At 68.6% G+C, this 42,877-nt stretch carries 37 protein-coding genes (1 of these 37 cut by a window edge); 18 read left to right on the plus strand and 19 right to left on the minus strand.

What is annotated here, in order from left to right; translation table 11 throughout:
• The 6 genes from BXA03_RS17950 to BXA03_RS17980 form a co-directional block, all read right to left on the minus strand.
• Nucleotides 1-1,492, minus strand: the 5' portion of a protein-coding gene (locus BXA03_RS17950) for a sensor domain-containing diguanylate cyclase (RefSeq protein ID WP_076510325.1). Its footprint begins 569 nt before the window's first position; the window shows 1,492 of its 2,061 coding nt (coding positions 1-1,492); its start codon is at nt 1,490-1,492; its stop codon lies beyond the left edge, outside the window.
• A 2-nt stretch (nt 1,493-1,494) separates the two neighbouring features.
• Nucleotides 1,495-3,144, minus strand: coding sequence for a putative bifunctional diguanylate cyclase/phosphodiesterase (locus tag BXA03_RS17955; RefSeq protein WP_143476357.1), 1,650 nt, complete (start codon nt 3,142-3,144; stop codon nt 1,495-1,497).
• Nucleotides 3,145-3,204: 60 nt separating this feature from the next.
• On the minus strand, nt 3,205-4,641 hold the full coding sequence (locus BXA03_RS17965; protein ID WP_234983729.1) for a sensor domain-containing diguanylate cyclase: 1,437 nt from the start codon (nt 4,639-4,641) through the stop codon (nt 3,205-3,207).
• Nucleotides 4,642-4,784: 143 nt separating this feature from the next.
• Complete coding sequence (locus BXA03_RS17970; RefSeq protein WP_076510329.1) at nt 4,785-5,699, minus strand: NYN domain-containing protein; 915 nt, start codon at nt 5,697-5,699, stop codon at nt 4,785-4,787.
• A gap of 10 nt (nt 5,700-5,709) precedes the next feature.
• Nucleotides 5,710-6,348 (minus strand): 3-oxoacid CoA-transferase subunit B, encoded by a 639-nt coding sequence (locus BXA03_RS17975; RefSeq protein WP_076510331.1) that lies wholly within the window; start codon nt 6,346-6,348, stop codon nt 5,710-5,712.
• A 14-nt stretch (nt 6,349-6,362) separates the two neighbouring features.
• Nucleotides 6,363-7,169 carry a CoA transferase subunit A gene (locus tag BXA03_RS17980; RefSeq protein WP_076510333.1) on the minus strand — a complete coding sequence of 269 codons (807 nt, stop codon included), beginning with the start codon at nt 7,167-7,169 and terminating at the stop codon, nt 6,363-6,365.
• A gap of 87 nt (nt 7,170-7,256) precedes the next feature.
• Here BXA03_RS17980 and BXA03_RS17985 point away from each other — a divergent pair, with 87 nt between their 5' ends.
• Both BXA03_RS17985 and BXA03_RS17990 read left to right on the plus strand, forming a co-directional pair.
• On the plus strand, nt 7,257-7,853 hold the full coding sequence (locus tag BXA03_RS17985; RefSeq protein WP_076510335.1) for a LuxR C-terminal-related transcriptional regulator: 597 nt from the start codon (nt 7,257-7,259) through the stop codon (nt 7,851-7,853).
• A gap of 118 nt (nt 7,854-7,971) precedes the next feature.
• A complete protein-coding gene (locus BXA03_RS17990; RefSeq protein ID WP_076510337.1) occupies nt 7,972-8,478 on the plus strand; it encodes a hypothetical protein in 507 nt (168 codons plus the stop codon).
• 28 nt (nt 8,479-8,506) lie between these two features.
• Here BXA03_RS17990 and BXA03_RS17995 read toward each other — a convergent pair whose 3' ends face one another.
• Complete coding sequence (locus BXA03_RS17995; protein WP_234983730.1) at nt 8,507-9,133, minus strand: acyloxyacyl hydrolase; 627 nt, start codon at nt 9,131-9,133, stop codon at nt 8,507-8,509.
• A gap of 306 nt (nt 9,134-9,439) precedes the next feature.
• The gene (hrpA, locus tag BXA03_RS18000; protein WP_369822448.1) at nt 9,440-13,642 is read right to left on the minus strand and encodes an ATP-dependent RNA helicase HrpA; all 4,203 of its coding nucleotides are present in this window, start codon (nt 13,640-13,642) and stop codon (nt 9,440-9,442) included.
• On the opposite strand from hrpA, the gene BXA03_RS26905 reads away from it, so the two are divergent.
• From BXA03_RS26905 to argA, 3 genes are read left to right on the plus strand one after another with little or no spacing between them, the layout of a single operon-like run.
• A complete protein-coding gene (locus tag BXA03_RS26905; RefSeq protein ID WP_076510341.1) occupies nt 13,532-13,822 on the plus strand; it encodes a DUF6364 family protein in 291 nt (96 codons plus the stop codon). The genes hrpA and BXA03_RS26905 overlap by 111 nt on opposite strands.
• An 11-nt stretch (nt 13,823-13,833) precedes the next feature.
• On the plus strand, nt 13,834-14,253 hold the full coding sequence (locus BXA03_RS26910) for a PIN domain-containing protein (RefSeq protein ID WP_076510343.1): 420 nt from the start codon (nt 13,834-13,836) through the stop codon (nt 14,251-14,253).
• Between the two features lie 55 nt (nt 14,254-14,308).
• Nucleotides 14,309-15,658, plus strand: a complete 1,350-nt coding sequence (gene argA / locus BXA03_RS18015) for an amino-acid N-acetyltransferase (protein WP_076510345.1) — start codon at nt 14,309-14,311, stop codon at nt 15,656-15,658.
• 75 nt (nt 15,659-15,733) lie between these two features.
• Here the strand turns inward: argA and BXA03_RS18020 are convergent, their stop codons facing one another.
• The 8 genes from BXA03_RS18020 to BXA03_RS18055 form a co-directional block, all read right to left on the minus strand.
• Nucleotides 15,734-16,534, minus strand: a complete 801-nt coding sequence (locus tag BXA03_RS18020) for a meso-2,3-butanediol dehydrogenase (RefSeq protein ID WP_076510458.1) — start codon at nt 16,532-16,534, stop codon at nt 15,734-15,736.
• 125 nt (nt 16,535-16,659) lie between these two features.
• The gene (locus tag BXA03_RS18025; RefSeq protein WP_076510347.1) at nt 16,660-16,998 is read right to left on the minus strand and encodes an AzlD domain-containing protein; all 339 of its coding nucleotides are present in this window, start codon (nt 16,996-16,998) and stop codon (nt 16,660-16,662) included.
• Entirely contained in the window at nt 16,995-17,720 is a 726-nt protein-coding gene (locus tag BXA03_RS18030; RefSeq protein WP_076510349.1) for an AzlC family ABC transporter permease, read from the minus strand. The genes BXA03_RS18025 and BXA03_RS18030 overlap by 4 nt, the downstream gene beginning before the upstream one ends.
• Nucleotides 17,721-17,748: 28 nt before the next feature.
• Nucleotides 17,749-19,224 carry an amidase gene (locus tag BXA03_RS18035; protein ID WP_076510351.1) on the minus strand — a complete coding sequence of 492 codons (1,476 nt, stop codon included), beginning with the start codon at nt 19,222-19,224 and terminating at the stop codon, nt 17,749-17,751.
• 67 nt (nt 19,225-19,291) lie between these two features.
• A complete protein-coding gene (locus BXA03_RS18040) occupies nt 19,292-20,962 on the minus strand; it encodes a dipeptide ABC transporter ATP-binding protein (protein ID WP_083716161.1) in 1,671 nt (556 codons plus the stop codon).
• 13 nt (nt 20,963-20,975) lie between these two features.
• Nucleotides 20,976-21,848 (minus strand): ABC transporter permease, encoded by an 873-nt coding sequence (locus BXA03_RS18045; RefSeq protein ID WP_076510353.1) that lies wholly within the window; start codon nt 21,846-21,848, stop codon nt 20,976-20,978.
• Nucleotides 21,849-21,852: 4 nt separating this feature from the next.
• Entirely contained in the window at nt 21,853-22,794 is a 942-nt protein-coding gene (locus tag BXA03_RS18050) for an ABC transporter permease (protein ID WP_076510355.1), read from the minus strand.
• 13 nt (nt 22,795-22,807) lie between these two features.
• Nucleotides 22,808-24,427, minus strand: coding sequence for an ABC transporter substrate-binding protein (locus tag BXA03_RS18055; RefSeq protein WP_083716168.1), 1,620 nt, complete (start codon nt 24,425-24,427; stop codon nt 22,808-22,810).
• Between the two features lie 201 nt (nt 24,428-24,628).
• On the opposite strand from BXA03_RS18055, the gene BXA03_RS18060 reads away from it, so the two are divergent.
• The 4 genes from BXA03_RS18060 (at nt 24,629) to BXA03_RS18080 (ending at nt 28,069) form a co-directional block, all read left to right on the plus strand.
• A complete protein-coding gene (locus BXA03_RS18060) occupies nt 24,629-26,047 on the plus strand; it encodes an aminotransferase-like domain-containing protein (RefSeq protein ID WP_076510359.1) in 1,419 nt (472 codons plus the stop codon).
• 606 nt (nt 26,048-26,653) lie between these two features.
• A complete protein-coding gene (locus BXA03_RS18070) occupies nt 26,654-26,995 on the plus strand; it encodes a hypothetical protein (RefSeq protein ID WP_076510363.1) in 342 nt (113 codons plus the stop codon).
• Nucleotides 26,996-27,058: 63 nt separating this feature from the next.
• Complete coding sequence (locus BXA03_RS18075) at nt 27,059-27,487, plus strand: GNAT family N-acetyltransferase (protein ID WP_076510365.1); 429 nt, start codon at nt 27,059-27,061, stop codon at nt 27,485-27,487.
• A 108-nt stretch (nt 27,488-27,595) separates the two neighbouring features.
• The gene (locus tag BXA03_RS18080) at nt 27,596-28,069 is read left to right on the plus strand and encodes a VOC family protein (protein ID WP_076510367.1); all 474 of its coding nucleotides are present in this window, start codon (nt 27,596-27,598) and stop codon (nt 28,067-28,069) included.
• 102 nt (nt 28,070-28,171) lie between these two features.
• Here the strand turns inward: BXA03_RS18080 and BXA03_RS18085 are convergent, their stop codons facing one another.
• Nucleotides 28,172-29,092, minus strand: a complete 921-nt coding sequence (locus BXA03_RS18085; protein WP_076510369.1) for a LysR family transcriptional regulator — start codon at nt 29,090-29,092, stop codon at nt 28,172-28,174.
• A 124-nt stretch (nt 29,093-29,216) separates the two neighbouring features.
• On the opposite strand from BXA03_RS18085, the gene BXA03_RS18090 reads away from it, so the two are divergent.
• From BXA03_RS18090 to BXA03_RS26600, 9 genes are all read left to right on the plus strand, one after another.
• Nucleotides 29,217-30,203 (plus strand): Bug family tripartite tricarboxylate transporter substrate binding protein, encoded by a 987-nt coding sequence (locus BXA03_RS18090; protein WP_076510371.1) that lies wholly within the window; start codon nt 29,217-29,219, stop codon nt 30,201-30,203.
• Between the two features lie 4 nt (nt 30,204-30,207).
• Entirely contained in the window at nt 30,208-31,527 is a 1,320-nt protein-coding gene (locus BXA03_RS18095) for an FAD-dependent oxidoreductase (RefSeq protein ID WP_076510373.1), read from the plus strand.
• Between the two features lie 55 nt (nt 31,528-31,582).
• The gene (gene dapC / locus BXA03_RS18100; protein ID WP_076510375.1) at nt 31,583-32,791 is read left to right on the plus strand and encodes a succinyldiaminopimelate transaminase; all 1,209 of its coding nucleotides are present in this window, start codon (nt 31,583-31,585) and stop codon (nt 32,789-32,791) included.
• Between the two features lie 44 nt (nt 32,792-32,835).
• Nucleotides 32,836-33,669 carry a 2,3,4,5-tetrahydropyridine-2,6-dicarboxylate N-succinyltransferase gene (gene dapD, locus BXA03_RS18105; protein WP_076510377.1) on the plus strand — a complete coding sequence of 278 codons (834 nt, stop codon included), beginning with the start codon at nt 32,836-32,838 and terminating at the stop codon, nt 33,667-33,669.
• A gap of 76 nt (nt 33,670-33,745) precedes the next feature.
• A complete protein-coding gene (locus BXA03_RS18110; RefSeq protein ID WP_076510379.1) occupies nt 33,746-34,909 on the plus strand; it encodes a PilT/PilU family type 4a pilus ATPase in 1,164 nt (387 codons plus the stop codon).
• Nucleotides 34,910-35,144: 235 nt separating this feature from the next.
• Complete coding sequence (gene dapE / locus BXA03_RS18115; protein WP_076510381.1) at nt 35,145-36,314, plus strand: succinyl-diaminopimelate desuccinylase; 1,170 nt, start codon at nt 35,145-35,147, stop codon at nt 36,312-36,314.
• Nucleotides 36,307-37,194 carry a 50S ribosomal protein L3 N(5)-glutamine methyltransferase gene (prmB, locus tag BXA03_RS18120; RefSeq protein WP_076510383.1) on the plus strand — a complete coding sequence of 296 codons (888 nt, stop codon included), beginning with the start codon at nt 36,307-36,309 and terminating at the stop codon, nt 37,192-37,194. Before dapE ends, prmB begins: the two co-directional genes overlap by 8 nt.
• Entirely contained in the window at nt 37,191-39,278 is a 2,088-nt protein-coding gene (locus BXA03_RS18125; protein WP_076510385.1) for an ABC-F family ATP-binding cassette domain-containing protein, read from the plus strand. The genes prmB and BXA03_RS18125 overlap by 4 nt, the downstream gene beginning before the upstream one ends.
• 70 nt (nt 39,279-39,348) lie before the next feature.
• Complete coding sequence (locus tag BXA03_RS26600; protein WP_143476359.1) at nt 39,349-40,299, plus strand: hypothetical protein; 951 nt, start codon at nt 39,349-39,351, stop codon at nt 40,297-40,299.
• 76 nt (nt 40,300-40,375) lie between these two features.
• On the opposite strand, the gene BXA03_RS18130 is transcribed toward BXA03_RS26600, so the two are convergent.
• Together BXA03_RS18130 and BXA03_RS18135 are read right to left on the minus strand one after the other, a co-directional pair.
• Nucleotides 40,376-41,617 carry an MFS transporter gene (locus BXA03_RS18130; RefSeq protein WP_076510387.1) on the minus strand — a complete coding sequence of 414 codons (1,242 nt, stop codon included), beginning with the start codon at nt 41,615-41,617 and terminating at the stop codon, nt 40,376-40,378.
• 36 nt (nt 41,618-41,653) lie between these two features.
• Nucleotides 41,654-42,685, minus strand: coding sequence for a porin (locus tag BXA03_RS18135; protein WP_076510389.1), 1,032 nt, complete (start codon nt 42,683-42,685; stop codon nt 41,654-41,656).
• Nucleotides 42,686-42,877 lie beyond the last annotated feature (192 nt).

A 42,877-nucleotide genomic window follows, 5' to 3' on the forward strand; every position in this document is an offset into this window, starting at 1 on the left:
CGCCCAGCGAGAGGTTGTCCCAGTCCACGGGGCGGCTGCGAAGGTTGGCCCAGAAGCCCAGGCCATCGCTGCGGCGCAGCCGCCAGTCGGCGCCGTAGGGCACACCGAGCGCTGCCGCACCCCGGGCCGACTGCTGGAAGCGCTGAAGGCCATCCGGCTCCTCGAACAGTTCCTGAGCCGCGCGGCCGAGCATCTGCGGCGCGTCGTTGCCGAAGAGCCGGCAGCATTCGGCACTCGCCAGTTCGACCACGCCTTCCCGCACGAAGGCCACGCCCACCGGGGCCGCGGCCAGCACGGCCCGCAGGCGCGTCTGGATTTCGGCATGGGCATGGGCCAGCCCGGCCTGCTCGCTGGCCCAGACACGCAGCAAACCGGAAAGCTGCCCGAGTTCGCCCGCCGCAGCCGGCCACCCCGCCCCGGGCTGCGGATCGGCCACCGGCGCGGTGACACGCTGCACGCGGCGCACCAGCCGGCCAAGCGGCCTCAGCCGCCAGGCGATCCAGCTGCAACCCAGCAGGCCTGCCAGCAGCACGGCGCCGATGGTCCATTGAAGCGTGCGCTCCAGTTCGTCGTCCAGTGCGCCCTGGAGGCCGGACACCGGTCGCGCCTGCCAGATGAGCCAGGGCGTATCGGCCACCGGCACGGCCGCCACGACCTGGCCACTGGCCATGGTGACGAAGCCCTCGGTGTTGCGGGGACTGCCCTGCGCACGCCAGGTCTCGAAGGCCTCTGCGAACCGGGGCTCGCGTGACAGCGGCAGGCGCTGAAGGGCCAGACCGCCATCATGACTGAGGATCTGGCCATGCTCATCCGTGACCACGCGGACCGAACCGGGCAACCGGCCGACGGCCACGCGGCCGATGTCGCCGCTGTCGACGCGCAGCACGCCGGCGACGACCGCGACCACGCGCTGCTCGTGCATGACCGGCTGGGCCATGACGACCGACACGCGACCCGTGGTGCGCCCCGCGATCGCCTGCGACAGCACGGGCTTGCGCGTGCGCATCACCTCCTGGAAGTAGGCGCGGTCGTCCATCGCGCCGATGGCGGGCATGGTCTGCACGCCCTGCTCATCGGCCCGGGCCAGGGGCTGACCCAGCGCGTCGATCAGGAAAGAGGCGGAAAACACGGTGCTCAGGCTCGAAGCCAGCACGGTGAAGCGCTGGGCCCGTTCCTCGTCGTTGGTGGCCGACTGCAACATGCGTGCGGTACCGGCCAACGCCGCTTCGCGCTGGCGCTGCAGGCTTGTCATGGCCTCGGCCGTGGCCCGGGTGCTGGAACGCTGGTGGTCCTCGTCGCTGACGCGGGCGATGTGCTGGGCCAGGTGCGACACGGACACCCAGATCGCGACGCCTGCCGCCACGGACAGCAGGGCCACCACACCGATCAGCCCCAGGCGCAGCCGCACCGTCACGTCCTCGAACGCGGGCAGGTCCGCGGCATGGGGGCTGGACGCCTTCTTGCGCAGGCGAGGCATCTGGAGGAAGCGCATCGTCAGGTTGTGGGTGGGGCAGTGGTCATGGCGGCCGCATTGTCTGCCGACGGCCCCCACAGTGGCTGCCGCTCGTAGGCGTCGATCCAGTCGAAGACATCGGCGGCCGGCATGGGCCGGGCGATGCCGAAGCCTTGCGCGAGGTGACAACCCAGGGCCAGCAAAGCCTCGCCATGCTCGCGGGTCTCGACGCCTTCGGCCGTGACCTCCAGACCCAAGGCACGCGCCAGGGAAATGACGCCCTGCAGGATCGCGCGATCCTGGGCGTCGGTGAGCACGTTGCGCACGAAGGACTGGTCCAGCTTCAGGCCACTGACCGGCAGGCGCCGCAGGTAGGTCAACGAAGAATAGCCAGTGCCGAAGTCGTCCATCACCACATCGACCCCCAACTGACCGCAGGACTCGATGAAGCTCGCCGCCAGATCGATGTCGCGGATCGCGCTGGTCTCCAGGATCTCCAGCACCAGGGCGCCCGCATGGCGGTCGGGAAAGCGATCCAGCAGTGCCGACAGCCGCCGCACCACGTCCGCCCGCATCAACAGGCCCGCGCTGATGTTGACGCTGACCGACATCCGGCGCCCCTGCGCCGCCCATTGGCGTGCAGCCTCGATGGCGGCACCGATCGCCCATTCGCCCAACTGCTCGGACAGTTCGTGGTCCTCGATGATGGGTACGAATTCGGCCGGCATCAGCACGCCGCGCTGGGCATGGTTCCAGCGGCTGAGCGCCTCCATGCCGACGATCGTGCCGCGACGCATGTCGACCTTGGGCTGGAAGACGAGGAAGAACTCGCCGGCCTCCAGGCCCTCCGCGATGCGCTGGCGCTGCTGGGCCAGGCGCTGTTCGTGCGCATGCTCTTGCGCATCGAAGAAATTGACCTGCCCGCCACCGGCCCGCTTGGCGCCGAAGGCGGCCTGCCGCGCCTGCCGCAGCAGGACCTCGATGGAGGGACCCTCGTGTTCGCGCAGCGCGACACCCACACTCGCGCCCACGGTCAGGGGCTGGCCATGCACCTGGAAATCGTCGCCGAGACGGCCCAGGCAGTATTCGAGGATGCCCTGGCACTCGGGCCAGCCTGCGTTGGGCAGCACGGCCGCAAATTCGTCGCCGCCCACACGCGCCAGCGCGGCGTCTTCCGGCAGGCCCAGTTGCAGTCGGTGCACCACCTCCAGCAGCACCACGTCCCCCCCGGAGGGTCCGAAGCGCGCATTGATCTCGCGGAAGCGGTCCAGGTCCATGTAGATCACGGCCAGGCGGGCAAGGGGCTGGCTGCGCTCGGCCGACAGCTCGGGCAGCGAGGGCAGACGGCCCGGCAAGCGCGTCAGCGGATCCAGCCGGGGAAGCACCTCGCTGCCCGGGCCCCGGCTGGCCGTCCACAGCACGCTGCCGTCTTCCGCCCGCTCACCGCGCAACTCGACCTGGATGCGGCCCTTGGGGGTGCGCAGGCCCACCCAGCAGGCAGGCCCCGGGCCCTTGGCCGGTACCTCGCCCTCTTCGAACCCGCGCTCTCCTGCCGCCAGCAGGGCCCGGGCCTTGATCCCGGCCTCTGCCCCGCCCGAGGTCAGCGCCAGAGCCGCGGCATCGGCCCAGCGGAGTTCGCCGGCCACTGTGCGGAAGTGGCAGACCACCGGCCGAGGAAGACGCGAGGGCATGGTTGGATGAAGGGAAAGGGCCGGTCAGTCAGCGCAGGGGAGCGGCATCCGGCAGCGGCATCAGACCGCCCGGCGCGCAGCCGCTCCTTCCGATTCGTAATGCCGCGCCTTGTCTTCGTACATGGCGCGATCGGCCGCCAGCAAGGCGTTCTCGACCGATTCCCCGGCCTGGCAGGTGGCCGCGCCCATCGCAAAACTCAGCATGTGGCCGGAAGGGCCGGCGTAGAACTGGTTGTTGAGGTCCACCAGCGTCGTCAGATGCTCGCGCACGCTGCGCACGCCTCGCTCGTCGGTGTCGGGCATCAGCACGATGAATTCGTCGCCGCCCACGCGGGCGACGCACGAGGGGGCGTCGACCAGCTTGGCCAGGACCTCGCCGGCGCGGCGCAGCAGGGCGTCGCCGGCCGCATGGCCGACCTGGTCGTTGACCTGCTTGAGGCCGTTCATGTCCAGGGCCAGGATCGACACCGGCCAGGGGCCCTTGCGTGCCAGCCGCTGCAGCTCCTCGGTGTAGAAGGTACGGTTGCGCAGTTGGGTGAGCACGTCGTGCGTGCCAAGGTACTCCAGGTAGGCCTCGGCACGGCGGCGGGCGGTGATGTCCACCAGGGACAGGAGCACCAGATCCCAGTTGTCCTGCCGGTCGGGCAGCACGGAGAACTGCATGTAGATGTAGACCGGCTCGCCACCGAGGGTGTAGTTGACCACCTCGCGCTGCTGCAGCGTCTTGCCGTCCCACAGGTCGCGCAGTTGCTCGGCGAAGGAGTCGTGCATCTCGCCGCGGAACACCTTGGCCAGGTTGCGCAGCAGGGTTGGCTTGTCGGAGGCGCCGAACATGCGCAGCGTCTCTTCGTTGACGTCGAGCACCCGGATCTCCTGGATGCAGCGGCCGACGAATTCCGGGTGCACCTTCAGGAAGGTGCCGAAGTCGCGGATGCCCTGCGCCCGAACGCCGTCGAGCAGGCGCTTGACGCCGCTGAAGTCTTCCACCCACAGCGACACGGGCGAGCGTTCGAACAGGCCTCGGGCATAGCGCTCGCTCGCCTCGCGCATCTTCTCGGCACGCACCTTGGCGGTGATGTCGTCCAGGGAGATGAGTGCCCGTGACCAGTCGGCCTCATGGCCCGGCAGGATGCGGATGCGCACCATGACGTCCAGTCGCCGGCCGTCGAGCGCGTAGTTGACCGTCTGGTTCTCGATCTCGGTGCGCCCGTCCCAGAACTGCGCCAGTTCGTGGATCACCCGGTCGGACATGTCGTCGCGGAAGATCTCCGGCAGCCGGGAGACCAGTTCCTCCTGGCTGCTGGCGGCGAACAGCGCGAGCGTCTTCTGGTTGACCTGCAGCACACGGATGCTGGCCATGCAGGCCGCACGGCGTGACGGATCGGCATGCAGGTGCTCGACCAGATCGGTCACGCCGGCGGCGCGCCACTGATCGAAGAGCTGTTTGAGTCCGCTGTAGTCCTCGAGCCAGAGCGAGACTGGCGCAAGGTCGAACATGGTTTGGAAATCGTCGGAAGACGGCATGGCGGCGGACGCGTAGGACAGCGCCGGATGCTATCAGCAGCGGAGCGGTTCAAGGCCCTCGTCTGACCTGAATAACGAGCGGCGCCAAAACGGATTGCGAAAGCCCGCCGGGCTCCTCAGGCCCCCGCTGTCCCGGCGTCGGCGGGCGACTCGTGCGCGAGCGCCTGGGGGGTCAACCCGATGTGACCACCGCCCTCATCGTCCAGAAATTCCACGATGTCCGGGAAGCACTGCAGGAAGGCCTTGAAGCTGCGGCAGCCGAGCACGCCCTCGTCGAAGGCCGGCATCATGCGCTTCATGAGGGACTTGAGCGCCCCGCAGTGCACGCGGTTCTCGCCCTGTCGGGCGATGATCTGCGTCACGGCCTTGACCAGCGCCTCGCGTGCCATCTCGGCGGTCAAGGCGGTGGGCCCGGTGTCGGCGGGCTCGTCCGGATCGCCACTTCCGCCCTGCCTTTCCTCGGCCAACTGCGAGGCGGCCACCGCCTCGCTGGCGTGACGCAACTTGAGCAGGGCGCCGTAGAACTTGAACTCGTTGCAGCTCGCCACCCAGTAGCGGTTGCTGTTGCCCTCGACCCCCACGCCACCGATGAAGCGCCCGGCCTGCTTGACCTTCTGCGCCAGGCTGATGAAGTCGCTGTCGCTGGAGACCACCACCACATGGGTAATGTGCGGATGGGTGTGCAGGTCGGTCAGCGCGTCCAGCGCCATGCGGATGTCGGCGCTGTTCTTCATGTTGGCGCCGCGCGGAAACAGCTGGATCAGGTCGATGCCGGCGCCATTGAGGGCATCGCGGTAGCGCGAGAAGAACTGCCAGTTGGCATAGGCGCGATTGATGATGACGTCGCCCAGCGAGGCGGCGTAGTCGACGATGGCGTCGACGACCGCCACGGGCATCTGGACCGTGAGCCGGTGTTCGCGGTAGTAGTCCTGGCCGTTCTGCTGGTCGGTCAGGACCGCGTGCAGGTTCTCGAAGTCCCAGTACAGGGCCACCTTGGGCGCCTGCACACCGGCGCCGGTCCATTCACTCATCGATTGACTTTCACTGCAGGAGCTTGACTCCCGTCTTGGCTTGCACGGCGTCGAAGGTGACGCCGTCGGCCAGCTCGACCACCTTCAACCCTTCGGGGGTGACGTCGAGCACGGCCAAGTCCGTAATGATACGGTCGACCACTCCCACGCCCGTGAGCGGCAGGGTGCATTGCGGCAGGATCTTGAGGTCTTCGGTGCCGTCCTTCTTGCGGGCCACGTGCTCCATCAGCACGATCACCCGCTTGACGCCGGCCACCAGGTCCATGGCGCCGCCCATGCCCTTGACCATCTTGCCGGGGATCATCCAGTTGGCCAGGTCGCCCTTCTCGCTGACCTGCATGGCGCCCAGGATCGACAGGTTGATCTTGCCGCCGCGGATCATGGCGAAGCTCTCGTGGCTGCCGAAGATGGACGAGCCCGGAAGCGTGGTCACGGTCTGCTTGCCGGCGTTGATCAGGTCGGCGTCCACCTGGTCTTCCGTCGGGAAGGGGCCGATGCCCAGCATGCCGTTTTCGCTCTGCAGCCAGACTTCCTTGTCGCCGACGAAGTTGGCCACCAGCGTCGGGATGCCGATGCCGAGATTGACGTAGAAGCCGTCTTGCAGCTCCTTGGCCGCACGTGCGGCCATCTGGTCTTGGGTCCAGGGCATGGGGAACTCCTCTTTTACTTGCTGGCGTTGTTCTTGACCGTGGCGGGCACTTCCGTGCCGGCGGCAGCCTGGGCGATCACGGCCTGGGCCTCGACCTTGGCGGCGAGCGCGTCCAAGGGAGCCGCAGCGCTGACGGTGCGCTTCTCGATGCGCTTCTCGGGCGTGGCGTTGAGCACGATGCGGTGCACGTAGATGCCCGGCAGGTGGACATCGTCCGGCGCCAGCTCGCCCACCTCGACGATCTTCTCGACCTCGACGATGCAGACCTTGCCGGCCATCGCGGCGGCCGGGTTGAAGTTGCGCGCCGTGAGGCGGAAGCGCAGGTTGCCCGACTTGTCGGCCACGTCGGCCTTGACCAGCGCGACATCGGGAACCAGCGAGCGCTCCATGACGTAGGTCTCGCCATCGAACTCGCGCAGTTCCTTGCCCTCGGCCACCAGCGTGCCGACGCCGGTCTTGGTGAAGAAGGCGGGGATGCCGGCGCCGCCCGCACGCAGCTTCTCGGCCAGCGTGCCCTGGGGCGTGAATTCCAGCTCCAGCTCGCCCGCCAGGTACTGGCGCTCGAACTCCTTGTTCTCGCCCACGTAGCTGGCGATCATCTTCTTGACCTGCCGCGTCTCCAGCAGCTTGCCCAGGCCGAAGCCGTCGACGCCCGCGTTGTTGGAGATGCAGGTCAGGTCCTTGACGCCGCTTTCCTTGAGCGCGTCGATCAGCGCCTCGGGAATGCCGCACAGGCCGAAGCCGCCGACTGCCAGCGTCTGGCCGTCGGCAACGACGCCGGCCAGCGCCTCCTTGGCGGAGGCATAGATCTTGTTCGCCATGGGTCCTCGCTTGAAGAGAAAGTGAAAGGGGGAAGGAAGGGAAAACCCCGCGACGATACTACGTACGGACATACGTAGGATTTCGTAATGGACGCACCCGAGGCCCCTGCCCTTGCAGCCCCTGCCATCGACTACCGGCTGGCCTTCGAGCATGCGCCGGTGGGCATGGTGCTGTCGCGCCAGCGGATGATGGTGGACTGCAATGCGCGGCTGTGCGAGATGTTCGGCGCCACGCGCGACGAGCTCGTCGGCCAGTCCTTCCGGCTGCTCTACCCCAGCGTGGCCGAGTACGAACGCATCGGGCGGCGCATGCTGCCGGCCCTCAACGCCAGCGGCCGCTATGCCGACAACCGCATGATGCGGCGCCTGGGCGGCCTGCATGGCATGCGCGCCGGCGAGACCTTCTGGTGCCACGTCACCGGCCGGGCGCTGAACCGCGAGGCACCGCACGAGGCCGGCATCTGGACCTTCGAGGATCTGGGCTCGCGGCGCGCCGACAAGGCCGAGCTGACGCCGCGCGAGCGGGAGGTGGCGGCGCACCTGATGCAGGGCCTGACCAGCAAGGAGATCGGCCGCGCGCTGGGCATCAGCCACCGCACGGTGGAGATCCACCGTGCGCGGCTGATGCGCAAGTACGCAGCGGCGACCACGGCCGAACTGGTGCAGAAGCTGCTGGCCGGCTGAAACCCTCCCCGCCCTTCCGGCCCGCTGGACTACCGGCGCCCGGAAGACGTCCCACGCCGACGCACACAGTGCGGCGCCAGCCTGAAGCGCATCAACAACCTATTCAGGAGCAACACCGATGGCCACCCGACCCGAACTGACCGGCGACCGCGACAACAACCGGGTGATGCGCTGGGGCATCATCGTCGTCATCGTGCTGGTGATCGGCGCGATCTTCGCGTTCTTCCGAACCGGCGGTGAAGCGCCGGGCGCACCGGCCCCACCCATGGGCCAATCGGCTCCACCCCCAGCGAGCGGTGGCGCGACCGGCATGGCGCCCGGTACCGGCGGCACGGGATCCACGGGTCCCAGCGGCGCCGCAGGCGGAAGCGGTGCCTCGGGAGCCCCGGGTGCCGCATCCGGAACTACAGACAGCAATGCACCAGCAGCCAACGGTCTGCCCTCGACGCCGGGAACCGGTACGACCAGCACACCGGGTGCGAGCACCGGCACGGGCACGGGCACTGGCGGCGGCATGACCGGAAACGGTGGTGCCGGGGCCGCCACAGGCAGCGATCCGGGCAGCGCCAATGGTCAAGGCGCGCCGGGCACCGGTTCCAGCGGTGCGACCGGCCAGTCGCAGTAGTCCCTCGCGCGCCCGCAAGGGCGCCGCTTCACCAGGCCATGCTCAGGCGCAGCTTGGCAAAGGTGGCGCCCGGGTTCGGCTTCTTGATGCCGCCGTTCGAGACATGCTGCAGGCGCAGCGACAGCTCGTAGCGGTCGTGCTGACCGAAGCGATAGCCCAAACCTGCGGATTCCGTGAACTGGAAGGCAGTGCTGAAAGTGTCATCCGGCGAACGGTAGAGACGGTCCATGACCGTCCCGCCGAAGCCGAGTTCGACGAACCATGGCGAGGAGGTGCCAAGCGCATGGCGCCACACCGCCATCGCGCCCAGTTGGGTGTAGGTACGACGTCCCCCAGCGTCCCCTGCCGGGCCTTGCCAGTGGCTGGCCCAGAGGTCCCAGTGAAGCGTCAGCGGGCCGGCCTGCCGATCCAGGGACGGAAACCAGTCGGAGGGGACAAGTACCCCGGCCGTGATGCTTTCGGCCCGAGCCCCGCCCCTCAGCGTTCCCCCGCCTTCCAGATAGAGACGCCGGCCGGTATCGCCACGCCAGCCCCCCGCATCCGAGGCGGTGGACAGTGTCGGCTGATCACTCGCCGGTGCCGACTGGGCATGGACGACCACGGGCAGCGAGAGGATGCCCGCAGCGATCGACACGGCCGCATGGCGCAGGAACAAGGGGGGTTGAAAACGCAGGTGGCCGCAGAAATGGCGACAAGACGAGGAACGCATGGCGAAGAAGGAGCCGAATCCTGGATGAAGCGCAGGACCACCGCGCGCCAGGAGTGAACGCCTTCAAAGATGGACCCGATCCGGTGCGCCGGGTCAGGCCTGGTACACCACCTCGGGCCTTATCTCATCGAAGCGACCTTTCATGGTGAAGGGAGACATGCCATGGCCTGTCGGACGATGCGCCGTGTGCGTCGTCACTTAGCGCTCCGCCACGACGCCTGACGCGGGAGGCGAGCGCCCCGCCCTCCCGCCTCAGTGCGCGATCTGTTGCCAGGCCTTGTCCAGCCGCTTGATGCTCACCGGCTGCGGGGTGCGCAGCTCCTGCGCGAAGAAGCTCACGCGCAGCTCCTCCAGCAGCCAACGGAACTCGCGCATGCGCTCGTCCGTGGCGCCCTTGCGCTCGGCAACCAGCCGCCAGTAGCGCTGCTCCTGCGGCCGGAACTCGGCCAGCTTCTGCGCGTCGCGTGCCGGGTCGGCCCGCAGCTTGTCCAGCCGCAGCACGATGGCCTTGAGGTAGCGCGCAAAGTGCTGCAGCTGCGTCCATGGCGCATCGGCAATGAAGCGCTTGCCGACGAGGCGCTGCAGTTGCTCGGCCGCGTCCTTCACGGCGTCGGGCTGGATCTTGGTGTCCTTGATCTTGCGCTGAGCCGCCGCGTAGTCGGTGAGGATGGTCGATGCCAGGCGCGCCACTTCATTGGCGATCAGCGTCAGCCGGCCGCGGCCCTCGTCCAGGCGGCGCTTGAAGCTGGCCTCGTCGGTGGGCAGCGGCTCCTGCAGGAAGGCGCGGTCCAGCGCCACGTCCAGGATCTGGGCGCGCAGTTCCTCCAGCGTGCCCAGCGGCATGTAGGCCACGGCCATCTTTTGCAGGTCCGGAATGTTCTTTTCCAGGTACTTGAGCGCGTCGCGGATCTGCAGCGCCACCAGCCGGCGCAGGCCGGCGCGGTGCTTGGCCGCGGCCACCTCGGGTTCGTCGAAGACCTCGATGGTCACGGCGTCGCCGCCATCGACCAGCGCCGGGAAGCCGATCAGGGTCTGCGCGCCTCGGCGCACCTCCATCAGCTCGGGCAGCTCGCCGAAGGTCCAGCCGGTGTAGCGCTGGCCCGCCGGCGGCGCGGCGGGGCCGGGCGCGGGCTTGGGCCCAGGGGCGGCCGTCTTGCCACTGCCCGCCGACGGCGCGACTGGTGCAGGTGCAGGTGCCGCCCTGGCCTTGAGCCCCGCCAGCGCCTGGAAGGCGCCCCGCGCCTTGGTTCCAAGTTCGCCCTTGAGCGCGCCCAGGTTGCGGCCCATGCCCAACTGCCGGCCGTGCTCGTCCACCACCTGCAGGTTCATGAACAGGTGCGGCGGCAGCATGTCGAGCTTGAAGTCGGCGCGCTTCACGTCCAGGCTGGTGATGTCCCGCACCCGCTTGAGCAGCGCGTCGGTGAGCGAGCCGGCGCCGAAGGCTTCGGCCGTGCCCAGCTCTTCAGCCAGTCGCGCGGCCGACTCGGGCAGCGGCACGAAGCGCGAACGCGGCTTCTGCGGCAGGCTCTTGAGCAGGGCCTGGATCTTGTCCTTGAGCATGCCGGGCACCAGCCATTCGCAGCGCTCCTCGTTGACCTGGTTGAGCACGAAGAGTGGCACTGTGACGGTGACGCCATCGCGCGCATCGCCCGGCTGGTGCAGGTAGGTGGCGGCGCAGTCCACGCCGCCCAGCTTGACGAGGGGCGGGAAGGCCCGCGTCGTGATGCCCGCCGCCTGGTGGCGCATCAGCTCCTCGCGCGTCAGGAACAGCAGCCTGGGGTTGGTCGCGCTCGCCTGCCGGTACCACTGCTCGAAGGCATGGCCGTTGGCCACATCGGCCGGCACCTGGGCCTCGTAGAAGGCGTAGATCAGCGCATCGTCGACCAGCACGTCCTGCCGGCGCGACTTGTGCTCCAGCGCCTCGACCTCGCGCACCAGCTTGCGGTTGGCAGCCAGGAAGGGCAGCTTGCTGTCCCACTCGCCGCCGGCCAGGGCCTCGCGGATGAAGATCTCGCGCGCGCCGGCCGGATCGGCCTTGGCGAAGTCCACGCGCCGGCCGCTGTAGACAACCAGGCCGTAGAGCGTGGCGCGCTCGAAGGCGGTGACGCGGGCGTCCTTCTTTTCCCAGTGCGGGTCGAGCAGCTGCTTCTTGAGCAGATGGCCGGCGACTTCCTCGATCCATTGCGGCTCGATGTTGGCGATGCCCCGGCCGAAGAGGCGCGTGGTCTCCACCAGCTCGGCGCAGACGATCCAGCGGCCCGGCCGCTTGCGCAGGTGCGCGCCAGGATGACGGTGGAACTTGATGCCGCGGGCGCCCAGATATTCGCCGGACGAGGAGTTGCCCTCCTCGTCCATCTTCCAGCCGATGTTGCCCAGCAGGCCGGCCAGCATGGACTTGTGGATCTGCTCGTAGCCGGCGGGCGTGGGGTTGAGCTTCCACTTGTGCTCGGTGACCACGGTGAGCAGCTGCGAATGGATGTCACGCCATTCGCGCACGCGTCGAACGCTGACGAAGTTCTGGCGCAGCAGCTGTTCGTACTGGCGGTTGCTGAGCTTGTGGGTGGGCTGGGCGGTGGCCGGCGCCGGTGCTGCCTCGGCGGGCGCGCTCATGCGCTGGCTCACCGGCAGCACCGCCGCGCTGGCCTTCTTCGGCCCTTGCGTGGCGGCCACCATCTCGCGTCGGTTCTGCGCCACGGGCGCGCCGCCACGGGCGTCGTGCAGCCATTTCCACAGCGTCAGGTAGCCGCTGAATTCGCTCTTCTCGTCGTCGAACTTGGCATGGGCCTGGTCGGCCTGCTGCTGCGCTTCGAGCGGCCGGTCGCGCACGTCCTGCACGCTCATGGCCGAGGCGATCACCAGCACCTCCTGCAGCGCGCCGCGCGTGCGGCCTTCCAGGATCATGCGGCCCACCCGCGGGTCCAGCGGCAGGCGCGCCAGCTCGCGGCCGATCTCGGTCAGCTCGTTGGCGTCGTCCACCGCGCCCAGCTCGCCCAGCAGCTGGTAGCCGTCGGCCACCGCCCGACCGCTTGGCGCCTCCAGGAAAGGGAACGCCGCCACGTCGCCCAGGTGCAGCGACTTCATCCGCAGGATCACGCCGGCCAGCGACGAGCGCAGGATTTCCGGGTCGGTGAAGCGCGGCCGGCTGGCGAAGTCCTTCTCGTCATAAAGCCGGATGCAGATGCCGTTGGCCACCCGGCCACAGCGGCCGGCGCGCTGGTTGGCGGCGGCCTGGCTGACGGGCTCGACCAGCAACTGCTCCACCTTGCTGCGGAAGGAATAGCGCTTGACCCGCGCCGTGCCCGCGTCGATCACGTAGCGGATACCGGGCACCGTGAGCGAGGTCTCGGCCACGTTGGTGGCCAGCACGATGCGCCGGCCGGTGTGGCCTTCGAAGATGCGGTCCTGCTCGGCCTGGGACAGGCGCGAAAACAGCGGCAGCACCTCGGCTGCGCGCATCACCGGCTGATGCGCCAGGTGCTTGCGGAGGTGGTCGGCGGCCTCGCGGATCTCGCGCTCGCCGGGCAGGAAGACCAGGATGTCACCGCCGGCGTTGCCCTGCCAGAGTTCGTCCACGCCGTCGGCGATGGCGTCGTTCAGGTCGTACTCGCGCGATTCCTCGAAGGGCCGCCAGCGCATCTCCACCGGGAAGGTACGGCCCGACACATAGATGACCGGCGCAGGCCCGTTGCGGCTCTCGAAGTGCTTGGCAAAGCGCTCCGCATCGATGGTGGCCGAGGTGACGATGACCTTCAGGTCGGGCCGCCGCGGCAGGATCTCGCGCAGGTAGCCCAGCAGGAAGTCGATGTTCAGCGAGCGCTCGTGGGCCTCGTCGATGATCAGCGTGTCGTAGGCCTTGAGCAGCGGATCGGTCTGCGTCTCGGCCAGCAGGATGCCGTCGGTCATCAGCTTGACGGAGGCATCGCGGCTCAGCCGGTCCTGGAAGCGGACCTTGTAGCCCACCACCTCGCCCAGCGGCGTCTTCAGTTCCTCCGCGATGCGCTTGGCGACCGAGCTGGCGGCGATCCGCCGCGGCTGCGTGTGGCCGATCAGCCGGCCGCGGCCCTCCGGCGCGTTGAGCTTGCCGCGGCCCAGCGCCAGGGCGATCTTCGGCAGCTGGGTGGTCTTGCCCGAGCCGGTCTCGCCGCAGACGATGACCACTTGGTGGGCCTGGATGGCGGCAGCGATCTCGTCGCGCTTGGCGGATACGGGGAGGGAATCGGGAAAGTCGATCTGGAGCGGCACCGAGCGAGTATCGCAGCACACGGGTTCACATGTTTCCGTGTAGTAGACTCGTCCGACACCCGCCGCCCCCCAGCGCCGCGCCCAGTCTGCGAGGAAGCTCCCATGGCCAACCTGACCATCAATGTCGACGACCAGCTCATCAAGGCCGCCCGCGTGCGCGCCATCCAGCAGGGCACGTCGCTGAGCGCCAAGGTGCGGGAGTTCCTGCAGCAGTACGTCAACGAGGCCGAGGCCAGCCGCCAGATGCTGCGCGACGCTGCCACGGCCCGGCTGATGGCGGCCATCGACGCCGCCGCCAGCGAGGCGCAGCCCGCCGCGCAGCCACGCAGCGGCAGCCTGCGGGACGAGCTGTACGACGGCGACTTCCGGGCCCGCGCCCGCTCCGCCGACTGACGCCCCGCCCCGTGCCCCTCGCCTTCTTCGACACCAACGTGCTGGTGTACTGCGTCGATCCGCGCTCGCCCGCCAAGCAGGCCGTGGCGCGCGACCTTGTCGCCCGCCACGCGGCCGCGGCCGAAGGCGTGCTGAGCACGCAGGTGCTGATCGAGCTCTACAGCGTGCTCACCCGCAAGCACCGCATCGCGGCCGACACGGTACGCGCCCTGCTCGACAGCTACAGCGCCTGGCAGGTGGTCGACACCGACCTGCGCCTGGTGCAGTCGGCGCTCGATACCGCCCAGGCCCAGGGCCTCACGATCTTCGACGCCATGGTGATCGAGGCCGCGCAACGCAGCGGCGCCGTCACGCTCTACACCGAAGATCTGCAGCATGGCCGACGATTCGGCGACCTGACGCTGGTCGACCCCTTCCGCGCCGCCGCCTGAACGGGCGGCGCGCGTCCTTCCTTCCGCTTCCACCTTCCACAGTCCTGCTCCGCGCATGTCCGCCGTCTTCAACTTCACCTTCGTGCCCTGGTTCCGGTCGGTGGCGCCCTACATCCACACGCACCGGGGCAAGACCTTCGTGGTCGGCATCGCGGGCGAGGCCATCGCCGCCGGCAAGCTGCCGTCCATCGCGCAGGACCTGGCGCTGATCCAGTCCATGGGTGTGAAGGTCGTGCTGGTCCATGGCTTCCGTCCGCAGGTCAACGAGCAGCTGCGCGCCAAGGGCCACGAGGCCCGCTATTCGCACGGCATGCGCATCACCGACGAGGTCGCGCTCGACTGCGCGCAGGAGGCCGCCGGCCAGCTGCGCTACGAGATCGAGGCCGCCTTCAGCCAGGGCCTGCCCAACACGCCGATGGCGGGTTCGACGGTGCGCATCCTCTCGGGCAACTTCATCACGGCGCGGCCGGTAGGCGTCGTCGACGGCGTCGACTTCCAGCATTCGGGCCTGGTGCGCAAGGTGGACGCCTCCGGCATCCGCCGCGCGCTCGACGGCGGCAGCATGGTGCTGCTCTCGCCCTTCGGCTTCTCGCCCACGGGCGAGGCCTTCAACCTGGCGATGGAAGAAGTCGCGACCAGCGTGGCCGTGTCGATCCAGGCCGACAAGCTGATCTTCCTGACCGAGGTGCCCGGCGTCGCCATGGACCCGAGCCAGCCCGTGAGCGAGGACAACCCCATCGACACCGAGCTGCCCCTGGACGTGGCCCGCAAGTGGCTCGCCCAGCTCTCGCCACCGCAGCAGCCGACCGACACCGCCTTCTACCTTCAGCATTGCGTCAAGGCCTGTGAGGGCGGCGTGGAGCGCAACCACATCCTGCCCTTCTCGGTGGACGGCGCGCTGCTGCTGGAGATCTACGTGCACGACGGCATCGGCACGATGGTGATCGACGAAAAGCTCGAATCGGTGCGTGAGGCCGGCGTGGACGACATCGGCGGCATCCTGCAGCTGATCGAGCCCTTCGAGCGCGACGGCACGCTGGTCAAGCGCAGCCGCACCGAGATCGAGCGGGACATCCACCAGTACACGGTGGTGGAGCACGACGGCGTGATCTTCGGCTGCGCGGCGCTCTATGCCTATCCCGAGGCCCGCACCGCCGAGATGGCGGCCCTCACCGTCTCGCCCCAGTCTCAGGGCCAGGGCGATGGCGAGAAGCTGCTCAAGCGCATCGAGCACCGCGCGCGTGCCATCGGCCTGGACAGCATCTTCGTGCTGACCACGCGCACCATGCACTGGTTCATCAAGCGCGGCTTCCAGCCCGTGAGCCCCGACTGGCTGCCCGAGGCGCGCAAGAAGAAATACAACTGGGACCGCAAGAGCCAGGTGCTGGTCAAGAAGCTGGGCTGAAGCGGCCCGGCCAAGAAGAAAGGCGCGTCCATCGGGCGCGCCTTTTTCATTGAGACGGTCAGGCCGCGTCGTCGGCTACGACATCCGGGGCTGCCCGTTGGACGCCGTCAGGCCGCCGTCCACCGGCACCAGCGCGCCGTTGACGAAGCTGGCGTCGTCGCTGGCCAGGAAAGCGACCACCGAGGCCACCTCCGCAGGGTCGGCGCCGCGGCCGAGCGGAATGCGGTCCTTGAAGCGTTCCATGGTGTCGGGGTCGTCCTGCATGTCCTCGGTCATGGGCGTGAAGGTCAGGCTGGGGCAGACCGCATTCACGCGCACGCCCCGGCCGCCGTGGTCCAGCGCCATGGCGCGGGTCAGGTTCACGACCGCCCCCTTGGACGCGTTGTAGGCCACCAGGCCCCAGTCGCCGCCGAGGCCCGAGACCGAAGCCGTGTTGACGATGCAGCCTCGGCTGCGCTCCAGGTGCAGCATCGCGGCCTTGGCACCGTTGAACACGCCGCCTGCGTTCACCGCCAGGGTGCGATGGAAGTCCTCGGCCGAGGCGTCCGTGGCCGTACCCTCCGGCGCGATGCCGGCGTTGTTGACCAGCACGTGCAACTCACCGAAGCGCTCGATGGTGGCCTCGATCAAGGCACTGACCTGCCCGAGGTCCGAGACGTCCACCTCATGCACCAGCGTGCGTTCCGAAGGAAGATCGGCCGCGACTTCGTCGAGCTTGTCGGCATGGTCCCCGGCCAGCACGACATGTGCGCCCTCGGCAGAGAAGCGGCGGGCGATGGCCTCGCCGATGCCCGATCCGGCGCCGGTGACGATCACGACACGGCCATGGAAGCGGTCACGCCCCTGGGCGGAAGAGAGTTTGAGTGGAGCTATCATGGGCTGGATGAACGCATGCACGCAGCCGGCACGACGTCGGAAAAGCGCGCATCGGTGCCGTCCAACGCGACGCACGCGCCGCGAATTCATCTCATCGTGGCGGCCCACCACGCGGGCTCACCTGCTCAGCCCGCCATGCCCAGCCCGCGCAACAGCAGCAAGGTCGCCGTCCCCACCACCACCGGTCCGGTGACGCCACGCCGCCAGCAGAACCAGGCCACCGACACCGCCACGGCGAGCCATCGCGGGTCGTGCCAGCCCGGTGCGAACGCCGAGCCGCCCGAGCCGCGCAGCACCTCCGGCACCACCACGGCCATCAGGGCCGCCAGCGGCGCATGACGCAGGCCCGCAGCCAGCCAGGCAGGCAGGCGCGGCTCCCGCCGCGGCAGCAGGAACACGCCGCGCGTGAGCACGGTCACCCCCGCCAGCGCGAGGATGGCGATCCACAGGTGCAGGTCGGTCATGGCGTGGCGATGCGGGGGGCGCGCCGCTCCGCCCAGTGGCCGGCCGCCATGGCGGCGGCGATGGCCGCGATCACCTGCAGGCCGAAGGGCCAGCCCTGCCCCATCCAGCCGATGGCGCCGGCCACGGCCGCCACCAGCCAGCTGGGCCGGTCCGCGATCATGGGCATGGCCAGGCCCAGCAGGGCGAGCACGCCGATGAAGCGCAGGTCCCAGTCCGGCGGAATGGCGTCGGCCAGGAAGATGCCCGCCAGCGAGGCCACCTGCCACGCTGCCCAGTTGAACAGCGCCAGTCCCAGGAAGTAGGCCAGCTGGTCGGGCGCGCGCCGCGGGTAGCGCTGCATGAAGCGCACGTACACCGGGTCGCCCGCCAGGTAGGCCAGCCCCAGCCGCTGCGGCCGCGGCAGCAGGCCGAAGTAACGGCGCCAGTGCGCGCTGAAGACCACGAAGCGCACGTTGAGCATCAGCGCCGTCAGCACGATCAACCACAGCGGCGCGCCCGCCAGGATCATCGGCAGGCAGGCCAGCTGCGAGGCACTGGCGAAGACCAGCAGCGACATGGCCAGCACCGCGCCCATGGGCAGGCCGCTGCGCGCCATGGCCACGCCGGTCACCAGGCCCAGGGCCACCGTGCCCAGGGCCGGGCCGGCGATGGCCCGCACGCCCTCGGCAAAGCCCGGGTGCGTGAAGAGCGAACGCAGCGATCGCGTGCCGAACAGCGCCATGTCGTGAGGGTCTCCGTGCCTCTGCCGCTCAGGCGGCCGTGACGTGCACGCCCGGGCGGCGGCCGTCGTTCCAGCGGCCGCCCAGAGCGCGCTCGATCTGCGCCGCCAGTTGCAGCAGTAGCCCGTCGTTGGCCTGGCGGGCCTGCGCATGGATGCCGAAGGGCAGCCCGTTGGCCTGCTGGGCCATCGGCAGCGAGATGGCCGGGATGCCGCACAGGTTGGACAGCGGGGTGTACGAGAAGAACTTCCAGAGGTTGTCGAACCAGTCGAGCACGTCCGCGTTGTCGCTGGTCGTCAGGTACTCGGTGGTGCCGATGCGCGGCGTGGGCAGCGCCGTGATGGGCGTGAGGATGATGTCCCATTCCTCGAAGAAGGCACCGAAGGCGCGGGCCGTGCTGTTGAAGACGGCCTGCATCTGGTAGCGCTCGGCATACGACAAGTCCTTGCCGGCTTCCCAGATGCGGATGTTGATCGGCTCGATCAGCTCCGCAGGGGGGCGCTCCAGCCCGTTCTTCGCGAGCAGGCCGTTGATGACCTGGGCGAAGTTGCTGATGTAGCAGGTGGTCTGCGCGCGGAAGGCCTCGCGCAGGTCGGCCTTGGGCAGCGCCCATTCGACGTGGTGGCCCAGGCCTTCGAGGAAGCGCGCGGCCTTCTCCAGCTCGGCCACGATCTCGGGGGTGGCGCGGTAGTCGCCCCATTCGTGCGACAGCGCAATGCGTAGCCGGCCCGGGTCCTTCTGGATGAGCTGGGTGTAGGGCTCGGGCGTCGTCCAGTAAGGCATGAACTCGCCGGGTGCGCCGCCCCGGCAGGCATCGACGAAGGCCGCCGTGTCGCGCACCGTGCGGCTGTGGCAGCCCTGGATGGAGACATAGCCGGTGATGTCCGACGAATTCGGCGCGATGCTGAACACGCCGCGCGAGGGCTTGAGACCGATGTTTCCGTTGAAGCCGGCCGGGATGCGGATGGAGCCGCCGCCGTCCGTCGCATGCGACATGGGCACCACGCCCGCCGCCACCATGGCGGCCGTGCCGGCGGAGGAACCGCAGGTGGTGAAGTCGGTGTTCCAGGGGTTGCGCGTGACGTACACGGCCGGGTTCTCGGCCGAACTGCAGACGCCGAACTCGGGCGTGGTGGTGCGGCCCATGAGGTTGAGGCCGGCCTTGCGCATCTGCTTCGTCAGCCACGCGTCTTCGGTCGGACGGTTGCCGCGCATGAAGAGCGAGCCCTGCTCCTGCAGCCGGCCCTTGAGCGTAGGGCCCAGGTCTTTCATGAGGAAGGGCACACCGGCGAAGGGGCCCTGCGGGTTCAGTCCGTCCTTGAGCGGGTCGGTCACCACGTCCTCGAAGACCTCGACCACGGCGGAGAGCGTCGGGTTGGTCTTCGCGATGCCGGCCGCGGCCTGTTGCGCGAGTTCGGCGGCGGTCAGCTCGCCCTGGCGCACCTTCTCGGCCAGGGCCGTCGCGTCCTGCGCGGCCCATTCGTCCCAGCTCATTGCCAATGTCATGTCGTGTGTTCCTGTTGTCTGGATATCGGTCGAACCGAAAATTCTGCCTGCTGGGGCCAATGCGCGCTCAGGCGGCCAGGCCCAGCTCGGTGCGCGGGGCGGCTTCCAGTAGCTTGCGGGTGTAGGCATGGGCCGGCTGGCCGAACACCTCGGCGGTCAAACCTTCTTCCACGATGCGGCCCTGGTTCATCACGATCACGCGGTCGCACAGCTGCGCCGCCACCCGCAGGTCATGCGTGATGAACAGGATGCCGAGGCCGAAGTCGCGCTGCACTTCGCGCAGCAGGTCCAGGATCTGCGCCTGCACCGACACGTCGAGCGCCGACACCGCCTCGTCCGCCACCAGCACCTGCGGCTGGCAGGCCACCGCACGCGCGATGGCCAGGCGCTGGCGCTGCCCGCCCGAGAACTGGTGCGGGTAGCGCGACAGCGCGGCCCGCGGCAGCTGGATGCGGTCCATCAGCTCTTCGGCCAGCTTGCGCGCGGCCGGCACATCCATGCCGAAGTTGACGGCGCCCTCGATCATCGAGGAGCCCACGGTGCGCCGTGGGTTGAGCGAGCGGTTCGGGTCCTGGAAGACCACCTGCACCCGCGAGCGCAGCGGCCGCAGGCGCGATTCCGACAGCGACTGCACCTCGCGCTCGCCCCAGGTGATGGTGCCCTCGCTCGGGTCGATCAGCCGGATCATGCAGCGCGCGAAGGTGGACTTTCCCGAGCCCGACTCACCCACCACGCCCACCGTCTCGCCGCGGTGCACGGCCACGCTGGCGTCCTGCAGCGCGGTGTTGGGCTTGGCGCGGCCGAGCCAGTCGCGGCGCACATAGGTCTTGCCGACGGCGCGGCCGGCCAGCAGCGCGGGCCCGCCGGGCAGCGCGCGCGGCGGGGGCGGCACCATGCCGGGCACGGCCGCCAGCAGCATGCGGGTGTAGTCCTCGCGCGGCGTGCGCAGCACCTGCTCGCGCGCGCCCTGCTCCACCACCTTGCCGCGGTGCATCACCATCACCTCGTCGGCGATCTCGGCGACGACGCCCATGTCGTGCGTGATGAACAGCACCGCGCTGCCCTGCTCCTGCTGCAGCTCGGCGATGAGCTTGAGGATCTCGGCCTGCGTGGTCACGTCCAGCGCCGTGGTCGGCTCGTCGCAGATCAGGAGGCGCGGCTTGAGGATGATCGCCATCGCGATGACGATGCGCTGCCGCTGCCCGCCCGAGAGCTGGTGCGGATAGCTCGCAAAGATGCGCTGCGGATCGGGCAGGCGCACCCGCTCGAACACCTGCAGGATGCGCGCCTTGCGCTCGGCGGGGCTCAGCGACGTGTGGTTGCGAAGCAGCTCGTCCACCTGCTCGCCGCAGCTGAGCACCGGGTTGAGCGCCGTCATCGGCTCCTGAAACACCATGCCCATCACCTGGCCGCGCAGGGCGCGTAGGCGCTTCTCGGGCAGGTACTTGCCCTTGCTCAGCAGCGCCTCGCCGGCCAGCACGATGTCGCCGGCGGTGATGGTCAGGCCCTTGGCCAGCAGCGCCATCACGGTGGTGGCCAGCACCGACTTGCCGGAGCCGGACTCGCCCACGATGCACAACGTGCGGCCGGCCTCGATGCGCACGTCCAGCCGCTCGACGGCGTGGGGACGGTCGGCGTCGGCGGGCAGCGCGACCTGCAGGCCGCTCACTTCCAGCACGGAGCTCGCGGGCACGGGCGGGGCTTCGCCAGCGGCGATGCGGGTGGGAAGGGGTTTCATGGTCACACCTCGCTCAGCTGCGCTTGGAGAACTTGGGATCGAGCACATCGCGCAGCCCGTCGCCGAGCAGGTTGATGGCCAGCACGGTGGGCACCAGGAAGAGCGCGGGCCACAGCACGTTGCCCGGCGCCTGCGAGAACAGCACCCGGCCTTCGGCCATGATGTTGCCCCAGGTGGGCACCTCGGCCGGCAGGCCCAGGCCCAGGAAGCTCAGGATGGCCTCGGTCAGCACGGCCGAGGCCGCGATGAAGGTGCCCTGCACGATCAGCGGCGCCAGGGCGTTGGGCAGGATGTCGCGCCACAGGATCGTGGCATTGGGCGTGGCCAGCGCGCGGGCGGCTTCCACGAAGGGCTCGTCGCGCAGGCCGATCACCAGGGCGCGCACCAGGCGCGTCACCCGCGGCACCTCCGGCACGGCGATGGCCAGGATCACCGTCGGCAGGCTGGCGCCCAGCATCGCCACCAGCGTGATCGCCAGCAGCACGGCCGGGATGGCCATCAGGCCGTCCATTACCCGCATCAGCACGGCGTCGGCGGCGCGGAAGTAGCCGGCCAGCATGCCCAGCGTGCAGCCCAGCGCGATGGCCAGGAAGGCGGTGAGCACGCCCACCAGCATCGAGATGCGTGTGCCGTAGAGCACGCGGCTCCACACGTCGCGGCCCACGCTGTCGCTGCCCATCCAGAAGGTGTGCTGCACCATCGCGCCGTCGGGCAGCGTGACCTGGCCGGCGGTGCCAGCCGGCACGGTGATGAAGTTCGCGTCCATGGCCGAGGGGTCGAAGGTGCCCAGCCAGGGCGCCATCAGACCCAGCAGCGCGAGCACCAGCAGCACCAGCGTGCCGCCGCGCACGGCGCCATGGCGCCAGAGTTTGTGGATGGTGCCCATGGCTTCAGTACCGGATGCGGGGATCGAGGAACAGGTAGCTCACGTCGACGAGCAGGTTCACGCCCACGTAGATCAGCGCGAAGAACAGCACCACGCCCTGCAGCACCGGGAAGTCGCGGTTGAGCACCGCGTCCACCGTCAGCTGGCCCAGGCCGGGAATGGCGTAGACCGTCTCGGTGACCACCACGCCGCCCAGCAGCAGGGCAGCGCTCACGCCGATCACCGTCACCACCGGCACGGCGGCGTTGCGCAGTGCATGGTGGCTGAGCACCGTGCGCTCGCCGATGCCCTTGGCGCGGGCGGTGCGGATGTAGTCCTCGGTCAGCGCCTCGCTCACCGCGGCGCGGGTCACGCGGGCCAGCAGCGCCACGTAGGTGACGGCCAGAGTCAAGCAGGGCAGCACCAGCTGCCGGGCCCAGGGGCCCGCGCCTTCGCCGATGCGGCGGTAGCCCTGCACCGGAAACCACTGCAGCTTCATCGCCAGCAGATAGATCAGCACGTAGCCGATGACGAACACCGGCACCGAGAAGCCGGCCACCGAGAAGGCCATCACAGCCTTGTCCAGCCAACCGCCCATGCGCCAGGCCGCCAGCGTGCCCAGCGGCAGCGCGATGGCCACGGCCAGCACCAGGGTGCCGATGGCCAGCGAGAGCGTGGGCTCGATGCGCTGGCCGATCAGGGCCACCACCGGCTTGTTCAGAAAGAACGAGAAGCCCAGGTCGCCCTGCAGCACATGGCCCGCCCAGGTGGCGAACTGCGTCCACAGCGGCTGGGTCAGGCCCAGCTGGGCGCGAATGCGGTCCAGGTCTTCGTTGGTGGCGCTGTTGCCGCCGATGATGGCCGCCGGGTCGCCGGGGGTGAGCCGCACGATCATGAAGACCGCGATGGCCACCACCAGGATCACCGGCAGCGTGGCGAGCAGGCGCTTGCCCAGAAAGCTCAGCATGGCCGCCCTGCCCTTACTGCTTGCGGATGTTCCAGTACACCTGGGCACCGGCCGGCACCAGGCCGCTCACGCCTTTGCGCACGGCAGCCGGCTGGTTGTACTGGCCCACGGGCACGTGCGTGACGCTCTGGAAGGCCTGCAGCTGCGCGGCCTCGGCCAGCTTCTTCTTCTCGGCGTCGGTGGTGGCGGCGATGAACTGCTTCTTGATGGCTTCGAGCTTCGGGTCGTCCTGCCAGCCGAACCAGCCCTTGTCGCCGGTCGCGTTCATCATGGCCATGGTCAGCGGGTTGAGGATGTCCGAGGCCGTCCAGGAGGTCATGAAGATGCTCCAGCCACCGGCCGAGGGCGCGTCCTTCTTGGCGCGGCGGGCCACCAGCGTCTGCCAGTCCATGTTCTGCATGTCGACCTTGAAGCCGGCCTGCTCCAGCTGCTGCTTGGCCACCAGCGGCAGCTTGCCGATGGTGCCGTTGTCGGACGGGCGCATCAGCACCACCGGCTCGCCCTTGTAGCCGGCCTCGGCCAGCAGGGCCTTGGCCTTCTGCGGGTTGGCGATGCCGGTGTACTCGCCCGTCTTGTCCGACTCGTACAGCGTGCCGCAGGGGAACATGCTCTTGCAGTAGCGCGTGAGCCCCGGCGTGCCCACCTGCGTGCGCAGGAAGGCCTCCTGCCCCAGGGCCAGCATGGCAGCGCGGCGGACCTTCTCGTTGTCGAAGGGCGCGTGCAGGAAGTTGAAGCGCAGGATGAACTGGTTGCCCGCGGGCTGGGCATCCACCAGCTCGATGTTGGGGTTGCTGCGCAAGGTGGCGTACTGCTCGAAGGCCGGCTGCTCCAGGATGTCGGCCTCGCCGTTGAGCAGGGCATTGAGCTGCGTCTGCGCGTCGCGGATGAAGAGCCATTCGACGCGATCCACGTACACGTTCTTGCCGCCGGCCGTGCCCGAGGGTGCCTCGGCGCGCGGCTTGTACTTGGTGTTCTTGAGGAAGACGGCCTTCTCGCCGGGGCGGAACTCGTCGGCCTTGAAGATGTAGGGGCCGGAGCCGATCGTCTCCTTCACCTGCACGTCGCCGGGCGTGTCGGCCACTCGCTTGGGCATGATGAAGGGCACGTTGGACGAGGGCTTGCCCAGCGCCTCGGTCACCAGGCCGAAGGGCTCCTTCAGCTGGATGACGAAGGTCTTGGCGTCGGGCGTGTCGTACTTGTCGATGGCCTTGGCCAGCTGCCCGCCGAAGGTGTCGCGGCTGGCCCAGCGCTTGAGCGATGCGACCACGTCCTCGCTGGTAACCGGCTTGCCGTCATGGAACTCCAGGCCGTCGCGCAGCTGGAAGGTCCAGGTCTTGTTGTCCTTGGACACGCTCCACTTGCCCACCATCTGCGGCTGGATCCTGCCCTGGGCGTCGGTGCCGAACAGGGTGTCGTAGATCATGTAGCCGAAGTTGCGCGAGATGTACGCCGTGGTCCAGATCGGGTCCAGCACCGTCATGTTGGTGGTCGGAATGATCTTGAGCGTGGTGCTCTGCGCGACGGCGGGCAGCGCGGTGCCGGCCGTCACCACCAGCATGGCGGCACAGGCCGCCCACTTCGACAGGGCACGGCGGCTCACGGGGCGGGCGGCGGAGGGGTTGGGGGTGTGCATGAAGGTTCCGAAGTAGGCGGTGGAAAGACAGGAAAGATCCGGCTTGCCGGTGGGGATGGATTGGGACAAAAATCGCGGCAATTGAATATGTACAGTTGATCAAGGCTGCACTAGAACAGTCCAACAACGCGATCACAGACAGGTGCATGGCATGCACCCATTCAGTGCCCCCGAACCGCCCCAAGCCCGCGCCACCTGCCCATGATTTCGCTCGACCCCCACTCCGACGTTCCGCTGGTGCGCCAGATCCGCGACGCGCTGGCCCTGCAGATCGACCGCGGCACGCTCGCCGTCGGTGCACGCCTGCCTTCGGTGCGCGAGCTGGCGCGCGAATCGGGCGTGAGCACCATGACCGCCACCAATGCCTACCAGCGCCTCGTGGCCGACGGCTACGTGGAGGCGCGGCCGGCAAGCGGCTATTACGTCGCGGCCCATGGCGATGCCGCCGGCCAGGCTGCACGGCGCAAGCCCTTCGTCGGCCGCACCGCGGTCGATTCGCTGTGGCTGATCCGCCGCGTGTACGAGGACGACGCCTCGCTGCTCAACGCCGGCTGCGGCTGGATCCCGCCCGAATGGCTGCAGTCGGATGCGGTGCGCCGCGCCCTGGCGGGCCTGGCCCGCAAGCAGGGCCCCGCCCTCGCCCGCTACGGCTCGCCCCACGGCTACCTGCCGCTACGCCAGCAGATCGAGGCGCAACTAAGCGCCCGCGCCATCCAGGCGCCGCCGCACCAGATCGTGCTGACCCACGGCGCCACCCAGGCCCTGGCCCTGGCGGGCCGTTGCCTGCTGCAGCCCGGCGATGCGGTGCTGGTGGACGACCCCGGCTCCACCAACCTCTTCGAGACGCTCCGCCAGCTGGGCGCCCGCCTGGTCGGCGTGCCCCGTCTGCAGGACGGCCCCGACCTCACGGCCCTGCAGGCCCTGGCCCAGCGCCACCGGCCCAAGGCCTTCTTCATCCAGACCCAGCTGCACAACCCCACCGGCTCGTCCTGCGCGCCGGCCAAGGCCTACCAGCTGCTGCGCCTGGCGGAGCAACTGGGCTTTGCCATCGTGGAGAACGACGTCATGGCCGGCCTGGAGCCGCCCGGCACCACCACGCTTGCCAGCCTGGACCAGCTGCGGCGGGTGATCTACGTGGGCGGCTTCTCCAAGCTGGTCTCACCCAGCCTGCGCGTGGGCTTCGTCACCGCGAACGAGGAAATGGTCGACAAGCTCATCCACGCCAAGATGGGCGACAGCCTGACCAGCTCGGAGATGAACGAACGGCTGGTGCATGCCGTGCTGGCCGAGGGCAAGCACCGCGCCCATGTGGCGCGTTTGGCGCAGCGGCTGGCCGAGGCGCAGGTGGCCGTGTGCGCAGGGCTCGCGAAGGCGGGGCTGGAGGTGTTCGGGCAGCCGGCCGGCGGGCCGTTTCTGTGGGCGCGGCTGCCGTCGGAGGGAGTGGATGCCGTGGCCGTGGCGCAGCGGGCCGTGGCGGCGGGCTTGCTGCTGGCGCCGGGGCATCTGTTTCGGCCGACAGCGGAGCGGACGGGGTGGATGCGGTTCAATGCGGCGTATGCAGATGATGCGCGCGTGTATGAATTCGTGGCCCGGGAGGCTGCGGAGGGGCGCAAGTCCTGACAGAAAACCGATCCGGCATGGCACGTCAACCGAGTTGGCGTGCCGCCGACGATCAACGGTCAACACTGAATGAACAGTGGCCGCGTCCATTGGCGAGCGCGTTTTGACCCCACTGCCGCTCTGCTCTCTTTCACCTCCATCGCGCATATGCCAACAGCTGCTCCATGCCTGACGATCAACACCGATCACAGGGACCTTCCTGCCTTCAACGCTATCCTCCCGAAGCCCCGGCAGCCGCCGGGACCGGCCCGCATCACTGGGAGGGACATTGGCAGACGCAGTGATTGAGCTTGTGGTCTGGGTCTTCTTTGTAGAGACCGGGCGATTCGTGATCGCAATCGTCAGCCTCGGCCGATGGAAAGGGACATTCCGGCGGAGCGACGAAGAGCGCATCCATGGCGCCGCCGGGGCACTCTCTTTCCGTCGGGATGGCATCCGGGTAATCACCACTCCGGACCTATGCTTGATGGGCTTCCTCTTTTATTGCTTCTTAGCAATCGCGATAGGCCTGCTTGTGGCGGTATGAGCTACGCGGGTCCGTTCATTCATTGAAGGCGTCCAAAGCCGGCCAAATCCAGTCCTCCAACCTAAGGGCAAAATTCAGGCATGAGCAACGACTTCAATGACGAGCACCCATGGGACACTTCGCTCGTGAAGACGCTGGTTGGGCGACTGATTCTGGTTGGACTTGCCTACTTTGATGCGGGTGCGGAGGAACCCTTCAAGCAGCAACAGCTGTTCGGCCGCGTCGTCCACGCGGATGAGCGCAAGGGGATACTTCTGTCATTAGAGGGTCAGAGGACCGGCCAGCAATTCAATCTCCCTCCCGATACGCGCTCTTTTCGAAAGGCAGAGCCCGGAGAGTACCGGCTTCGGACTACCGGGGAAGTAGTGGTGAATCCAGACTTCACGGTGACGTTCTCGATTCAGAAGCAAGCGAAGTCTTAGCGCGATGCCTGAGGACGGCCAACAGCCGACCTTCAATGTGCGACTCCATTGCCCATCTCTTAAATGGAAAACATCACCATCACCGCCGCCACGCCCGAGGAACTCCGCTCTGGTGAGCTGGGCCGCAAGTTGCGCAGCTACAACTACGGCTTCGTGGGTGAATATCCAGCGGAGCAATACATCCGGCTCAGCGCCAGGGACGGTGACGGCCGATTGCTCGGCGGGCTGCGAAGCTTTGTATTTCTCTACTGGCTCAACATCGAAGTGCTGTTTGTCGACGCTGATGTGCGCGGCTTGGGCCTTGGTAGCCGCCTGCTCGCCGAAGCCGAGCGACAGGCCATCGAGTTGGGTGCCAAGAACGCGACGCTGACCACCTTCGAGTGGCAGGCACCCGCGTTCTACCGGAAGCATGGTTACGAAGAGTTCGCGCGTATTGACGACTATGCGCCCGGTTTTTACTTGGCCCACATGAAGAAGGCCCTGGTGCGCTGAGCTTGCTTCAGCTCACATCCCATCGATGAAGGTCAGCTTTGGAGAAAGCTGTATGGCCGGAATGGGCCCGTAGCAGACGAACAGCCCTTTGTCGGTAGGATCGTCCGCATGAGCGAGCATGCAAGTTTCCAGGTGCGCTGTGCCGACCACGTCGGCTTCGCGGTCGCCTCCCTCGACGAGGCGCTTCGGTTTTGGCTTGATGGGCTTGGGGCGCGGCTTGTGCGCAGGGGCGAGATGGGGGGCGAGTTTCTCGGCCAAGTGACGGGCGCGCATGGGGCGGAGGTACGCTTCGCAATCGTGTCGTTGGCAGATCAGACGATTGAACTCCTGGAGTATCAGGGCGTAGATCGGCCGAGCGTTCCGGCCAAGCCGTTCGACCCAGGCTTCGCGCATCTCGCCCTCGTGGTCGATGACATCGACGCGCTCTTGGCGCGGATCGCCCCCTACGGCTGGAAGGCACAAGGCACGCCGCAGCCGATCGCGGGTGGCGCGCGGGCTGGAACGCGGGTGGTCTACGTCGTGGGCCCTGACGGCGCGACCCTCGAGTTAATGCAGCCGCCGAACGCTGTCCGGGAACACTGATCCTGCCGTCAAGTGGTAAGTCGGCTCCTGCCGTTTCCCGACCTACACAACAAGCCGAACGTCGAGAGAGACGCATACCGACAGGCGCGCGCTTGGGGCTGGTCATGAACGCCCCGTTCGCTGGGCAATGCGAGCCAATCCTTTTTCTCTCAGGTCTTCAGTCACCAACCCCAACAACGCATCCCCCAAACTCGACGGTGGCATCGCCCCATGTCGCACCGCCAGCACCGGCTGCGTCGGCGCCGCCGCAATCGGACGCCACCCTAGCTGAGCGTTCTGCCAGGCCCGCGCCGTCAGGTCGTCCACCAGCGCCACGCCCGCCCCACTGGCCACCAGCGCGCAGGCCGCCTGGCCCGAGCGCACTTCGATGCGTGACGCCGGCACCTGCCCGGCCTTCTCCGCCGCCTTGCGCATCAGTTGCCCTTGCGGCGTGTCCTCGCTGAAGGCGATCAGTGGCTCGCGCAGAAGGTCGGCCATGCGCACCGTACGCCGCTGGGCGAAGGCGTGCTCTGCGGGAAAGACACAGCCCATGGTCCAGTGCCCCAGCGTCTGCGCCGTCAATAACGGATGCGTCACGGGCAGCGTGCAGATGGCGATGTCGGCCTCGTGGTGCACCAGCTGGCCCACCATCTCGCGGGCCCGCAGCGTTTCCATGTAGAGCTGCGCCGAGGGAAAGCGCTGCGACAGCGCCTGCAGCGCCCGCGGTACCAGCTCCAGCCCGGCGCTGGGGCTGCACAGCACGCGCAGGCGCAGGCCCGTGCCGTCGCGCAAGGCCTGGGCACGGGTCTCGATGCCGCGCACGCCGCGGTAGACCGATTCGACCTCTTCATACAGCGCCTGCGCTTCGGGCGTGGGCCGCAGCCGGCCCCGGCCGCGCTCGAAGAGCTGGAGGCCCAGCTGCAGTTCGATGTGCGACAGCATGCGGCTGATGCCGGGCTGCGACACATGCAGCAGCCGCGCCGCATCGGTGATGGAGCCAGCCAGCATGACGGCGCGGAAGACTTCGATCTGGCGCAGGTTCATGGGCGACGGTGGGGCGAGGCGTGCATAACGGCATGTTATGCAGGTCGCGCGTCTTGGTATTTCACGGCAAGCCCGCAAGCCGCCATGATCCCGGCCGTCGCGAAAAAACGGAGACACGCAGTCCATGACAGTTCGACTCACGCGCCGGGCCACGCTCGGCTGGCTCGCCGCCGCCAGCGCGGGCGCCCTCCCCTTCAGCAGCCATGCCCAGGCCGAATGGCCCTCCAGGACCGTGCGGATCATCGTGCCCTTCGCGCCCGGCGGCGGCGCCGACAGCTCGGCCCGCGTGCTGGGCGACCTGATGGCGCCGCTGCTCGGCCAAGCCGTGATCGTGGAGAACAAACCCGGCGCGGGCAGCGCCATCGGTGTGATGGCGGCCGCCCAGGCCCGCGACGGCCACACGCTGCTGATGGCCAGCAACAGCATGGTCATCAACCCTGCGCTCAACCCGCAGATCGGCTACGACCCCATCGCCGATTTCGATGCGGTGGGCATGGTGTCCGACCAGCCGCTGGTGCTGGTGGTGCCCGCCAGTTCGCCCATCCGCTCGATGCAGGAGCTGGTGGCGCAGGCCAAGGCCAAGCCGGGGCAGTTGAGCGCCGGCAACAGCGGCACGGGCACGCTGGCGCACATTGCCTCGGAGATCTTCGCGGGCCAGGTGGGCGCGGAGATCGTGCCGGTGGCCTACAAGGGCGAAAGTGCGCTCATGCCCGACCTGATCAGCGGCCTGCTGGGCTTCGGCTTTCTCAACCTGCCGAGCGTGGCGCCGCACATCAAGGCGGGCAAGCTGCGTGCGCTGGCCGTGTCGTCGTCCCAGCCGGTGGCGGACCTGCCCGGCGTGCCGACGGTCAAGTCGCTCGGCTATCCGGCGCTGGAGGTGCGCGGCTGGGCCGCCCTGCTGGCGCCGCACGGCAGCATTGCGCCGGCCGGGCTCGCACGGCTCGAAGCGGCGCTCGCCAAGGCGCTGGCGTCGGAGACGGTCAAGTCCAAGTTCGCCATGCTCAATGTGGAACCGGTGGTGATGGACCGCCAGGCCACCGCCCGCTTCCTGCAAGCCGAGACGCGCCGCTATGCCGACATCGTGAAGTCGCGCGGCATCAAGGCAGGCTGATTCGATGGCCGTGACGACGACGACGAAGGCCGCCGACGCGCTGCCCGCCATCGAGGCCGACGTGCTGGTCTGCGGCGGCGGCGTGGCCGGCACGGTGGCGGCCGTGGCCGCCGCGCGCCAGGGTGCCCGCACCGTGCTGATGGAGCGCTACGGCTTCCTGGGCGGCAATGCCACGGCCGGCGCCGTCGCCCAGTTCAACAGCTGGCAGACGGCCGCCGGGCGGCGCGTGGTCGCCGGCCTGGCACAAGAGGTGGTAGACCGCCTGCGCGACTACGGCGGCGCGGGCGAGCACCACAGCTTCGTCATGTCCACCGGCCACAAGATGGACCGCGTCGAGTACGCACCCGAGCTGCTCAAGCTGGTGCTGGACGACCTGGTGCGCGAGGCCGGCGTGCAGCCGCTGCTGCATGCCACGCTGCTCGACGTGCAGCGGGATGGCCGGCGCATCGCCTCGGTGCGCGTGCTGACCAAGGGCGGCGCCCGCACCGTGCGGCCCCAGGTGCTCATCGACACCTCGGGCGACATGGACGCCATGAAGCAGGCCGGCGCCACCTTCCTCGAACTGGGCGAAGGCGAGGCGCTGCAGCCCGCGACGATGATGTTCCGCTTCGGCCCCATCGACTTCGCGCGGCTCGACGCCCTGACGAGCGAAGAGAAGGAGGCCATCGCCCGCCGCGGCTTCGAGCAGGGCGAGCTGGCCCGCGCGGCCCTGCACCTGGCGCGCGACCCGTTCTCCAACGACGGCTGGTTCAACATCAGCCGCCTGGGCATCGACGCCACCGACCCCATGGCCCTGGGCCGGGCCGAGATCGAAGGCCGCCGCCAGGCCTGGCGCGCCGCGGCCTTCCTTCAGCGCGCGCTGCCGGGTTGCGAGCGAGGCCGGCTGCTGAACTTCGGCACGCAGGTCGGCATCCGCGAGACGCGTCGCGTGGCCGGCGACCATGTGCTCACCGCCGAGGAGCTGCTGCGGCCCGAACCCTTCGCCGATGCGATTGCGGCGGGCGCGTATCCCATCGACATCCATCCCGCCGCGGGTGGCGGCCTGACCTACCGCTCGCTGGGCGAAGAGCATGCCTACCGCATCCCCCTGCGCAGCCTGATCCCGCGCGGACTGGACAACGCCCTGGTGGCCGGCCGCGGCATCTCGGCCACGCACGAGGCGCTGGCGGCGGTTCGGGTGATGACGATCTGCATGGCGATGGGCCAGGCGGCCGGCACGGCGGCGGCGATGGCCGTGCGCTCGGACGGCCGCGCCGATCTGCGGACGGTCGACGTGCAGGCGCTGCGGCGCCAGCTGCTGGTCGACGGCGCCTGCCTGGCCTGATGCGCTGGCGCGGCCGGGTGCGCCGGTCATCGGCCTGCGCCGATAATCCGCGCCCATGAATCCCCTGCTCGACAGGCTGCAGCCCTATCCCTTCGAACGGCTGCGGCAGCTCTTTGCTGGCGTCACGCCCAGCCCCGCCTACTCGCCCATCAGCCTGGGCATCGGCGAACCCAAGCATCCCACCCCGCCCTTCATCAAGCAGGCCCTGATCGAGGGCCTCGATTCGCTCTCCGGCTACCCGGCCACGGCCGGCGACCTGAAGCTGCGCACCGCCTTCACCGACTGGCTGCAAAAGCGCTACGGCCTGGCGCTCGATCCGGCCACGCAGGTGCTGCCGGTCAACGGCTCGCGCGAGGCGCTGTTCGCACTGGCGCAGACCGTCGTCGACGGCAGCCGCACGCCGCGGCCCATCGTCGTCTCGCCCAATCCCTTCTATCAGATCTACGAGGGCGCGGCCCTGCTGGCCGGCGCCGACGTCTGGTATGCGCCCAGCGACCCGGCCCGCAACTTCGCCGTGGACTGGGACAGCGTGCCCACCGAGGTCTGGCAGCGCACCCAGCTGGTGTATGTCTGCTCGCCGGGCAACCCGACCGGCGCCGTCATGCCGCTCGACGAATGGCGCAAGCTCTTCGCGCTGTCCGACGAACACGGCTTCGTCATCGCCTCGGACGAGTGCTACAGCGAGATCTACTTCCGCGACGAGCCGCCCCTGGGCGGGCTGGAGGCCGCGGCCAAGCTCGGGCGCGACTTCCGCCGGCTGATCGCGCTCACGTCGCTCTCCAAGCGCAGCAACGTGCCGGGCCTTCGCAGCGGCTTCGTGGCGGGCGACGCCGAGATCGTCAAGCGCTTCCTGCTCTACCGCACCTACCACGGCAGCGCCATGAGCGGCAGCGTGGCCGCCGCCAGCATTGCGGCCTGGGGCGACGAGACCCATGTGGTGGACAACCGCGAGCAGTACCGTCGCAAGTTCGCGACCGTCACGCCGATCCTGGAGCCGGTGCTGGACGTGCGCCTTCCCGATGCCAGCTTCTACCTGTGGGCCGGCGTGCCCGCAGCCTGGAACGGCGACGACGCGGCCTTCGCCCGCGCCCTGTACGCTCAATACAATGTGACGGTGCTGCCCGGCAGCTACCTGGCGCGCGAGGCGCAAGGCAGCAATCCCGGCCGAGGCCGCGTGCGGATGGCCCTGGTGGCCGACACCGCCGAATGCACCGAAGCCGCGCGCCGCATCGCCGAATTCGCCACCCAGGCACCGTCGGCCTGAGCCGCGCCCCCTTCTTCTCGCCTCTCCCTTCGAGTCCGAATCCAATGACCCAGCAACTGCAACAGATCATCGACGCCGCGTGGGAAGACCGCGCCGCCCTCTCCCCCAGCCAGGCGCCCAAGGAAGTGGCCGACGCGGTCGAGCATGTGATCGTCCAGCTCAACAACGGCAGCCTGCGCGTGGCCACCCGCGAGGGCGTCGGCCAATGGACGGTGCACCAGTGGGTCAAGAAGGCCGTGCTGCTGTCCTTCCGCCTGAAGGACAACGAGCAGATCCAGGCCGGCAGCCTGGGTTTCTACGACAAGGTGCAGACCAAGTTCGCGCACCTGTCCGCCGATGAACTCAAGCAGGCCGGCGTGCGCATCGTGCCGCCCGCCGTCGCCCGTCGCGGCAGCTACATCGCCAAGGGCGCGATCCTGATGCCCAGCTACGTCAACATCGGCGCCTACGTGGACGAAGGCACCATGGTCGACACCTGGGCCACCGTGGGCAGCTGCGCCCAGGTCGGCAAGAACGTGCACCTGTCCGGCGGCGTCGGCCTGGGTGGCGTGCTGGAGCCCCTGCAGGCCAACCCGACCATCATCGAGGACAACTGCTTCATCGGCGCCCGCTCCGAAGTGGTCGAAGGCGTGATCGTCGAGGAGAACTCGGTGCTGGGCATGGGCGTGTACATCGGCCAGAGCACGCCGATCTTCAACCGCGACACCGGCGAGATCAGCTACGGCCGCGTGCCCTCGGGCAGCGTGGTCATCAGCGGTAGCCTGCCCAAGAAGACCAAGTCGGGCCAGGACTACAGCACCTACGCCGCCATCATCGTCAAGACGGTGGATGCGCAGACCCGCTCCAAGACCAGCCTCAACGACCTGTTGCGCGACTGATCCATCTTGGCACCGGCCGCCTGCGGGCGGCCTTTTTCTTGCATTCCTTCTCACGCGAATTCAATCAGGAGCAGCCATGGGAACGATGGAGCGCATTCTTCGACTGATGGCCGAGCGCCAGGCCTCCGACGTCTACCTGTCGCCGAAGGCTGCGGCGCTGATCCGCATCAACGGCCAGTGCATGCCGATCAACGGGCAGATCCTGCCGGTGTCGGCGCCGCTGGAGCTGCTGCGCGAGATCATCGACGAGAAGCGCATGGCCGAGTTCGAGCGCACGGGCGAGCTCAACACCGCCGTGCCGCTGCGCGACGTGGGCAGCTTCCGCGTGAGCGCGATGCGCCAGCGCGGCAGTTGCGCCGTCGTGGTGCGCTTCATTCCCGTCACCGTGCCGTCCTTCGAGACCCTGGCGCTGCCGCCCGTGCTCAAGACGCTGATCATGGAGCGCCGCGGGCTGATCCTGATGGTGGGCGCCACCGGCTCGGGCAAGTCGACCACGCTGGCCTCGATGATCGACCTGCGCAACGAGAGCACGCCCGGCCACATCCTGACCATCGAGGAGCCGATCGAATTCGCCTTCCAGAACAAGAAATCGGTGATCAACCAGCGTGAGGTGGGCAACGACACCGCCACGCTGGAGACGGCCCTCAAGAACGCGCTGCGTCAGGCGCCCGACGTGATCCTGATCGGTGAGATCCGCGACCGCGAGACCATGACCGCCGCGCTGGCCTATGCGCAGTCCGGCCACCTGGTGCTGGCGACGCTGCATGCCAACAACGCCTACCGCGCGCTGAACCGCATCCAGAGCTTCTATCCACTGGAGACGCGCGGCACCCTGCTCAACGACATGGCCAGCGGCCTGCGCGCCGTGATCGCCCAGCGCCTGCTGCGCACACCCCAGGGCGCGCGCGTGCCGGCGGTGGAGGTGATGCTCAACACCGCGCTGGTGCGCGACCTGATCGAGCGCGGCGATTTCGACGGCATCAAGGACGCCATGGAGCATTCCATGGCCGAAGGCTCGCAGACCTTCGAGGAAGCGATCGCCAAGCTGGTGCTCGAAGGCAAGGTCAGCCGCGACGAGGCGCTGGTGCATGCCGATTCGCCTGCCAATCTGATGTGGCGGCTGCAGAACGAGAACCGGCCGCGGGACGGTGCGGGTGGCAAGGGGGGCGAGCCGTCGCTGATGCAGCAGGCGGAGGCGCCGACCTTCACGGACATCACGTTGGACGTGCATCCGGGCTGACGCCCCCCATGCCGCTTCGCGGCTCCCCCCTCTCTGGCGCCTTCGGCTTGGAGGGGGGCGCACCCGCAGGCCTGGCAAAGCCAGTTCCTCGGGTGCACTTGCATGGCCTGCTCCGCGGCCTCTTGATCAGCGGCTGAACGAGTGCCTCTGACGAACTGATGCCACCGTGGAGCCGGCCCGCAAACACCCTTCCGGGACGCTGCCTTCTGGCGAGTCCCTCACTTCCGCCAATGCCATGACCCGAACCCTGCAACTTGCCGAAGAACTGATCGCGTGCCCTTCCGTCACGCCCGAGGACGCACAGTGCCAGCAGATCCTCGGCGAGCGCCTGGCCCAGTTGGGCTTCACGCTCGAGACCATCGTGAGCGGGCCCGACGACTTTCGCGTGACCAACCTGTGGGCGGTGCGCGGTGCGCCGACGGCGCCGACGCTCGTCTTTGCCGGCCATACCGATGTGGTGCCGACCGGGCCGCTGGAGCAATGGACGAGCGAGCCCTTCACGCCCACGCACCGCGACGGCAAGCTCTACGGCCGTGGAGCCTGCGACATGAAGAGCTCGCTGGCGGCCTTCGTCGTCGCCATCGAGGAGTTCCTGGCCGCCCATCCCGACCCCAGGCTGCGCCTGGCCCTGCTGCTGACCAGCGACGAGGAAGGCCCCGGCGTCGACGGCACCGTGGTGGTCTGCAACCAGCTGGCGGCGCGGGGCGAGCGGCTGGACTACTGCATCGTCGGCGAACCCACCTCGGTCAGCCGCTGCGGCGACATGATCAAGAACGGCCGCCGCGGCACCATGGGCGGACGCCTGACGGTGCATGGCGTGCAATGCCACATCGCCTATCCGCACCTGGGCAAGAACCCCGTGCATGCCTTCGCGCCGGCCCTGGCCGAGCTCGTCGCCATCAACGCCGCTGGCGGGTGGGACCCGAAGCCCAACCCCTACTTCCAGCCGACCAGCTGGCAGATCAGCAACATCCATGCTGGCACGGGCGCGAGCAACGTGATCCCGGGCCATGCGGTCATCGACTTCAACTTCCGCTTCTCCACCGAGGTCACGGCCGAGGCGCTGCAGCAGCGCGTGCAGTCGGTGCTCGATGCGCACGGCGTCGAGTACGACCTCAAGTGGACCATCGGCGGCCTGCCCTTCCTGACCACGCCCGGTGCGCTGGTCGAGGCCGTGCAGGCGGCCATCCGCGACGAGGCCGGCATCGAGACCGAGCTGTCCACCAGCGGCGGCACCAGCGACGCGCGCTTCATCGCCAAGGTCTGCGCGCAGGTGGTGGAGCTGGGCCCGGTCAACGCCAGCATCCACAAGATCGACGAGCACATCGAGGTCGACGCCATCGAGACGCTCAAGAACATGTACCGCCGCACCATCGAGCGGCTGGAGGCCGGCGCCCATGCCTGATGACGCCAAGCTCACCGTGATGGCCCTGGTGCAGGAGGCCGAGCAGCGCCTGAGCGACGCCGACGTCGCCTTCGGCCACGGCACAACCAACGCATTCGACGAAGCCGCCTGGCTGGTGCTGTGGCGCCTGCGCCTGCCGCTGGACCAGCTGGACGAGAACGCCGAGCGCGCCGTCTCGCCGGGCGCCGCGGCGCAGGTGCGGGCGCTGGTCGACGAGCGCATCGCCACCCGCAAGCCCGCCGCGTACCTCACCAAGGAGGCCTGGCTGCAGGGCGTGGACTTCTACGTGGACGAGCGCGCCATCGTGCCGCGCAGCTTCATCGCCGAACTGCTGGCCGATGCCAGCATCGACAACTGGCTGGGCGAGCACACACAACGCGTGCTGGACCTGTGCACCGGCAACGGCAGCCTGGCCGTGCTGGCCGCCATGGCCTGGCCCGAGGTGCAGGTCGATGCGGCCGACATCTCGCCCGAGGCGCTGGAGGTGGCGGCCATCAACGTCGCGCGCCACCAGCTCGATGCCCGCGTGCGCCTGCTGCAGTCCGACGGGCTGGCGGGCGTCGATGGCGTGTACGACCTCATCCTGTGCAATCCGCCCTACGTCAACGCCGCCAGCATGGCGGCGCTGCCGCAGGAATACCGCGCCGAGCCCGAACTGGCCCTGGCCGGCGGCAGCGACGGCATGGACTTCGTGCGCCAACTGCTGGCCGACGCCCCCGCCCGCATGAGCCCGCAGGCCGTGCTGGTGCTGGAGATCGGCAACGAGCGGCCTTTCTTCGAGGCCGCCTTTCCCCACCTCGAGGCCGTCTGGCTCTCGACCAGCGCCGGCGACGACCAGGTGCTGCTGCTGACCCGCGACGCCCTCGTCGCCCACCCATGATCATTCTGAACAACGTCGTCCTGCGCCGCGGCACCAAGGTGCTGCTCGACAGTGCGAGCGTCACCCTCAACCCTGGCGAGAAGGTCGGCCTGGTCGGCCGCAACGGCGCCGGCAAGTCCACCCTGTTCGCCCTGCTCAACGGCACGCTTCACGAGGACGGCGGCGACTTCAGCATCCCGAAGCAATGGCGCATGGCCCAGGTGGCCCAGCACATGCCCGAAACGGACGACTCGGCCACCGACTTCGTGGTGGCCGGCGATACGCGCCTGGCCGAAGCGCGCGAGGCGCTGGCCAAGGCCGAGGCCCTGCACGCCGCCGACCCCGACGATGCCGACGCCGGCATGGCCCTGGGCCAGGCCTACAGCGACATCGCCGATGCCGGCGAGCACGACGCCGTGCCGCGTGCGCAGGCGCTCATCATGGGCCTGGGCTTCAAGCTGCACGAGCTGGACCGGCCGGTCAACAGCTTCTCGGGCGGCTGGCGCATGCGCCTGCAGCTGGCCCGCGCGCTGATGTGCCCCAGCGACCTGCTGCTGCTGGACGAGCCCACCAACCACCTGGACCTGGACGCCCTGGTCTGGCTCGAAGCCTGGCTGCAGAAGTACGACGGCACCATGCTCGTCATCAGCCACGACCGAGAGTTCCTGGACGCCGTGACCAACGTCACCGTGCACATCGAGCAGGCCAAGCTGACGCGCTACGGCGGCAACTACAGCAAGTTCGAGGACATGCGCGCGCTGCGCATGGAGCAGCAGCAGATCGCGCACGAACGCCAGCAGGAAAAGATCGCCCACCTGCAGAAGTTCATCGACCGCTTCAAGGCCAAGGCCAGCAAAGCCAAGCAGGCGCAGAGCCGGGTCAAGGCCCTGGCGCGCATGGAGCGCGTGGCGCCGCTGCTGGCCGAGGCCGAGTTCACCTTCAGCTTCAAGGAGCCGGCCAACCTGCCCAACCCGATGCTCAGCATCACGGGCGCGAGCTTCGGCTACCTGCAGGAAGACGGCAGCGCCACCACCATCCTGTCGGGCGTCAGCCGGGGCGTGCTGGCCGGCCAGCGCATCGGCATCCTGGGCGCGAACGGCCAGGGCAAATCCACCTTCGTGAAGACGGTGGCGCACGATCTGCAGTTGGTCTCGGGCACCGTGACCGAAGGCAAGGGCCTGGCCATCGGCTACTTCGCCCAGCAGGAGCTGGACGTGCTGCACGAGACCAGCAACCCGCTGGAGCACATGGTGCGGCTGGCACGCGAGCTGGGCTCGGCAGCGCCGGCCGCCCGCACCGAGCAGGACCTGCGCGGCTTCCTGGGCAGCTTCAATTTCAGCGGCGACATGGTCAAGCAGCCGGTGGGCACCATGAGCGGCGGCGAGAAGGCGCGGTTGGTGCTGGCCATGATGGTCTGGCAGCGCCCCAACCTGCTGCTGCTGGACGAGCCGACCAACCACCTGGACCTGGCGACGCGCGAGGCGCTGGCCATGGCGCTGAACGAGTTCGAAGGCACGCTGATGCTGGTCAGCCACGACCGGGCCCTGCTGCGCACCGTGTGCGACGAGTTCTGGCTGGTGGGCCGCGGCGAGGTGCGCGACTTCGACGGCGACCTCGACGACTACCAGCGCTACCTGCTGGACGAGTCCAAGCGGCTGCGCGAAGAGGCCAAGCAGGCGAATGCGGCGGAAGTGGCGGCGGCATCCGCGGCCGCAGCGGCGCCGTCGGCCTCCCCCGCAAAGGCTGCCCCCCCGGCGCCTGCGGCTCCCGCCGCGGCCCCGCAGAGGTCGGCATCTTCGGCGTCTGAATCGAGGTCGGCGACTGCTGCCGTCGATGGTCGCACCCAGCGTCAGAACGACGCCCGCGAGCGTCAGCGCCTTGCCGAGCAAAGCCGGCCGCTGCGCAAGGAGCTGGCCAGCCTCGACCAGCGCATGGCCCAGGCCACCGCCGAGAAAGGCGCGCTGGAGGAACGCCTCGCCAGCCCGCTGCCGCCCGCCGAGATCGCCGAAGCCGGCAAGCGCCTCAAGCAGATCGGCGACGAGATCGAGGCGATGGAAGAGCGCTGGCTGGAGTTGTCCGAGGCGCTGGAAGGCATCGGGTCCTGAGACCTCGGGCAGAGCGACTTTCAGCAACACTATGGCGCGACACAAAGACGCTGAGGGCACGATCCGAGACTTGCTTGAAGCGCGCTTTCCGTATGGCAGTGCCCGCCAGGTTTGCTACAGGCAACATCTGAAAAAGGTGCTACTCAGCTTTTATGAAAGCGATTTTGCCGACAGAAAGTTTCTCGATGAGCTTTGCAATGCGGAGCCAGAAAAGTTCTGGCAGAGCTTGTCTGAAGCGCTTGTCTATTCCCTGCTTGCTGAACGTGGCATTGAACGCGAGCGGCCGGTTGGGAAAGGCCCCGACTTCCTGCTTCGGGATAAAAGCGGTCGCCGCACATGGGTGGAGGTCTACTGTCCGCAAAGAGGCAAAGATATGCAGGCCTCCTCGGGTGACAGTCGAGCGGATGGGACCTATTCGAGTCCTCCTGATGAAAGCGTCGCGTCGCGATGGACTGCAGGGCTCAAGGAAAAGACAGAGAAACTATTTGGTACGGCTGGCGTCTTGGGCTTTCTTGATCGCGAAATCGTAGGTCCCGAGGATGCGTATGTAATTGCCATCAATGGGTATCGGTTACGGAGTGAGCATGAGCCTCATGTGTCTGTCTACTGTGGAATCAATCAGCTTCCCCACGCTGTCAATGTAGCGTACGGCTTGGGGCACCTTGTTGCTCACGTCGATCCAAAGCACAAAGAGCCGTCACGCATCGGCTTGTCGTCTCGCGCCCATATTCGAAAATTCCGAAGCAGTGAGCCCGTAGCGCTTATTTCGTCGTGCTTCTTTCTCGAACCGAAGAACAGCAGGATCAGTGCTATCTGGGGGCTTGATTTAAGCGGAGAGTGTGTGGTGGGCAATCCGGAGCCCATCTGTCTCGTCCATAACCCGCACGCGGCCCATCCAGTGCGTCGCGGACTCATTCCTGCTGACGAGGAGTACTCGTGGGAGCCTCAAGATACCGGCCACGGCATTCTGACGTCGCACTTCCACGGGCATGTGCTCCCACCCAAAAAGTGGAAAGACTGAAGAAGACTCGTGACTGAGGACGTACGCAGAGGTGACGTTCGCTCGGCAGTCGAACGTAGCTTTAGCTTGTGCCCACCTACCGCTCCAGCCACCACAGCAGCAGCCCGCAGGCGCACACCACCACCTGCGTGCCGATCAGCATGCCGAAGCCGGCGAAGAACCCGGCCGCGGAACCCGCGGGCACCGCGGCGATCACGCTGCCCATCACCGCCGGCATGAAGCCCGCCACCAGGCTGCCGGTGCCGTTGACCACGCCGTAGGCGCTGGCCACATGCTCCGGCCGGGCGAAGTGCTGTACGGTGCTGGGGATGGCCGGGCTCATCAGGCCCCAGAAGAAGTTGGCGGCGATCAGCGTGAAGGCGGCGGCGTACCGGTCCTGCACCGCGATGGCCAGCCACACGGCCAGCGCCACGCCGATGCCGCCCACCACGAAGATCAGCGGCACATGCCGGCGCGCCACGCGGTCGATGAGCACCCCGCCCACCAGCACCGCCACCACCGACGCGTACTGCGGCAACGAAGCCAGCCAGCCCATCTCGCGCAGCGAGAAGCCGCGCGCCTCGCGCAGGTAGGCCGGCAGCCAGTTGCTGCTGCCCCAGAGGTAGGCCAGGAAGGCCGCCGTGAGCACCGTCACGAGCAGCAGGTGCCGCGTCTGCAGCGCCCCGCGCACGATCTGCCCGACCTGCCGCACGGCCTGGGTGGCACCCGCAGCGGGGGCGGCGGCATTCGGCCTGGGCATTCGCACGAACGCCAGCACCAGCGGGATGCCCAGCACGATGTTGATGAGCCCGAGCACATGGAAGGACGTCGCCCAGTCGTGGCCAGCCACCAGGTAGCCCACCAGCGGATAGCCCACCGCCAGGCCCAGCCCGGTGCCCATGTTGACCAGTGCATTGGGCTTGCCGTTCTCACGGCTTTCGAAATGGGCCTTGATGTAGGAGGCGGCCAGCGAGAACAGCGGTCCCTCGGACACGCCCAGCAGCACGCGCGAGGCCAGCAGGAGCCCATAGCTGCTCAGCATCGGCGAGGCGAAGGTCACCACGCCCCAGAGCAGCAAGCCGCAGATGAGGCTGCGACGCACACCCAGCAACGCCGCGGCGAAGGGCGTGAGCACGAAGGACGAGATGCCGTAGCCCACCATGAAGGCGGTGGCCAGCAGGCCCTGGCGGACGCGGTCGTTGGCGGCCAGGCCCATGTGGTCCAGGAAGTCCCGGTCGGTGATCAGGATCGAGATGTTGATGCGGTCGACGTAGGAGATGGCAACGATCAGGAAGATCGTCACCACGCCCCACCAGCGCGCGGCACGGGAATCGGTCATGGCAGCGGATGCGCCGACTGCGCGGCGCCGGAAATGTCAGAAGAAATGGCGGATGCCGAGGTCGAAGCCGGTCGACTTGCCACCGAGGTTGGTGCCGGAAGCCGCCACGCCCTGGGCGCCGATGGCGCGTTGCGCCCCCGCCCCGTTGTGGATGCGCGCGATGGCGCCGTAGACCTGGGTGCGGCGCGAGAGGTTGTGGCCGTAGCCCAGCGCGACCTTGGTCCAGTCGGCGTTGCTGCCCACGGTGTCGTAGCGGCTGACCTGGGCGCGGATCTCGCCGGCGCCCACGGGGACCTTCACGCCCAGCTGGGTGGCGCGGATCTCGACCGTGCCGCGCTTCTCGCTGGCCCACAGCAGCATCGGCACGGCCACGCCGAAGTCGTAGCTCGCGCCGACATTGCGGATGCGAACGTCCTGCAGCTGCGTCGTGCCTTGCAGCTTGGCCAGCGCGCCCGAGACGTGGAAGGCACCGCCGCGCCAGCCGAAGCGTCCACCGTTGTATTCGCCGGCCGACGTCGGCGCGGTGTTGGCCTGCTCGCCGGCCGCATGCTGCAGCTGACCATAGAAGCCACCCAGGTTGGGCGGCAGGAAGTAGCTGATCGCGTTGCCGATCTGGATCGGTGCGCCGTTCATGACGAAGGCGTTCGTGCCACCCACGCCGTTGGTCAGGAAGGGATCGAAGATCAGCGTGTTGAGGAAGGTGGCGGAGTCGTCGCGGCCCAGCCGCACCTCGCCGAACGGGCCCATCACGCTGACCGTGGAGCGGCGATTGAACGCGAGCGCGCCGCCCGTGGCCGTACCCAAGCCGGTGTCCGGCGCAAAGCCCGATTCCAGCCAGAAGCCCGCCGACAGGCCACCGCCGAGGTCCTCGGTGCCACGAAAGCCGATGCGGCTGATGTTGGCGCCGCCCTGGGCCAGGCCGGTGCGCGAACTGTTGTCGCCGGTCACATGGGCGATGCCCACGTCCACGGTTCCGAAGAGCGTGACGGACGACTGTGCCCAGCCGATGGCAGGCATCGCGGCAACTGCAGCGAAGGCCGTCGCGGCGCGCAGGAACGGGATGGACATGGGAAAGCCTCGAAAGGACAAGAAAAGGCGAAAGCGGCCGCTGGACCCTGCGGGTGCAGGGCCCACGAAAGCGCTCGCGGGGGGATGAAGGAAGGCGGGGGCTAGACGTCCAGCACCAGCCGTTTGCCGGTGCAGCGGGAGACGCAGATCATCATGGTCTTGCCCGACTGCCGCTCGATCTTGGTGAGGATG

Source organism: Pseudacidovorax sp. RU35E, assembly GCF_900156165.1.
GTDB lineage: Bacteria > Pseudomonadota > Gammaproteobacteria > Burkholderiales > Burkholderiaceae_C > Xenophilus.

What these genes read in the sequence shown, in the direction of transcription:
- BXA03_RS17955 (WP_143476357.1), bottom strand. Translation starts at nt 3,144, where the DNA reads ATGCCCTCGCGTCTTCCTCGGCCGGTGGTCTGCCACTTCCGCACAGTG.
- BXA03_RS17965 (WP_234983729.1), bottom strand. Translation starts at nt 4,641, where the DNA reads ATGTTCGACCTTGCGCCAGTCTCGCTCTGGCTCGAGGACTACAGCGGA.
- BXA03_RS17970 (WP_076510329.1), bottom strand. Translation starts at nt 5,699, where the DNA reads ATGAGTGAATGGACCGGCGCCGGTGTGCAGGCGCCCAAGGTGGCCCTG.
- BXA03_RS17975 (WP_076510331.1), bottom strand. Translation starts at nt 6,348, where the DNA reads ATGCCCTGGACCCAAGACCAGATGGCCGCACGTGCGGCCAAGGAGCTG.
- BXA03_RS17980 (WP_076510333.1), bottom strand. Translation starts at nt 7,169, where the DNA reads ATGGCGAACAAGATCTATGCCTCCGCCAAGGAGGCGCTGGCCGGCGTC.
- BXA03_RS17985 (WP_076510335.1), top strand. Translation starts at nt 7,257, where the DNA reads ATGGACGCACCCGAGGCCCCTGCCCTTGCAGCCCCTGCCATCGACTAC.
- BXA03_RS17990 (WP_076510337.1), top strand. Translation starts at nt 7,972, where the DNA reads ATGGCCACCCGACCCGAACTGACCGGCGACCGCGACAACAACCGGGTG.
- BXA03_RS26905 (WP_076510341.1), top strand. Translation starts at nt 13,532, where the DNA reads ATGGCCAACCTGACCATCAATGTCGACGACCAGCTCATCAAGGCCGCC.
- argA (WP_076510345.1), top strand. Translation starts at nt 14,309, where the DNA reads ATGTCCGCCGTCTTCAACTTCACCTTCGTGCCCTGGTTCCGGTCGGTG.
- BXA03_RS18020 (WP_076510458.1), bottom strand. Translation starts at nt 16,534, where the DNA reads ATGATAGCTCCACTCAAACTCTCTTCCGCCCAGGGGCGTGACCGCTTC.
- BXA03_RS18025 (WP_076510347.1), bottom strand. Translation starts at nt 16,998, where the DNA reads ATGACCGACCTGCACCTGTGGATCGCCATCCTCGCGCTGGCGGGGGTG.
- BXA03_RS18030 (WP_076510349.1), bottom strand. Translation starts at nt 17,720, where the DNA reads ATGGCGCTGTTCGGCACGCGATCGCTGCGTTCGCTCTTCACGCACCCG.
- BXA03_RS18035 (WP_076510351.1), bottom strand. Translation starts at nt 19,224, where the DNA reads ATGACATTGGCAATGAGCTGGGACGAATGGGCCGCGCAGGACGCGACG.
- BXA03_RS18040 (WP_083716161.1), bottom strand. Translation starts at nt 20,962, where the DNA reads ATGAAACCCCTTCCCACCCGCATCGCCGCTGGCGAAGCCCCGCCCGTG.
- BXA03_RS18045 (WP_076510353.1), bottom strand. Translation starts at nt 21,848, where the DNA reads ATGGGCACCATCCACAAACTCTGGCGCCATGGCGCCGTGCGCGGCGGC.
- BXA03_RS18050 (WP_076510355.1), bottom strand. Translation starts at nt 22,794, where the DNA reads ATGCTGAGCTTTCTGGGCAAGCGCCTGCTCGCCACGCTGCCGGTGATC.
- BXA03_RS18055 (WP_083716168.1), bottom strand. Translation starts at nt 24,427, where the DNA reads ATGCACACCCCCAACCCCTCCGCCGCCCGCCCCGTGAGCCGCCGTGCC.
- BXA03_RS18060 (WP_076510359.1), top strand. Translation starts at nt 24,629, where the DNA reads ATGATTTCGCTCGACCCCCACTCCGACGTTCCGCTGGTGCGCCAGATC.
- BXA03_RS18070 (WP_076510363.1), top strand. Translation starts at nt 26,654, where the DNA reads ATGAGCAACGACTTCAATGACGAGCACCCATGGGACACTTCGCTCGTG.
- BXA03_RS18075 (WP_076510365.1), top strand. Translation starts at nt 27,059, where the DNA reads ATGGAAAACATCACCATCACCGCCGCCACGCCCGAGGAACTCCGCTCT.
- BXA03_RS18080 (WP_076510367.1), top strand. Translation starts at nt 27,596, where the DNA reads ATGAGCGAGCATGCAAGTTTCCAGGTGCGCTGTGCCGACCACGTCGGC.
- BXA03_RS18085 (WP_076510369.1), bottom strand. Translation starts at nt 29,092, where the DNA reads ATGAACCTGCGCCAGATCGAAGTCTTCCGCGCCGTCATGCTGGCTGGC.
- BXA03_RS18090 (WP_076510371.1), top strand. Translation starts at nt 29,217, where the DNA reads ATGACAGTTCGACTCACGCGCCGGGCCACGCTCGGCTGGCTCGCCGCC.
- BXA03_RS18095 (WP_076510373.1), top strand. Translation starts at nt 30,208, where the DNA reads ATGGCCGTGACGACGACGACGAAGGCCGCCGACGCGCTGCCCGCCATC.
- dapC (WP_076510375.1), top strand. Translation starts at nt 31,583, where the DNA reads ATGAATCCCCTGCTCGACAGGCTGCAGCCCTATCCCTTCGAACGGCTG.
- dapD (WP_076510377.1), top strand. Translation starts at nt 32,836, where the DNA reads ATGACCCAGCAACTGCAACAGATCATCGACGCCGCGTGGGAAGACCGC.
- BXA03_RS18110 (WP_076510379.1), top strand. Translation starts at nt 33,746, where the DNA reads ATGGGAACGATGGAGCGCATTCTTCGACTGATGGCCGAGCGCCAGGCC.
- dapE (WP_076510381.1), top strand. Translation starts at nt 35,145, where the DNA reads ATGACCCGAACCCTGCAACTTGCCGAAGAACTGATCGCGTGCCCTTCC.
- prmB (WP_076510383.1), top strand. Translation starts at nt 36,307, where the DNA reads ATGCCTGATGACGCCAAGCTCACCGTGATGGCCCTGGTGCAGGAGGCC.
- BXA03_RS18125 (WP_076510385.1), top strand. Translation starts at nt 37,191, where the DNA reads ATGATCATTCTGAACAACGTCGTCCTGCGCCGCGGCACCAAGGTGCTG.
- BXA03_RS18130 (WP_076510387.1), bottom strand. Translation starts at nt 41,617, where the DNA reads ATGACCGATTCCCGTGCCGCGCGCTGGTGGGGCGTGGTGACGATCTTC.
- BXA03_RS18135 (WP_076510389.1), bottom strand. Translation starts at nt 42,685, where the DNA reads ATGTCCATCCCGTTCCTGCGCGCCGCGACGGCCTTCGCTGCAGTTGCC.